The organism is Hymenobacter sp. BT491 (assembly GCF_014349165.1).
GTDB lineage: Bacteria > Bacteroidota > Bacteroidia > Cytophagales > Hymenobacteraceae > Hymenobacter > Hymenobacter jejuensis.
This window is the reverse complement of sequence record NZ_JACSJJ010000002.1, coordinates 634,385-692,055: the sequence shown is the minus strand read 5'-3', so window position 1 is coordinate 692,055 and position 57,671 is coordinate 634,385. Positions and strand designations below refer to the sequence as shown.

Genomic DNA, 57,671 nt, shown 5'->3' with positions numbered 1-57,671 from the left:
AGCGGCGGCGGGCAGCGTAGGCATTCCGGTTACGCACCGGGGCTTAAGCGAAGGCTTTCAGGTGATTACGGCCACCACTGCCAGCGGCGAACTTTCTACCGCTGTCGTGGAAGCCGCCCGCTCGCGCACGACCACCATCATTCTGATGGGCTTGAGCCGATTGCCCGAAATCACCCGCCTGTTTTGCCACTATGGCAGCGCCCATATGCCCGCCGCCGTGATTCAGAACGGCACGCTCCCCGACGCCCGCCTCGTGACGGGCACAGTAGCCACCCTCGCCGACAAAGCCGAAGCCGCCGGCGTGGGCGCTCCGGCCATCATCGTGATCGGCGAAGTAGTGGCTTTGGCCACCGCTACGCCCCTGTCGGTAGTGGAATTTGCCACGGCAGCCATTCAATACGCAGAAGTAGCTTAGCACATAATCAATTGTCTATCAATTGATTATAAAAATACTATCGTATGTCACTTTCGCAAGGTCCTACGCTCCCCATAGGCTTCGATGAAGCTACACTCCAGCAGTTTTCCGGCGGGCTGAACACTCAGCAACTTTTGTGGTTGAGCGGCTATTTCTACGGTCGCTATGCTGCGGGCACGGGTGAAGTCGCTCCGCAGGCTGCTCCGACAACTGCCTCAGCCTCTGCTACTTCTGTTACTATTTTGTTTGGTTCGCAGACCGGCAACAGCCAGAAAGTAGCCAAGCTTGCGGCCGAAGCCGCACGGAAGCGGGGCTTGCTAGTGGAGGTGAAAGACATGAATGAATACGCCCCGCGCGCGCTGGTCCAAGAACGGCTGTTGCTCGTGGTGGTGAGCACCCAAGGCGAAGGCGACCCGCCCATAGCGGCCGAAGAAGTGCGCACGTTCCTGCTGGGGAAGCGTGCCCCGCAGCTGCCGGACCTGCGCTACTCGGTGCTGGCCCTGGGCGATAAAAGCTACCTGCAATTCTGCCAGACCGGCAAAGAATTTGACCAGCGTCTGGCCGAGCTTGGCGCCCAGCGCCTGCTGGAGCGCGTCGACTGCGACGTGGACTACCACACGGCCGCCGAGCAGTGGATTGAAGCCGTGCTTGAAAAGATAACCGGTGCCACAACCACCAGTTCACCAGCCACTTCCACTGCCAACGCGATCGTAAAACCAGAGCCTGTTACGCCGGTGTATTCTCGCCAAAATCCGTGGGAAGCTCGGATTCTGGAAAGCATTCAGCTCAACGGCCGCGGCTCTTCGAAAGAAACCTATCACCTGGAGTTGGATCTGACGGGGTCGGCACTGCACTACGAACCTGGCGACGCGCTGGCCGTGCTGCCGACCAACGAAGACCCGCTGGTAGAAGAAGTACTGCGGGCGGCGCGCCTCAGCGACACGGCGCCGGTGCAGCTCGAAAACGAGGCCTTGCCCCTGGCCGCCGCTTTGGCCAGCCGACGCGAGCTCACTGTGCTCACCCGCGACGTGGTGGAACGCTACGCAACGCTGGCGCCCTATGCACAGCTTCAGGAGCTACTCGCTGATACCCAGCAGCTTCGTCCCTATCTCTACGGCCGCGACGTGGCCGACTTGCTGACCGATTTTCCGACTGATATCACGGCGCAGACGCTTGTCGAGACCCTGCGGCCGCTGCCGAGCCGGGCCTATTCAATCGCCTCCAGCCTGCTGGCGCACCCCGATGAAGTGCACCTCACGGTAGGCGCATTGCGCTACGATGCCCACGGCCGCCGCAAGCACGGCGCCTGCTCGTCCTTCCTCGCCGACCGCGTGGGCCTCGACGACTCGGTGCGGGTGTTTGTGGAGCGCAACGAATACTTCAAGCTCCCGACTGATTCGGCCACCGACATTATCATGGTGGGAGCCGGCACGGGCGTGGCTCCGTTCCGAGCTTTCGTGGAGGAACGCGTGGAGTTGGGCGCTGCGGGTCGCAATTGGCTGCTGTTTGGCAACCCCAATTTTACTACCGACTTTCTGTACCAGGCAGAGTGGTTGCAACACCACAAGAAGGGTGCGTTGACCAAGCTGGATGTCGCTTTCTCTCGCGACCAGGCCGAAAAACGCTACGTGCAGCACGCCATCCTAGAAAACGCCCGCGATGTGTTTGGCTGGCTCGAAAACGGCGCGCATTTCTACGTCTGCGGCAACAAAGACCGCTTGGGCAGTGCCGTCCAACACGCCCTTACCGAAGTGGTGCAGCGCGAGGCCGGCCTCGATGCGGAAGGCGCCAGCGAATACCTACGGGCCCTGAAAAAGCAGCGTCGCTACCTCGAAGACGTGTATTAAGCCTCTTACAACCACCTGTCAATCATGATGTTATGTATTTCTCCGAGGCGATGTTGTAGCAGAAAATAGCTGCGTGCCTCGTACGGGCCATTACTGGCCTGGTGCGGCTCCAAAGCAGCTTCGCGTGAAGGCTCAGCTTTACGCCTCAACCGAACCGTCGTCTACCGGACGGTTACTTCCCTGCAAGCCCCTTAGAAATACAACTCCTTGGTAATGAAGCAGTATTACGCATCTTTTTGGTTGCTCCTACTCCTGCTGTTGGTTAGCGCAGTATCGGCAATGGCGCAAGATCCCATCATTGCCATCAGCGGTACCGTGCGGGAAAACGGCACCCAACAGGCGCTGCCAGGCGTGAGCATCAGCGTGAAAGGCAGCACGACCGGCACCCTGACCGATGGCAGCGGCAAGTTTGCCCTGAAAGCCCGCCTGCGCTTCCCGTTTACGCTGGTATTCAACATGTTGGGCTACGATGCCAAGGAGTTGGAGATTTCCAGCGGGAGCCAGCCCATTGCCGTGGTACTCGAATCGCGCGCCATCTGGACCAACGAGGTGGTCGTGTCGGCGTCGCGGGTGGAGGAAAGCCGGTTGAAGTCGCCGGTGGCGATTGAAAAGCTGGACATCCGGGCCATCAAAGAAACGCCCGCACCAAGCTTCTACGACGCGCTGGAAAACGTGAAGGGCGTGCAGATGACGACGTCAAGTTTGACCTTTAAAGTGCCCAATACCAGGGGTTTCAACATTCCGAACAACTTCCGTTTCATGCAGCTCGTCGACGGCGTGGACATGCAGGCGGCCACGCTGGGCGTGCCGCTGGGCAACGCCATCGGGCCGACGGAACTCGACATTGCCAGCGTGGAAATCACGCCCGGCGCGGCCTCGGCGCTTTACGGCATGAACGCCATCAACGGCATGGCCAACTTGACTACCAAAAGTCCCTTCACCTACCAGGGCCTGAGCGTGTACCAGAAAGTCGGCGTCAACCACGTCGATGGCCGCGACCGCGACCCGAGCGCCCTGACCGAGTCGGCGGTGCGCTACGCCCAAGTGATTAAGAACAAATTCGCTTTCAAGCTGAATTTCAGCTATTTGCAAGGCACTGATTGGCTGTCGAATACCCAAACCGACCAGAACCCGCAAAACCTGAACTCGGCCAACCCCCGCTTTCCAGCGCTTTCCGGTGCCAATAACCCGGCCGCTGACCTGTGGAACCGCTACGGCGACGACCGCAGCGGCAACGTGCCGGTAGCCATTCAATACAACGGCAAAACCGAAACCTTCAATGTGCGCCGCACGGGCTATTACGAGCGTGATCTCATTTCGCCCACCGTGCGCAACCTGAAGTTCGATGGGGGCTTGTTTTACAAGCTCACCGACAAGCTGGAACTGTCCTACAGCTACCGCTACGGCCTGATGGACGGCATTTTTCAGCGCGGCAACAAGATTCAGCTCAAGGACGTGACGGTGCAGAACCACAAGCTGGAATTGCGCGGAGCCGACTATTACATCCGCAGCTACGTGCTTGTCGAGAATACCGGTAAATCTTACAACCTCAACCCGTTAGCTACTAATCTCGATCTCAACAACGGCTCGAACAGCGTGTGGGGCGGCAGGTTTCAGAAGGAATTGCAATCCCAAATTAACAGCGGCACCGACTTGGCCACTGCCATGCAGCGCGCCCGCGCCCTAGCCGACCAAGGCCGCGCCGAACCGGGTACAGCCGCGTTCGAGCAACTCAAAAACACCATCACCGGCATCAACAACTGGGACATTGCCGTGAACGTGCCCGGCGCACCGGTTACCGGCGGCGCGGCCCTGTGGCAGCGCAGCCGCACATATCACACTGAAGGTCAATGGAATCTGGGACCACGCGTGAAGTGGGCCGATGTGGTGCTGGGCGCCGATGCCCGCGTGTACGAGGTAATTCCGGATGGCAACAACTTCGTGGACTTCTCGAAGCCCCTCTCCGACCGCACCACGCCCGGCGGCAACAATCAGTATTACAAGAAGTTCGGGGGATTTGCGCAGGCCACTAAGCTATTCTTTGCCGACCGCCTCAAGCTGAATGCCTCTCTGCGCGTGGACTATAATCCGGAGTTCAACCCCAAAGTGAACCCGCGCGTGGCGGCCGTGTACACGCTAGCCGAGAAGCACAACTTCCGGGCTTCTTACCAGAACGGCTGGCGCTTCCCGGCATTGTTTGAGGCGCTGTCATTCGTAAACAACGGCAGCGTGCGGCGCGTGGGCGGTCTGGCGCGCGTGAACGAAGGCTTGGGCTTTTTGGAGAACTCCTACACGCTCGTTTCGCTCGACAACTTCACGGCTGCCGTCAACAAAGATGTGGCCGCCGACCCAACTGGCACCACAGCCGAGAAACAAGCTCGCGCCGCCCTGAAAAACCGCGGGATCTTGCAGGTGGCTAACCTGCCCACGATGCAGCCCGAAAACATCAATGCCTTTGAAGTGGGCTACAAGAGCGTGCTTTTTGACAACCACATTGTGCTGGATCTGGACACGTATTACAACGAGTACACCGGCTTTCTGGGACAGGTGGAAGTGGCCGTACCGAAGTCGGGCCCGGTTGGTTCGGATGCCTCGGTGCTCGACATGCTGGCCCGCGCGAAACAGGATCGGTACCGCGTGTACACCAACGCCCGCAACAAATACCGCAGCTACGGGTCGGCGCTGGGCGTGACGTATAATTTCTACCAGAAATACACCGTCTCGGGCAACACCAACTACAACAACATCGCCGCCAACAAAGCGCAGGACGTGTTCATCACCGGCTTCAATACCCCCAAATGGACAACCAACCTGAGCTTCGGCAACCGCGAAATCGTGCGCAACGTGGGTTTCAACGTGGTATGGCGCTGGCAAGATGCTTTCTACTGGGAAAGCCAACTGGCTAACGGCCGAATCCCGGCTTACCAGACCTTGGATGCGCAGGTAAACGTGCGCATACCGAACTTGAAAACGACAGTCAAAGTCGGCGGAGCTAACTTACTGAATAAGAGATACATACAATACGCTGCTGGTCCGACCATTGGCGGTTTGTACTACGTGGCTCTGACGTTTGACAACACGATCATTCGGTAATCCTAGTCAGCTAACCATGTACCGCTACTGTTACCTACTCGCTCTTTTGTTGCTCTCGTCCTCGCCGCTGCGGGCGCAGAAGCAGCATGTGCGGGAACAGCAGACGTGGCTGGGCCTATTCAACCAGACTCGTTTTTCGGAACACTGGGGCTCGTGGACCGACTTGCACCTGCGCTTGCATGATCGGTTTGTGCAAGACTTGTTTCAGGGCGTAGCCCGCGTAGGACTGACATATTATCTGACCGACGACGTGCGCCTGACCGGCGGCTATGCTTACGTGCACCACTTTCCTGAGGGCGCACGCACGGTAGGCCAGTCCGAACACCGTCCCTGGCAGCAGGTACAGTGGTTTACCCGCTTCCCGAAAGCCCGATTAATGCAGTGGGTGCGGCTGGAAGAACGTTTTCGCAATACCATCCGCAACAATGAACATACCTCCGACTACGATTTTAACTACCGAACCCGTTATAACGCGGCCCTTTTTCTGCCGCTGACCAAACGCGGGTTCGAACCAGGAGGCTTACAGTTCCTGCTCAACAACGAGGTGATGATGAACTTCGGCAAGGAAGTTCGCTACAATTACTTTGACCAAAACCGGCTGTTTGCGGGGCTGGTTTACCAAGTCAACAAACAAGGCCAGTTGCACGCGGGCTATATGCATCTGTTTCAACAGTTGCCAACGGGTAGCACTTACCGCAACCAGCACACCATTCGGGTATTTTACTTCCACAATTTCGATCTGCGGCCTACTCCAACGCCCGTCCCGGTTTTAGCTCCGCAGTAACATCATGGCAGATACTCCCAAACTTTCCGAAGTCGAACACGTCAAGGACGCCAGCAACTACCTGCGCGGCACCCTGCGTGAGAGCGTGCAGAACCGCATCACGGGCGCGCTCAACCCCGACGACACCCACTTGATCAAGTTTCACGGCTCCTACCAGCAAACCGACCGCGACCTGGAAAGCGAGCGCAAGCGGCAGAAACTCGAGCCCCTCTACTCCTTCATGATTCGGGTGCGGGTGCCCGGCGGCGTGGCTTCCCCCGCGCAGTGGCAGCGCATGGACGAGCTTTCTAACACGTATGCCAACGGCACGCTCAAGCTCACCACGCGCCAGACGTTCCAGCTACACGGCGTGCTGAAGCGCAATTTGCCGCGCGCCATTCAGGGTTTCAACGACGTGCTGATGGACAGCATCGCGGGCTGCGGCGACGTCAACCGCAACGTGATGTGCTCCGTCAATCCGCACGAATCGCAGCTGCATCAGCAGGTGCAGGACGTGGCCACGCAGATCAGCGCCCATCTTACGCCCCGCACGTCGGCGTACTGGGAGCTGTGGCTCAACGGCGAGCAGCACTCTGCCAGCGCCCCCAACGAAGGCGAAGAAGACCACGAGCCGATCTACGGCAAAACGTACCTGCCCCGCAAATTCAAGATTGCGCTGGCCGTGCCGCCGCAAAACGACACCGACGTATTTGCAAACGATATCGGCCTGATTGCCATTGAGAAAAAAGGCAAACTGCTGGGGTTCAACATCGCCATCGGCGGCGGCATGGGCATGACGTTCGGTATGCCCGAAACGTATCCTCGCCTCGCCGACCTGGTTGGCTATGTATCAGTAGATCAAGTAGTTGACGTGTGCGAGAAAGTTGTGACGATTCAGCGCGACTGGGGCAACCGGGAAAACCGCAAATTCTCGCGCCTCAAATACACCCTCGACCGCGTGGGCCTCGATACTTTCCTGGCCGAACTACACCAGCGGCTGGGCTATGCGTTGGCCCCCGCCAAGCACTATCAGTTCACCACGTCCGGCGATGCCTTTGGCTGGTCGGGCGGCCAAAAGGGCAAAGCTAACCTGACGCTGTTCGTCGAAGGCGGCCGCGTGTACGATAAACCCGGTTGCGAACTGAAAACGGCCCTGCGCCACATTTCCGAATTTCATACCGGCGAATTCCGCCTGACCGGCAACCAAAACTTAACGCTGGCCGATATCGAACCGGCACATCGGGCTCTTATTCAGGATGTTCTGGAAGCGCACGGCGTCTGGGCCCAGACGCAGCAGCAAACTGCCTTGCGCTTTCACTCGCTGGCCTGCGTGGCCCTGAATACCTGCTCGCTGGCCTTTGCCGAAGCCGAGCGCTATCTGCCGCACCTACTCGACCGGATTGACACCTTAATTCAGGCCAACGGCCTGGCCGACGAGGGCATCCTGATTCGGATGACGGGCTGTCCGAATGGCTGCGCGCGGCCGTATTTAGGAGAGATCGGATTGGTGGGCCGAGCCATTGGGCGCTACAACTTGTACTTGGGGGCCGACCACGCCGGCGAGCGCCTCAATAAATTATACAAGGAAATGTTGGACGAAGAAGGTATTTTGCAGGAACTCGCGCCCCTATTGCAAGCTTACGCCCAGGAGCGCCAACCCAGTGAACGGTTTGGCGACTTTGTAGTGCGTCAAGGCTACGTGCACGCCACTACGCACGGCCAGAATTTTCATGCTTAATGCGTTAGCGATGAATTCGACCGCGGTTTCTGAAGCCAACTCGCACCCTGCGGGCCTCCCTATGCCTCCTTCGTCCCCTCCGCCCGAGCCTACAGGCAACCCGTTGTTTCCGGTGTTCCTGAAGCTGGAGCAATTTCGGGTGTTGCTGGTGGGGGGCGGTTTTGTGGGGCTGGAAAAACTGAGCGCGATTCTGCGGAATAGCCCTGCTACGACTGTTACCGTCGTGAGTATCACGATGTTGCCAGAGCTGCAAGCCTTGGCCGCGCGGCACCCGCGCGTGCAGCTCCACGAGCGCCCCTACTCTGACGACGATCTGCCGGGCCACGATTTTATTTTCGTTGCCACCAACGACAAGGCACTGAACCGGCACATCAAAGCCTCGGCCGCCGAGCTGCATCTGCTTACCAACGTGGCCGATACGCCTGCCGAATGCGATTTTTATCTCTCCTCGGTGGTGCAGAAAGGCGACCTGAAAGTGGCCATCTCCACCAACGGCAAATCGCCAACCGTAGCCAAACGGCTGCGCGAAGTGCTGGAAGAGTCGTTGCCGGGCGAGTTAAATACCGTGTTGCAGCAAATGACCGTCATCCGCGGTCGTCTGAACGGCGATTTTGCCCAAAAAGTAAAGTCGCTGAACGCGGTTACGGCCGAGCTGGCCAACGGCCCTGCTTTCGAATCGCCGGCCACAACCTATTGGCGGCGGCTGGCAACGGGTTCGCTGCTGGCTTTTGCGGCGCTGCTCATCCTCAACATTGCCTCCTACTATATTACGTGGCCGCAGGCCTATGCGGTATTGCGCAGCGGAGGCACCTTTTACGCCTTCGTGGCCATCGGTTTTCTGGCCCAACTCATAGACGGGCTGCTGGGCATGGGCTACGGAGTCGTGACAGCTATCAGCCTGATGTCCATGAACATACACCCCGCCGCCGTGAGCGCCAGCATTCACACGGCCGAGATGTTTGCCAGCGGCGCGTCGGGTTACAACCATTACAAATTCGGCAACGTCAACCGTCGCTTGTTCAAGGCCTTGCTCTTGCCAGGTATTGCAGGCGCAGTGGGTGGCGCTTTCCTGCTCTCGTATTTTGGCGAAACATATGCCAATTGGGTAAAGCCTCTGCTGGCCGTGTATCTGTTGCTGTTGGGCGTACGCATCATCAGCCGCGCTTTTCGTCAGCAGGAAAGCAAACGCAAGATCAAACACGTGGGCTGGCTGGCCGCCGCAGGGGGCTTCCTCGACTCGTTCGGCGGCGGTGGCTGGGGGCCATTGGTCACGAGTACGCTTATTGCGAAGGGCCGCACCCCGCAGTATGTCATTGGTTCTGTGAGCCTTACCGAGTTTTTTGTAACCTTCGCCAGTGCCCTGACTTTCTTCTCTCTCATCGGCATCTCGCACTGGCAAATCGTGCTGGGCCTGATTGTAGGTGGCGTGGCGGCGGCACCATTTGCGGCTCGGTTGGCGGGCCGGTTACCCATCCGCTGGATGTTTATCGGCGTGGGCCTGATGGTGATCCTGTGGAGCCTGTGGGCTTTGCGCAAACTGTTTGTATAACGACACGAGCCTGAGAGGGGGCAGCTATATTGTTGAGCCCCTACTGGCTTATCTACAATAGCTTGATTATCAAATTATTGACTACGCAACCAAGAGATTGCGTAACCTTCGTCTTCGAAGGTGTTGTATACGATGGGCAATTCGCGCACTTCGTTGATCACCACGTTGGTAGCCAGGCGCGCGAACACGCTTTTGGCCGAAATAACTGCTCCAAAGCGGTAACCGCCTTCGGTGACCGCGCGCGGCATCCATTCGTTTACAATCCAAGCTTGTTCGGCTGGCGTAAAAGGCACCATCTGGTCTTGCCGAGCCAATAGCTTGCCCCACCCATTGCGATGCAGCGCCCGAATAACGTGCTGCAACAACGCCCGAAACGCCGCTTCCTCTCGAGGCCCGGCCGCCCAGTCCAGCCGCAGGTAGCCCCCGGCGTCTTCCGTGATCCGGCCGGCGCTGTTTTGAAAATAAAGGGTGGCAGTTGTAGCAATTGGCTTCATTGTCGGCAATATAATGACAGCTTGCACCTAACAAGCCATCTTACGGCCAGCCAAGACATCTGGGTACTTTTTAGGGTGAATAGTGGCCCTTGCAACAGCCATTAGCATTGCGCGCCCCAACGCCACTCCCTGTGTAGCAGGCAGGTTTGCCCAGCCGATACATGAATAACTACGTTATTGACAACAAGTTACCCGGATGACGTTTTTACGGTAATCGGGGCTACCTGCGCGGTAGTGGATGGGGTGCCCCCGCTTATGCACGGCCATCCCGACTCGTATTCCACCCGATCCAGCAGCAGCACGCGCCGGGAATATCCCTGTTCGTCGTTGATGGCGTCGAACGTAGGTTGTTGGGTATCAATTGCATGGTAAGCCATCCAGTCGTGGCCGGCCTCGTCACGGATAATGCAGTTATGACCGGGAGCGCGCCACCGGCTATTGCCTTCCAGTATGGTGCCATTGGGGTGGCCAGTGGCTTGTGCAAGCGTTTCGAATGGGCCGGTAGCACTACGCGAGCGGGCCACCATCACGCCATAATGAGCCTGTTCGCCGCAGCAGTTGTCGCCCGAATAAAACAGGTAGTACCAGCCATTACGCAACACTACCCAGCTGCCCTCTATCAACCGCTGATAATTCGTGAGATCGTCGGTTAGAGCTGGCTCTACAAGCGTAACAAGTTCACTATCAGGTACGAAAGAAATACGATCAGGTGCCAGCTCCCGCACCCTTAGGGGGCCAAAGCCGGAGCCCCAATAAAGCAGCCGACGGCCAGTAGCGGGGTCGTCGAAGGCCATGGGATCAATGTTCAGGAAGCCTTCGCCGCACTGTAACGGCTGCCCACTATCAACAAATGGCCCGTGCGGCGCCGTAGCCGTTGCCACGGCCAGGCAAAGTCCTTCCGCGTCATTGGGCTGCGCCGAGTAGTAGAGATAATACCGGCCATCATGCTCGCTTACGTGCGGTGCCCAGATGCGCTGCGTGGTGTCAGCCCAAGTGGGTTTATCCGGTAATCCTTCTCCTAAATGCTCCCACCGAACCAGATCGGCAGACCGTGCTATCTGCAGATTCAGGATCTGGCCGTGGTATCTGGTTTGGGTGCCGTACGCGTAGTACCAGCCGTCCGAGCCCCGAATGATGGTTGGGTCGGGGAAATCATCGTCCCATACTGGGTTCTGGTAAAAGTCGGAGGGAGTGAGCGGACTCATTGCGGAGCAGATTTGCAAATGCTCATTGGCCGTAGTGGCGCCAGATGGCGTAAATCAAGGCTAATATCGCAGTTACCGTCATCAGAATATAAATCACGCGATTCTGGCGCGGCTCAATCTCGTTGCTTTTCATTGGGCTGGCATTGCATTTCTCCTCCTAACGGCCCCACCGTGGGTAAGGTTAGCGCCATGGCTCAAAGGCCTAGCCGACAGGCGGATCGGGTAGCGGCATCCAGTGGGTCACGCCTTTCACGTAGCGATCTATCCCCTGCCGATCAGGCGTCACAAACATGTGTTTAGCGCCCGGCGTTTGTTCGGGTTTATACGTCGCTACCGTGATATCCAGCCATGAAGAAGGCGCATATACCAGCACACGCTGATTAGGTGCAGGCAGCTGTTCTGTACGCAAAATCCAGTTCTCTCCAGCCATTCTCATACCCAAAAGTATTGCTTAGCTTCTTAAGCTGCCTAATTTTTCCCCAGCCTGCTTGGTAGCCTTCCTACAAAAAAAGCCCCAACCGGGAGGATGGGGCTTCAAAAGAAAATTGTGGGTAAAAAGGCACTTACACTCAAGAGTAGTATCCTATCCGCTAGTTGAATATCCAGATGGGCCACAACATGGGTTTCAACACAAATTTCCACTTGCTGGCGGGCAAATACACGTCCCAAAAATAACTGTTGAATTCGCGAGCTGACGGATGAGGCGCGCATAAAGTCCACATTTCCTGAGGCGTCTGCTCCCGCAGAAACCGACGCAACTCCCGTTCTTCGATGTAAAGCGAAATCATTACCAAAACGAAGAAAAAACTGCAATATACCATGAGCACTGCAGTAAACGGAAGTAGGATGTCCTTCATGGCACTAGGTTACTAAAAGAGTAGAACAAAAGCGAAAATATCCAAAAATATTTTTTTCACTCCTCTTCAACAACCTGTTCAAAATCAATCGTACACATGGGCTATTTGGTTTTATTCAACTCTTTTCGAATGCATAAGGCCTTTCAAAAGCTTGAATTAAATCATATTCATTATTCCATAAGTCCAATTTATCTAAACACAAAAATTTCTTTTAAAAATTCAATACAGGCCTCAAACCTATTCAAGGTGATTTGTATAAATCTAACCCAAGTCAGTTACAAAAAGGATCAAATATCAGGTGACGAAATCCGATTAGTGAAGCTGCTACAGGCGGAAAAGCTAGGAAGTTAGTTTATTCCAAGCATAACTTCCAAATGTATCCCGCTAACGTTTGCGGGTAGTTCGTGACCGCAACCTTTTCCAGCGTTAGCCTTGGTTCACTAAATAGCAGCGGCCCGGCAGAACGATAACGTTTTGCCGGGCCGCGCGGTAAACAACAGTTTAGTAGCCAGTGAAGGCAGAAATTATATAAGAGAGTTAGTTGAACAACCGATTAAACCACAGCAGAGGAGCTAGGACAAACCGCCATTTGCTGGCGGGCAGGTATACATCCCAGAAATAATGATTAAAGGTTTCGTTGTCAGGCTGGATTGTATATTTATTCCATACTTCCCGAGGGGTTTGTTCGCGCTCTAAGCGTCGGCGCTCATGGCTTTCTACAAAGAAAGCCATAAGCAGAGAAAGCATAAAAAGGCCGCAATAGCCTATAAATAGTGTAATAAGGGGATGTAAAATAGCCTTCATACTACTATAGTACAAAAAAAGACAGGAAACTTGCAAATATTTAAGCGGGAAATTCTCGCTTGTCATAGGAGGGTCTCGGGTTAAAAGATAACCTATGATATAAATATCTACCGATCAATTAGTTAGATAAGTTGCGTAATACCTTATAGACGCAACCGATGGCTTCAGGCACTACCTTTGTGCCGCTTATGTTAGGCCCCGTAACTTATGAAAAAGTACCTCACCCCCGAAGTTATTGCTGCCCTGAACAGCCTGCCAACGTCCGATGCGCCAGTTCAGGCACCAGCGCTGGTAACCGCTCCCGATTTACTGTTGCAGCGAGCGCAAGTGCTTGACCCAGAGATGATAACTCTGTCACTGGACGAGGTAGAAGCACAATTGCAGAAGACTTTTGACGATGACCCCTGGACGCTCAGAATGCTTTCGCAGGTGCCGGCGGCTGTCCTACATCGCTATACCTATGTGTATGTAAACCAAGGGCTGCTGACGGCGTAACAACTTACCTCACCTTAAAACACAATTTACTGATTATCAGTATATTAATACCAGCGTACCGCCAATGATAAGGGTGGCGCCCAAACCAGTTTGCCAGGTTAGCTTTTCGCCCAGAAACAGTACTGACAGCACTATAGCCAAGGCTACGCTGAGCTTATCGACGGGCGCTACCTGAGAGACTTTGCCAAGCTGTAAGGCTCTAAAATAGAAGATCCAGGACATGCCCGTGGCCACACCCGACAGAATCAGAAAGAGCCAGTTGGTGCGGGTAAGGGTGTGTACTTCAGTCAGACTGCCGCGGAAAAATACGATTCCCCACGCCAGTAGCAGAATCACGACCGTCCGGATGGCGGTAGCCAGGTTGGAATCGACGCCTTTCACACCGATTTTGGCCAATACTGCCGTAAGAGCAGCAAACAACGCCGAAAGCAAAGCATACAGCCACCACATATAGTGTTATTTTACTTAAACAACTTATTCTCAATCGACTACCCAGCGCGCCTAAACCGCTGACCAGCATACGCCGCGCTAACCCGTTGGGCGAAAAACCTATTGTACGGGCGCCTTATTTAAATAGCTGGTATGAGACCACATACCTGCGTCGCCTGTAGGATCTTGCCCGTTCTACGCAAGCCGATGCGCTCCCGGTTAACGCAAAACGCCCCAACCCGAAGGGCTGAGGCGTCTTGCTTGCGTTGTGAAAGCGGATAGCAAGCCCAAGTCTGGCTTGCGTTATTTTTGCTCCAATTGGTCCAGAGCTGCTTTCAATCTTGGCAGCGCGTCCTCAATGGCCTGCAGCGAAGCGCCCCCCACCGACATGCGGAACCACGTGGAGGTATCGGAAGTGCCGAACGCGCCGAAGGGCACGACAGCGAGCCGCGCATCCGAAATCAGGTACGACGTGATGTCTTTGTTGGTGGCGAGGAGCTTCCCGGCCGGTGTAGTTTTGCCTAGTACCGAAATTTCCGCCGTCAGGTAGATGGCACCCATTGGCACGATGGCATCGACGGGGTAGCCTTGCTTCTTCAGATCCTTTAAGCCTGAGTACAAAGCAGTTAGACTCTTTTGCACCTTGCCTTTAAAATTGCTCAGAAACGCATCAACCTGTTGGGTTTGGGGCAGAAAGTGTGCGGTGGCCACCTGCTCTGCCTTCGGCGCCCACGCCCCGATGTGCCCGAGGATGGACTTCATTTTGTCGATGACGTTGGCCGGGCCAAAGGCATACCCCACGCGCACGCCAGTAGCGGCGAAGCACTTTGAGATGCCGTCGATATAAATTACGTACTCGCGCAGTTCGGGGCGCAGGTTGACGGGATCATAATGCTTGGTGTCGCCGAAGGTCAGCATCCAGTAAATCTGGTCGTACATGATGTACAGCGGCTTTTCGTCTGCGCCGCGGGTTTTGTTCTCGGCAATTACCAAGTCACAGATTTCCTCGAGGTCTTCCTTGGTAAACACGGTGCCGGTGGGGTTCAGCGGCGAGCACAGAGCCAGCAGCGTAGCTCCCTTCAGGTGCGGCGCGACGTCGGCCGCGCCGGGCATGAAGTTGTTGTCGGCGGTGGTTTCCACCATGATGGCCTCAGCGCCCGACAAATGGCAATAATGGTTGTTATTCCACGACGGCACCGGAAACACCACCTTGTCGCCCGCGTCGATCAGGGCCATGTACGTGGCATAAATCAGGGGGCGCGAGCCGCCGGCCACCAGAATATCGTTGATCGAATACGTCAAGCCCAAGCGCGTTGTGAGAAACGCAGCGACGGCCGTGCGGAGATCGGCTACGCCATTGGCCGGCGGATAATTGGTGTTGCCCGCCTCGTAGGCGCTGAAGATCTCCGTTTGAAGCTCTTGGGGAATCGGGAAAATAGCGGGATCAAAATCACCAATGGTAAGGTTGCAGATCTGCTCCCCCTTCTTGATCATGTCGTTGACCTCGTTGCCGATTTTAATGATTTCGGAGCCAATTAGGCTACCGGCCATCTGCGAAACAGTCATGAGCAGGTATTTTTTTGCCTAAATATACAGGGGCTGAAAAGAAAAGGCCGCTAAAATGCCCAAGGGAAGTCGTTGGGGCTCAGGCGCAAACGATTGTTGTAGGAGTCCGCGGACGTCCTGGCCCAACATGTAGGCATGCACACGCAGAAAGCGCCAACACTACATAAAACTTTAAATATCAATCACTTAAGCCTAAGTAAACATTTTTCGAACCGATCATCTACGTTAAACAGCAGCGGGCGATCGGTCGGCGGCACACAATTTTTTAGCCTACGCTTCAGTTTAAGCAGCAGACCAACCAACTTCTCAGCATGTACAAAGCTCTGATTCTGTTCTGCGCTCTGCTGATCCTGGCAGACCTCCAACCCGCTCCTGCTACGGCCGGCCGCGCCACTGCATATGCCCGCGCAAAGGCCAAGGGCCGCATGTTTGTGCACCGCCCCTACTACAAAGCCTACAAAGGCCGTAAAAAAACTAAGCGTCACGCTTGGTTTGCTCTGCCGAGCAAGAAAGCCTCGGCTCCGCATAAAGTTCGGCAAAGCCGGTTTTAGGGCAACTCGCGGACTGCTATCTGCCCAATAGTAACGCATTGTAAATAGTATGCCGCGATGGTTGAAGCCGCCGCGGCATATTGCATTATATAGCATTGACGTACAACGATTTATATATTATTATACTACTCTTTTTCCATCTATAAGTGAAGAACTCTTCCGCCTAGGCTTGAAGAATATCACTTCGCTCCAAAATAAGAGTGGTACATGCAAGTAGCTCAGTGTTACCTTCCCTTCCTTATGTATCAATTTTACTTCTATTCCTATGCATAAAGGCAGACTAGAAGCCTTCAGCGACGGCGTGCTGGCCATTATCATCACGATTATGGTCTTGGAAATTAAAGTCCCGCACGGCCACGATTTCGCGGCGCTAAAACCCTTGTTGCCGGTAGTGCTAAGCTACATTCTGAGCTTTGTGTACGTCGGTATTTACTGGAACAACCACCACATGATGCTGACGAGCATCAACCGGATCAGCGGTAACGTGCTGTGGGCCAACCTGCACTTGCTATTCTGGCTTTCGCTGATCCCGTTTGTGACCGGCTGGATGGGCGAAAATGAGTTTGCCCCCGCTACGCTGGCCCTGTACGGGTTTGTGTTACTGATGAATGCACTGGCTTACTTCGTTTTGCAACGCCAGATCATTGCTGCCGACGGCCCAGACTCGGTGTTGGCGCACGCCCTTGGCAAGGACCTAAAGGGCAAGCTCTCGCCCCTGCTCTATTGCCTGGGCATTGCTGCGAGCTTCGTAAATTCGTGGGTAGCGGGCGCATTTTATGTTTTTGTGGCTTTGATTTGGCTGGTGCCAGATCGGCGCATTGCGCGAATGCTGAAGGCGGGAGAACAGCATTAACTCATTGCGAACCGGCCCAGTTATTTTCTTCTTATAGCAAGAGCAAGAAATAGGGCATAAATGAGCCACTGTAAAGATCGAAGCGAAATGAATTGCATAAGTAGAGCAGCAATGGCACTTCAAATTCAAGCATCAATTCATAGCATAAGTATCTAATAGCCAATTTCTTATATACAATAAATCTCTGTATCAGGCGATTTATCAACGTCTGATTATTGTTTTGCAGGGTTAAATTTGACTTCTACCTCGTTTCGAGAAAATATAACGTTATGTAGCTGAGCCTTGCTTACCTTTGCCTCGTAGCGGCCCGTCCGTTGCCTGATTCTTATTCTGCTTAGGTCATGAAAAAACTTCTCCTCGTTGTGCTGCTACTTGCTTCTGTTGGTGCTTCCGCCCAGATGAAACCCGTGGAGCGCAAACGCTACCTGCGCCCCAAAAAGGACGAAAATTGTGCTTACGTATTTAACGTAACCAAGAATACCGACGAAGATTCGGAGGCGGACGGCGCCGTAACGCGCCTTGCGTACCGCCCGTATGCCGAGTTGCTCGCCGAAATTGACGCGCTGCGCAAGATGAACAACTGGGCCGACAGCACGTACCAGCGCCGCTTCAGCACCTTACCCGCCGGGGGCACGCTGGTAATAACTATGCTACGCCGAGGCGCCCAAAACGCCGACCCCGCTTACCTAGCCCTTTCCGCCAAAGACAAAGACGGCAAAGTATTGCTAGCCCAAGAGTCGTTGCCCGCAGGCTCCGGCCGCTTCTGGAACCGAGACTTGTACACTAGCCAACGCACTATACCATTTGTTAAAACCGAAACTCCGCAGGAAGTAAGCATTGTCATCAATGACGCTAAGCTCAAGCAAGACTTTATGTATTTGGTTAAAACACAGTAAATAGCTGTTTACTAAGTATCTAGCTAAAAAAAGCGATTTATTGCTGACTCAAATCAGCAATGAATCGCTTTTTTATACCCAAATGAATACGAGATTTACTAGGCTATTGATTGCGTAATCGAAGCCATTGTACGGCAATAATGGCTTTGCCATCTTCGAATTTGGTTGTGCTTAGTTCCTCTTTCGTGAACTCGATGGTCGTAATTTTTTCACCTTCATCGACACCGCCTCCGTCGCTGGTTTGCTGACTTACCTCGGCATAAAACAGCGAAATCTGCTCGGCGCTGGCTCCCGCTGAGGGGTAATAGGTGCTGATAGGCTCGATGTGATCGACCGTATAGCCTAGCTCCTCCTCTATTTCGCGGCGCATGGCTTGTTCGGGCGACTCCCCTTCTTGGTCCAGCATTCCGGCCGGCACCTCGATCAAATCGGACTCGGACCCCACCCGAAATTGCTTCACCATCAGATACCGCTGCTTTTGAGTATCGAATACCAAAGCCCCAACTGCCTTGCCGGGCTCGAAGCGCTCGCGCTGATAGCTTTTGTCGCCATCCTGCACCGTGAGCTGGCTGAGCTTATATTTCTTACCGTTGTACACTATTTTCCGTTCGGTGATGTTCATGAGTCTGGTATGTATGTTTTCTAGGCTTACCGCTTAGGAACGCGAGCCATCAGCCGGACGGCCTACAGTTCCTGCAATTGGGGCATTTTTACGCAAGCCATCCGGAGCGCGGCTAAAGCATAGCTCAACCTTTAGTAGTAATATTCTGTATATCAATCTTTTAAAAACCTCTGTTGCCGCCTGCTTTCGCAGAAGTCACTCTGGTACTAGCGGTGTTCTTTGGGGTTGCCGCAGGCTTTTCACCACCGCATTTCCGGCTGCTGTCGTAAAACATACGACCTTTACGGATTCAACTCCCCGATTCTGCCTCTGCCGTCCTGCGCGGACGGCTTCTTTTTTACTCCCTGTTTGATGTCTTTCGACGAACTTAATCTGATTCAACCTATCCTGCGTGCCTTGCACGAGGAAGGTTACACTACTCCCACGCCCATTCAGGAGCAAGCCATTCCGCATGTGCTGGACGGCCGCGACCTGCTAGGCGTTGCCCAGACGGGCACGGGCAAAACTGCCGCCTTTACCGTTCCGATTCTTCAGATTCTGCACCAAACGGCCCAGGTCGAGCGCCATTCGCACTCCCGCATCCGTTGCTTGGTACTGACGCCTACCCGCGAGCTCGCTATTCAGATTGGCGAGAGCTTCGCCGCTTACGGCCGCCATTTGCAGCTGCGCCACACCGTCATTTTCGGCGGCGTAGGCCAGTTGCCCCAAACCAATGCCCTGAAGCGCGGCGTGGAAGTGGTCATTGCGACTCCCGGCCGTTTGCTCGACCTGATGAACCAAGGCTTCATCGACTTGCGGCACATTGAGGTGTTCGTGCTGGACGAAGCCGACCGCATGCTCGACATGGGCTTCATCAACGACATCAAGCGCATTCTGCCCAAGCTGCCTACGCGCCGCCAAACGCTGTTTTTCTCGGCCACCATGCCGCCCGCGATTCAGGAGTTGGCCAACACCATCCTGCGCCCAAACCCAATCAAAGTAGCCGTCACGCCCGTTTCGAGCACGGCCGACACGGTTACGCAGAGCGTATTCTTGGTTGACAAGCACGACAAGCCTGCGTTACTTCAGCATCTGCTTAGCGATCAGAAAATCCGTCGGGTTCTGGTGTTTACCCGCACCAAGCACGGCGCCGACCGCGTGGTAAAGGGCCTGGCCCAAGCCAAGATTCCGGCGGAAGCCATTCACGGCAATAAGTCGCAGAATCACCGGCAGCGAGCCCTGACCAACTTCAAAACCGGCGCGACGCGCGTGCTGGTAGCCACCGACATTGCCGCGCGCGGCATTGACGTGGACGAGCTGACGCACGTTATCAACTACGAAATTCCGAACGAGCCGGAAACTTACGTGCATCGCATTGGCCGCACAGGTCGGGCCGGCGCTTCGGGCATAGCGTATTCCTTTGTCGAGGAAGAAGAGCGTGCGTATCTACAAGATATTCAGCGCCTTATCCGCCGCCAGCTTGACGTAGTTGGCGATCATCCGTATTCTGTCAACGACGTGGCTCCGGTGCTGTTGCACGGCGGCGCGCCCATTCAGAAGCCGAAAGGCCCGGCTGGTCGTCCGCCCCGCCCCGGCCGTGGAGGCGACCCACGCCCGCCCCGCCCCGCGGGCGGCGATTCGTCGCGCCCCAAGCAGCAAGGACAAGGTCGTTCCGGTGGCCCGCGTGCCGCCTCTGCACCTGCCAAGGCTCGGCCGGGCGGCGAGCGCTCAGCCGGTAGCAGCCAAACCGCTCAGAATGGTCAAAGCCGTCGCCGCTTTCGAGGCGGCAACAGCCGATAGTTTTATAAACTATTGATTATCAATAGTTTATAAAGATAATCCTACATACTTTTTGAGCTTTTACAAAAGCAAGGCCTGCGACCTATCAGGTTGTGGGCCTTGCTTTTATGCGTTTGGTTGAAACAAAACAGTGTGGCACGTAATTATAGCCTCGGAAGTATTCGTATTTCTGACCAAACCTGATCGCTACGTTCTCCTCCATGGCCAAGAGCACACTTTCCGTTATTCAGGCGCTACGCGATACGGCCCAGCGTCTTGCTTCGCAGGCCCCCTACCAATGGGGCCACATGGGCAGCTGCAACTGCGGCCACCTCGCCCAGACCATCACGCACCTTTCCAAGGGGGAAATTCACGCCCGCGCCATGCAGCGCTACGGCGATTGGGAGCGCCAGCTCATCGACTATTGTCCAACCAGCGGCCTGCCCATCGACCATACCATCGACGAGATGCTGGCCCTGGGCTTTACGCGCACCGATCTGACGCATTTGGAGCGCCTTTCCGACCCGGCTATCCGATCTCTTATTCCTTTTGAGCGTCGCAATGCCATGCGCCACAACCAGCGCGACGATGTAGTGCTGTACCTGCGTACCTGGGCCGATTTATTAGAGAACCAACTGTTGGCCGGCATTCAACTCCCTGATTTGCAGCTAGCCCCCCAGGCCGCCCCGAGCCAGTTGCTCATGAGCTAACCAAGACCGGGTTGTCAAACACGAAAGCCCCGCCGAATCGGATTCGGCGGGGCTTTTTATGTGGTTGCGCTTATGCTCGCCCGTGCTTAGTAGTTCACGTTGCTGCGCTGGGCCTCACGGTACAGTTCAGCGCGGTGGCTGCGCTTGTAGGCAGCATCAGCCGCAGGATCTTTTTCAGCGTCGGGAGCCTGCGAGCAGGACGTCAGGTACAGCGATGCACAAGCGGCAAACAGAAGGAGCAGACGGGACTTTTTCATGATCCAAAGGTAAGCACCGCTTCCAAGACCGGCAAACATTCCGGACGCTTAAGGTGCATTCGGCAATTCTTACGAGCCCTTCTGGCACAAGTTTCGCATAGGGCCGCCCGCATGGCAACTTGATAGAAATGTTAACTATTAACTCTCCTAATTAAAAGACCCTCTCCTGCATATAACATTCATATTAGATTTGTAAACAATATTTCTACTATACACTCTGTACTCTGTCAAATGCCGCAGATAGGACTTAGCGCTTTTACATTCTCACCACTCAGACTATCTAAAGCTCCTCTGTTAAGCTGACCGTGTTATCCATGCTAACGCCATTGGCGGCTCATTATTGATCGAAATTTTCACTTATCTCATACTCAAGCCTTGTTAAAAAGCTTAGCAAAGAAGATCATAACTCTTATCAGCTGAAGAAATGATATAATTATAACTATTCTAATAAATTAGACAAACAAAATATACCCCTATATATCTTCTCTTAAACTTCAATAACAAATACATAACTATCTGATAAATAGATATTTATTTTTTGATAATTAAACAAGTTAAGTTGCTCTTTAATCAAGCTTAAAAGGTTTGCTTTTAACATGTCAACGTCTCAGGTATATTGATCAATAGCGCCTCAAGTTAGCTACGAAATACCAGCCAAGTAGAAGCAAGGTAAGCCAGTCTGCCAAATTGCACTGGCTTTTCAATTCCTTATCAAGAACCAAGAAAGAGAGGAGTTATCAAGCAAAAAACTGCCGGCAAGAATTGCGCCCATAGCCGAGCTACGGAGAAGGTTAACAGGCTAGTTAGCAGCCTCCGGGCGGTAGTCGACAAAGGTCCCGTCCTGATAGAAAATCACGATTCGACGGATTGCTTTTTCAGGTGATGTCAAGCCTGCCAGCGTTGCAGCCGTAGCATCTGAAGTCACACTTGGCGCAACAACCGGCGGTAATACAGCAGATACCTTGGACGCGCTCGGAGTGGGATCAGAGGAGAACGCCGGGGGCGCTATAGTAGGCACTACCTCCGCAACAGGGGCGCTACCAGGAGCCACTGATGCTGTACTACTGGTAACCGTCTCGCTGTGTTCCAGAGCATCCACGACGTCATTAGAGGCCTGTAGGGGCTTAGCAGGCACCCTTGGCTTATCAGAACGTGCTGGAGCTGTTTTGCGGGCAGGAGAAGCCGCTAATGCGCTGTTTTCAGGCTGTTCTGTAGTTGTAGCAGCATTTACACCTCCGGGAGCAGCTACCATTTCGCCTACGCCGCTCAGAAGCCACGGCAGAGAAAGGTCTGGAAACGCTGCAATAATCTTCTGCACTACTTCCAGGCTAGGCTTATTACGGCCGCTGAGAATGTGGCTAATGATTGGCCGGCCGACCCCGATAGCGTCCGCGAACTGGGTAGGCGTCAATTGGCGCTTCGTCAGAATTTCCCGGATACGCTCGAGCATAAAAGCCTACAAAAGAGTGTGATTTACAAATGTACGGCTAAAAAATCACCTCTTCAACGCCATGAATGAAGTTTACAATATGCAACAGACTTGTAATTCTGAATATTACAATAGTAAACCAAAGGCAATACGGTTTACTATTGTAAAACATATGTAAACTATGCCCCTTGTAGCTCCTACTCCAAGATTTCTACCTACGCTACAGTGGAGTAGATCTAAGTAGAGCACATCCAGTATTTATTCTCTCCTTAGACTATCCCTTATGCGCCTGTGCTAAAGCAGATATAAGGGCAAAAAAATAACGCTGGCTACCTTACGGCAACCAGCGTTAGGGCTAGTCAATGTCATCACTGTTCGTACGCTACTTAAGCGAAGTCAGATGAGCATATTCAAGCTGAGTACAGTAGCAACTTCAGGGAGTACGTTGGGGAAAGCTAAGTTCTACTCCTAGTTAAAATACTCTTTGGCCAAGGCTTTGTCGTGGCCGTATATGTCGTCGCGAAAGTGCACTTTCCCTCCTTCGTCAACCCAAGCAGTGAAGTATACCAGGTATACCGGTAGCTTTTCGGGCAGAGTAATGTACTGCTCCTGCCGCTGTGAAATCACGTCCAGAATCTTCGTCTCATCCCAGCCGGGCTTGTTGCGCAGGAGGTACTCAGCCAGTTTAATGGGCTCTGCAACGCGCACGCAACCGTGACTGAAGCCACGCTTCGCCTGGCTAAAAAGCTCATCGTGGGGCGTGTCGTGGAGATAGATATCCTGCGAGTTAGGGAAGATAAACTTCACGTCACCGAGGTCGTTTTTGGGTCCTGGCCGACGGCGAACCGTGTACTTAAAATTCTTCTCATCCACGTTGGCCCAGTCAATTGAAGTAGGGTCTACGGGCACGGCTTTGCTACCGTATCCCTTCACAACTTCCATGTCCAGACGCTCAAGAGTCCCTACCGGATCAACCTCCAATTTGGGCTTCAGTTCCTTCTGAATAATGCTCATAGGCACGTTCCAATAGGGCGACAATACCACGTATTCCATCTTGTCGCTGAACACTGGAGTAGCGTTCAACGTCTTGCCCACGATTACGGGCATGGACATAACTTCCTTGTTTTCCTCCACTATATGAAGGGTGTATTCTGGAATGTTGACGAGCAGATAGCTAGGTTCAAAACGCTTGGGCAGCCAGCGCCACCGTTCCATATTCAGGATGATCTGGTCAATGCGATCGTTAAGCGGAACGTTGAGTTGGTGGATCGTTTCGCCGCTCACAATGCCATCCGCTTTTAGCCCATTATCTTCCTGAAATTCCTTTACCGCCGCGACCAACTCAGCGTCGTACACTTGGTTTGGGGCGGCCGCAGCGGGTTGTGCCCCACCGTTGGAAACCGTTTGAGCGGGCGTAGTACCGGGCTGTTCAGCGGCTGCTTTTACGCCCAACAATCGCTGCCGTAACAGCGCCACAGTCGGAGAGGAAGCTCCGGGCTTGAGGCGAGTATTCGCCGGAATTACAGGCCAATTGCTGTTGCGCTGCAAAGCCCGGTAATCCGCCAGAGCCTTTTTCAGCCGCTCATATTCGGGGTGCAGCGGCTCAAACTCGTAGTATGGATACGTGCTGTCGCGCTCCTTCAGGATAGTCATCAGTGCCTTGTGAAGCTTAATCTTGTTGCGCTTCACATTCCAGTCGATGCTCTTGACTTCACGCGGGTTTACGGTGCCCCGATAAAAATCGGAGGCCCAATTGAAGTAGGTACCCGATAGAGCTACATCAATCTGTTTTTCCAGCGCATTGCGCTTGGTTGAGTCGGATTTTGACTTTTCAAACTCAGCGAACAGCTTATCGAAGTCCTTGATTTGATACTTCTTAGGGTCCAGACCTTCATCGGCAGCCTTGTTGATGACCCCCAATAAAGTCTTTGCCTGCGGTACGAGTTCGTGGTTGCGGAACCAACCTAATCGGTAGTCCCGCTCTTTATAAAACTTCTTACCCCATTCCCATTGGTCTTTAAACGCAGGCTCTGCCAGCATCTGGCGGGCCACGTAAACGCTATCCAACTTGGGCTGGGGACCGGCAACTTTCGTAGTCAGGCCGTCGGGCAGAGCATCCTTCAGTTTCGCCTTCTGATCCTGGCTGCACGAAGCAGCCGGAGCCAGCAGCACCAGCCCAAGGAGCCAGCACACAAGCGAAGTAAAGAAGGTGGAAAAAAAATATGGTTTCATGAAGCAGAGAAGGTGTGCGCTTGAGAGCGAGTGGAATGAATAACCTGAGAACCCGTAGGCAAAAAGCTTACCGAAGCGGTTCCCAATTTTTGCCCGTTCTACTACAATACGTCTTGCAGGGTTACTGCTCAACCGTAATGCGTGGACACACCTTGCACCGCAAGTTAGAAGTTTTGCTATACAGTTGTAAATAATATCCCGGCGTTTTGCACTTTGCCTTTTGGCTATCTTTGGCGTTTCCCCTCACGTCTTCTCCCAAAGCTCAGTCTTAGCTTGCCTGTTATGTCTGCCACTACTGCCCTGCTTTCCCCCGATCCTCACACACATGCTCAGCCGGCCGATGCGGTAGTGAGGCATTTAGAGCTGAACCTTGTAGTTGATTTCGAGAGCCGCTCCCTAAGCGGATACGCGACCTGGCAGTTTCAAAAATTCGGCGCGGCCTCCGAGCTGGTGCTCGACGCCCGTGACCTCGACGTTGAAGCAGTTCTGCTGGGTGGCCCCACCGGCGAGCCAACGGCTTTCGAGCTTGGGCCCTCCGATCCGGTGCTGGGCCAGTCGCTGCGCATTGCTATCCGGCCCGACACTACTGCGGTCACGGTTCGTTACCGTACCACTCCGGGCGCGGCCGCTTTGCAGTGGCTCACCCCGGAGCAGACGGCCGGCCGGCAGCATCCTTTTTTGTTTACCCAATCGCAAGCGATTCTTGCGCGCACCTGGCTTCCGTGCCAGGACTCTCCCGGCGTGCGCTTCACCTACGAAGCAAGCGTTCGCGTACCGGCCAAGCTATTGGCGCTGATGAGTGCCGAAAATCCACAAGCCCTGGATCCAGCAGGTCAGTATCATTTCCGCATGGAGCAACCGATTCCAGCTTACCTCATGGCGTTGGCGGTCGGTGACCTGGCATTTGCTCCCCTTAGTTCTCGCACTGGCATCTATGCCGAACCGGCTACGCTGCCCGCCTCGACTTATGAATTTGCAGACCTCGAGAGAATGGTTACCGCTGCGGAAGACCTTTACGGCGCTTATCGCTGGGATCGGTACGATTTGCTGGTGCTGCCGCCGAGTTTTCCGTTTGGTGGCATGGAAAACCCAAGATTAACATTTGTAACGCCCACGATTCTGGCCGGCGACCGCAGCCTAACCAGCTTGGTGGCCCATGAGTTGGCTCATTCTTGGTCGGGCAACTTGGTGACCAACGCTACCTGGAATGATTTCTGGCTTAACGAAGGCTTCACGGTTTACTTCGAGCGGCGCATTATGGAGAAGCTTTACGGGCGCCCCTACTCCGATATGTTGCAGGTACTGGGTCATACGGCTCTGCTGCACACCATCGAAGAACTAGGTCCGAAGAGCAAAGACACCCACCTCCATCTGGACCTGGCCGGCCGCGATCCTGATGAAGGACTAAATGAAATTGCTTACGAAAAAGGCGACTACCTCCTGCTTACACTCGAAAATCTAGTAGGCCGCGCCCGATTGGATGCCTTTATCAAGGAGTACTTCACGTCGCATAGCTTCCAGTCGATGGATACAGCTTCCTTTATCGGCTACCTCCGGCGGGAGCTTTTGGACAAAGAACCGGGCCTAGAGGAGAAGCTGCAGTTGGACGCCTGGGTAAACCAGCCGGGCATTCCGGCGGTGGCGCCGCGGGTGGCTTCGGTTCGGTTCGAGGCAGTGGAAGCCACGCTGCAAAGCTGGTTACACGGCACACCCGCCGCCGTACTCGACACCACTGGCTGGAGCAGCCACGAATGGACGCACTTTTTACATGGTTTACCTAACAATTTGTCAATCAATCAGTTATTAGATCTGGACACTGCATTTGGTTTTACCCAGTCGGGCAATGCAGAAATCCTAACTGCTTGGTTTCCAAAGGCCATAGCCGCGAGCTACCACCCCGTTGACGAGGCTGTGCACCGGTTTTTAATCCGGGTGGGCCGCCGCAAATTTCTGGTGCCGCTCTACAAAGCGTTGCTGGCAACTCTTGGCGGCCGGGAGCGAGCCCAGGCGATTTATGCCGAAGCGCGCCCCAATTATCACTCGGTCGCAACCAGCACGCTCGACGTGTTGGTAGGCCGAAAGACGAACTGAGCCGTACAAGGTGAGTGGCCCGAAGCTTGCTTGCCCAAGTGTAAGGCCTGTCCTTTTGTGTTTTGACTTACTTGATTAGTTGATTTCCCCTGCGTTGAAAGATCCAAGACCTCTCGGTAAACTGATTGCCATCGGTGGCAATGAAGATAAAGGTACCTACCCCAACCCTCGCACCAAGAAGAAGTACTACCTCAATTTTTTTGAGCTGGGCATTCTGAAGCGCATCGTCACGGAGTCGGGGAAGACCGATCCGCGCATCGAAGTCATCACCACGGCCTCGATGATCCCAGAAGAAGTAGGCAAAATCTACGTTTCTTCCTTTGCGATGCTAAACTGCCTGAAAGTGGGCATCATGGACATTCGCACGCCCGCGGATGCTCGCAAAGCCGAATACTTGGAGCGCCTGCTCCAGGCCGACATCGTTATGTTCAGCGGCGGCAACCAGTCGCGCTTGCGGGAGATGTTCGGCGACACCGAGTTCCTCGAGCGCCTCTCGGCTCGTTACCACGCCGAGTCTAACTTTGTGATTGCGGGCACGAGTGCCGGCGCCATGGCCATGTCGCACATCATGATTCGGGGCGGCAGCGTACCGGACGCGTTGATGAAAGGCAGCGTAAAGATTGGCACGGGTCTGAACCTGATTCACAACGTCGTGATTGATTCGCACTTTGTGAAGCGCGGCCGCTTTGGCCGCCTCATCGAATCGGTGAGTTTGCACCCCAAGCTCATCGGCATCGGGTTGGGGGAAGACACCGGCGTGCTCATCACGTGCGGCAACCTGATCGAAACGATCGGCTCGAACCTGGTCATCATCGTCGACGGCCACAACATTCAGCATAATAATGCCGCTGCCGCCAAAAAAGGCGCGGCCCTTTCCGTCGAAAACCTAACCATGCACGTGCTGGCCAAAGGCAACGTCTATGATATTCAGGAGCGGCAGTTTTACGTCAACAAAGAAGCGCACGTAACTCCAACTCCGGTTGAGAAACAGGAAGCTAGTTTGTAGCTAGCACAGTGGCCGCCTAACGCAACGGGCCGCATTCCTAAGGGATGCGGCCCGTTGCGTTAGGCGGCCACTGCTTTCTAAAGCCTGTAGCTACTCCTTATATATATGTACCACCAAATCCGACGTGGAAGTCAGGCTGCCGCGGTACATGCCTTCGGAGTTGAAAGGCAGCGCCACGTTGCCGAGCGCATCGACTGCCACGAGGCCGCCTTCCCCGCCCATAGGCGCCAGCTTGTCGTGCACGACCACGCGGCAAGCTTCCGCCAAGCTCAGGCCGCGGTACTCCATCAGGCAAGAAATATCATGCGCCACCACGGCCCGCAGAAAAAATTCGCCGTGGCCCGTGCAGCTAATGGCGCATGTACGGTTGTCGGCGAAAGTGCCGGCGCCGATGATGGGAGAGTCGCCGATGCGGGAATATTGCTTGTTGGTCATGCCGCCGGTGCTGGTAGCCGCCGCTAGGTCGCCATTAATATCACGAGCCACGGCCCCGACCGTGCCCATTTTCTTTTTGGGATCTTCGTTAATGGCGCCGGGCTCGGCGAGCGGGGCTTCGGCTTGCAGAGAGGTGCTGTGGTCGAGCCGCATGCGGCCCTCGGTCAGGGCTTCTTGCAATTGGTCGTAGCGATGTTGCGTAAAGAAATATTCGACGGGCTGGGTAGGCAAGCCATGTTCGCGGGCCAATTCGTCGGCACCGGGCCACGCGAGCAGTACATGCTCTGTTTTGTCCATTACTAAGCGCGCGGCCCGAATCGGGTTCTGCACCGTACGAACGCCCGTGACAGCACCAGCTGCTCGGTTGCGGCCATCCATAATGGCGGCATCCATCTCGTGATGGCCTTCGTGCGTAAACACGGCGCCGCGTCCGGCATTAAAAAGCGGGCAGTCTTCAAGGCTGCGCACGGCCATTTCCACGGCTTCAAGAGCGGGCCCACCCGCCGTGAGCACGGCATAGCCTACTTCCAAAGCAGTTTGTAACGCAGCCCGGTAGGCTATCTCTGCCTCGCTGGTCAGGGTGGCGCGGGCAATGGTGCCGGCGCCGCCGTGGATAGCCAAAGCCAATTTGTTGGTCATGAGCAAGATGTAAAAGAGGGCACAAAAGTACGCAGCCGAGCGGGGCATTGGCCGCTTTCAACATGGCCTTCGTCGGTTTTTTTTCGTACGTTTGAATTACTGTTTCAACTCCTTTAATTATTCTTTCTTATGGCTTACGAAGCTACCGGCCGCCTGCACGAAATTTTCGACGAACAGCAGGTGAGCGAGAAATTCCGCAAGCGCGAATTCGTGCTGGAAGTCGTGGAAGGCCAGTATCCTGAGCATATCAAATTCCAACTGGTGCAGGATAAAACCGCTCTCATCGATTCTTACAAAGTAGGAGACGAAGTGAAGGTAACCTTCAACCTGCGTGGCCGCGGGTTCAACAAAAACGGCCAGATGCTGTACTTCACCAACCTCGAAGCCTGGAAACTGGAAGCTGCCAGTGGCGGCGGTGCTTCTTCGGGAGGCGGTAGCTACAGCAATCAGCAAGCCGCGCCGGCTCCGCGTCAACCCCAGGCTAACCAGAACCCCAACCTGCGTGCTCAGCCCGCTGCGCCCATCGCCAGCGACGACGACAACGATCTGCCGTTCTAAGCAAACCAGCGAGCTGGTTTTCATTTCAAATGCCGCTCCCGCAAGGAGCGGCATTTTTTGTGCGCTGTCCTCCTACTTTTGAGTGCTTTCGCAAAAAGCGACAACTTCTCAGTAGCGTTTCTTCGTTTACACCTCCGATTCTTTTTCCCTTTTGTACATGGCTGGTTCTCTTGCCCCTCTAACTCTGCGCGACAAAACGGCCATCGTGACTGGTGCCTCCAGCGGCCTTGGCTTGGTTACGGCCCGCGAATTGGCCCGGCGTGGGGCGCGGGTGGCATTGGTATGCCGCAACCCCGACAAAGCCGAACAAGCCCGCGCCCTTATCGAACAAGCCATCGGGCCGGAAGCCAAACTGGACATTCTGCTTTGCGATCTGTCATTAATTGCCAACGTGCGGGCGCTGGCCGACGACATAAAGAGCCGCTACGACAAGGTTGACATCCTAGTTAACAACGCCGGCATCATGCCGGGCCAGTTTACGCTCACCAGCGAAGGCCACGAACTGAGCTGGGCCACCAATCACCTGGCCCCGTTTGCGCTTACCAATTTACTCCTTCCCCTGATGCTGGAGGCCAAACAAGCACGCATCATCACGGTGGCTTCCGACACGTACCGGCTCGGCCAGATCGAATTTTCGCAAGAGGCCCGTAACGCACCCGACAAATACAGCTCTCTCACGGCTTATTGCGATTCAAAGCTCGCTAACATTTTGTTTACCAATGAGTTATCACACCGGCTAGAGCTAACCGGCATCACCGCGAACTGCCTGCACCCAGGCATGGTCAATACCGGCCTGATCAACCCCAACAGTTCGCTGCTGATGAAGGCGCTCTGGTGGATTGCCAAACCGTTTATGATCAGCCCCGAGCGGGGCGCCCGCACGAGCATCTACTTGGCGGCCTCGCCCGATGTGGCCAGCATCAGCGGCAAATATTTTAAGGGCTCGAAAGTCACTACTCCCTCCGCGGCCGCTCAAAATCGGCTGGATGCCACGCGGTTATGGCGCATTTCAGAGGAAGAGACGGGTATCAGTGCTTAAATATAAATTATTGACAATCAATCATTTAACCGAAACAACTCTATAGAAAGCCACCTATTAGGGGCTTTCGCAGGTTACTAATAACATGTCTGAGCTTCGGGAATTAATCGCACAGGGCGAAGGCGAACGGCTGGAGTTCAAAAAAAAGACCACCCACCCCACTCGCATTTCGCGCACGCTGGCTTCGTTGGCCAATACCCACGGCGGCCGGGTGCTGGTGGGCGTCGACGACGACGGCCGCATCGTGGGCGTGCGCGATGCGGAAGAGGAAATATATGTGCTGCGCCAAGCGGCCGAGCACTACGTAGAGCCGCCTCTCACCTTGCAGTTTCGGGAAGTGGAGGAAGAAGGCCGGGTAGTCGTGATTGTGACGGTGGCTGAGAGCAGCCGCAAGCCACACCGCGCCCAAGTAGCCGACGGCGATTGGCGCGGCTACGTCCGGGTGCGCGACGAAAGTGTGCAAACCAGCACGATAACGGAAAAAGTACTCGAAAAGCAACCGACGCAGTTTGAACGCATCCCTCTAAATAAGGAAGAGCTCGCCGTGCTGGACTATTTGCGCACCCACCCGCGCATTACGCTTTCCGAATACATGAAATTGCTCAACCTGGGCAAGCGCCGCGCCTTTCGCACGCTCATCAAACTCACCTTGCACGGCTACATCCGCCACCACGACCGCGAGAAAGAACCCTTTTATACGCTGTAATATAAGTATTTGACAATCAAATACTTATAAAATAATCTTATAAATCTAAACTAAACAATCTCTCCCCCTGATTCAGTGCAAAGCCCTCTTTCGCCCTCATAAAGCATGGGGGCGAAAGAGGGCTTTGCTGCGTCGTGCGGCTGGCTATTCGCTACGGCTTTCGCGAGCTTTTTTCTTTTCCTCCTTAGCAGCCTTTTTCTCCTTGGTGGTTTTGGCAGGCTCTTTTTTCTTTTCTTTTCGGGGTTCCTGGGCTTTGGCCATGACGGTAAGGATATTGGGTGAAACGGTGTGATTGTGCAGATAACGCAGAGCCGCAGCCCGGTGTTGTCTGCATTGTGGCTACAATAACGGCAAATAGCGCTCGCGCAACACGTTTATGTGATGGGCTTCGTGGCCGGGCAATACGTACAGGAGTGCCCGCACGCTGATGGGATTATTATTGGCCAACCCCACACGGTCGAGCTGGGCGGGCCGAAAGCTCCGAAATAGAGCCAGACTGGACTTGCGCACCATTTCGTTTTCAGCCAGCAATTCGCTCAGTGTCCGGCTGTTAGCATCCGATTCGGCAGCGTAGGTATTTTCGTCAAAGCCCGGCAGCGATTGGGTTTCGCCGCGCGCAATGCACAACGCCCGATACGCAAAAATGCGCTCGGTATCGGTCAGGTGCTGCACCATTTCCTTGATGCTCCATTTGCCCGGCGCGTAGGCCGTAAGGGCCTGCTCTTCGCTGAGGCCGCCCAGAAGTTGTTGCAGCTCAGCAGTTTGCTGCTCCAGCAACTCCAGCGGATCGGCACCCGCCGGGACGCGAGGGTAATAGCTTTCGTCGTAATACACCGGGTACTGACCGGATACGGGGCGGGTTTGGGAGTTCATGGCAGCGACAACGGGAGTTGGAGCCGCTAAGTAATCGAGAAAATTCTTCTCGGACACGCGTTTGCGCCGTTGTTTTGCCAGCCGCCGCCGACTCGCCCAATTTCGGTTGGAAATAAGATGCGCTTTGGACTGCCCGTACCGCGGCTGCTCGCCTTCGAGCGCGCCAAATGCCCACCGCAAAAAATCGGGCATGGCGCGGCCCCAAGTTTGCTGGTCGTGGCGGCCGCCGGTCATTTGCACGTATCGAATGTGTTGATCCGGGATGTTGTGGCGCGTCAGCTCGGCCATGAGGTCGAGCGTATCTTCGATGGAATCGATGATGCCGTTGTGATTCCGGTCGTTGGTTTCGTCGAGCGTGCCGGTTTGGAGCCAAAACCGATGGCTCGAATGCGCTTGCCCGTGGCGCACGAGTTGGTGCATGATGCGGTCGGAATCGAGGTAGCCGTCTTCAATGGCCTTGCTGCGCCACCAAAATGACCCCGAAAAAGCTCCGGCCCGCGCAAATGCCTCCGGATGATGCCACACTAAGTCGAAAGCCGACAGCCCGCCCAGCGAAAAGCCCCCAAAAACCGCCTGCTCCGGATCGGCGCTGACGTGGTATTTGCCTTGTACATAAGGCAATAGCTCCGTTAGCACAAACTCTGCGTACTGCTTTGCTTTGCTGCCCCGCGCTTTAAAATCGGGGCGGGCAGCGGTGCCGTACTCCTGAATTCGCTCGCCGGCATGAATCGCAACCAGCACAAACGGCCGCACAGCTTGCTGGCGGTATAAGGTATTTAAAGTGCCTTTCAGCCGCAACCGCGCCAGATCCTGGCCGTCGTTGAGGTACAGGACCGGATAGGCGACGGACGCGGCCGGATCGAAGTCGGCGGGCAACACGACTTCGAAGTGCACCGTACGCTTCAAGGGAATAGACAAAATGGAATCCGGGTGCACGGCCACGGCAGCCGGCACTCGCGATGTAAAAGAAGCAACGCTCATCACCTGTAAATCACTCTACTCTGAATTTAATCTTGCAAGTTACCTTTTTGCGACTCGACACGCAGTAATGCTAGGAGCAATGAAATTCTTTGTTACTTTTCTCCAATTGTAGGTCTCATCTTTCACTTAAGCCCGCCGTATCGTGCAGGAACATTACCGGCCCTTTTACTCGCATCACCTCGGCCACGATCTTGAAATGCTGGTTTTTGGCCAGATGGGCTACCCTATCGTCGTCTTTCCGACCTCGATGGGCCGGTATTACGAAGCGAAGGACTTTCTGCTCGTCGACTCGGTCCGGTGGTTTCTCGACAACAACAAAATCAAGCTCTATTGCATCGACAGCGTCGACCGGCATACGTGGTACGCCAAGCACTTGCATCCGTCGGTACGGATTGACAACCATACGCGTTACGACCAAATGCTTAGCGAAGAGCTGTTTCCGATGTTGCAGCGCGAATGCCACGTCGACAAGATTGGCGTGGCGGGCTGTAGCTTTGGCGGGTATCAGGCGCTGAATTACGCGTTTCGTCACCCCGAGCAGGTGGCGCACCTCTTCACCATGGGCGCCGCGTTCGACATCAAACAATTTCTGGACGGGCACTACGACGACAACGTCTACTACCACAACCCGCCCGATTTTATGTCCAATGCCAACAGCGACCTTTTTCAGCACATGAACATCGTGCTGGGCACGGCCGAACACGATTTCTGCAAAGGCTCGAACTACCAAATGTCGGAAATCCTGACCCGCAAGGGTATCCAACACTGGCTCGACGTCCGCCCCCACGGCACCCACGACTGGCCCGTATGGCGCGAGATGTTTCCGCATTACCTGTCGCTGTTGCCTTAGTTCAGCCTACGCATCTCTCCTAATAACTCCCTTACAATCAAGTTCTTACACTACAAGACTTTCGCGATGAAAAAAATAGGAATCCTCTTCGGTCAGGAAAACACGTTCCCACAGGCCTTTGTCGAGCGGGTAAACCAGAAGACGTCGGGCCGGTTTATGGCCGAATTTGTCAGCATTGATCTGGTCGAGCAGAACGTGCCCACCGACTACGCCGTGATCATCGACCGCATTTCGCAGGACGTGCCATTTTACCGGGCTTACCTTAAAAACGCGGCCCTCACCGGCACGGCGGTCATCAACAACCCGTTCTGGTGGTCGGCCGACGAAAAGTTCTTTAACAATGCGCTGGCCGTGCAACTCGGTGTGCCCGTGCCGCGCACGCTGCTGCTGCCTTCGAAGCAACGCCCCGACGATACGTCCGAGAACTCGTTCCGTAACCTGCGCTGGACGAACTGGGAAGAAGCTTTCCAAAAGATTGGTTTTCCGGCGTTTATGAAACCTCACTCCGGCGGCGGCTGGAAAAGCGTGTACAAACTCGACAACCCGCACGACTTTTTCCGGGCCTACGAAGAAACCGGTCAGCTGGTAATGCTGCTCCAGGAAGCCATCGACTTCACCGACTATTTCCGCTGCTACTGCATCGGGGGCAAGGACGTGCTCATTATGCCGTATGAGCCGCGCAACGAGCCGCATCTGCGCTACGCCACCGAGATGAAAACCACCGGCGATGCGGGTAAAAAGCTGCTGGCCACCATGAAAGACTACGTGCTCAAGCTCAACCACGGCCTGGGCTACGACTTCAATACCGTAGAATTTGCGGTGCGCGACGGCATCCCGATCGCCATCGACTTCGGCAACCCCGCCCCCGATGCCGACGTGAACTCGGTGGGCCAGCAAAACTTTGAGTGGGTGGTAGAAGCCGCTGCTAATCTGGCCATTGAGCGCGCCAACGCCTTTAAGCCCGGCCAGGACAACCTGACTTGGGGTACGTTTGTGCACAATTCGGCGGCCCGGTCTGTGCCGGCCGCGGCTCCTGCCAAAAAAGCCGCTGCCAAACGCCCAGCCGCCAAGAAAGAGACGGCCGAAAAAGCTGCTCCAAAACCCAGAAAGACTGCTAAAAAAGAGTAACCTCCGCTTGGCGCCTCGCCGTACCATACGGCGGGGCCCATCCGGCGCTTGTTACGGGTATTGTTTCCGACACGATTCCATAATCACTTCATTACCAATATATTACGAATATGCCCGTTTTCACGCTTGGAATAGAAGAGGAATTTCAGACCATCGATCCGGAAACGCGCGACCTGCGTTCCCACATGTCCTCGATTGTGGAAGGCGGCAAGCTGATGTTGCACGAGCAGGTGAAGGCCGAAATGCACCAATCGGTGGTGGAAGTCGGCACGAACATTTGCCAAAACATTCAGGAGGCGCGCGAGCAAGTGAGCTACCTGCGCCGGATGGTGATTGATTTGGCCGACAAAGTGGGGTTGAAGATCGCGGCGGCCGGAACGCATCCGTTTTCGCGCTGGCAAGATCAGCCCATCACGCCCGATGCCCGCTACGACAAGATCGTGGAGGAATTGCAGGAGGCGGCCCGCTCCAACCTCGTGTTTGGCATGCACGTGCACATCGGCATTGAGAATCGCGAGATTGGCGTGTATATGATGAATGCGCTGCGCTATTTCCTGCCGCACATTTTTGCGCTTTCCACCAACTCGCCGTTTTGGGAAGGCCGCGAAACTGGTTATAAGTCCTTCAGGACCAAAGTGTTCGAGCGTTTTCCGCGCACCGGCATTCCGGATTATTTTACCAGCGCCGGCGAATACGACGAGTACATCAAGCTACTGGTGAAGACCGGCTGCATCGACAACGGCAAGAAGATCTGGTGGGATTTGCGCCTGCATCCGTTCTTCAACACCATCGAATACCGCATCTGCGACATGCCCCTGCGCGTCGACGAAACCATCGCGCTGGCGGCCGTGATGCAGGCGTTGGTGGCCAAAATCTATAAACTCAAAAATAGCAACCTCAACTTCCGGCTCTACCGCAAGGCGCTGCTCAACGAAAACAAGTGGCGCGCCGCCCGCTACGGCATCGACGGCAAGCTGATCGACTTCGGCAAAGAGGAGGAAGTGCCGACGCGCGCCCTGATTCATGAACTGCTAGAGTTCGTGGATGATGTGGTGGATGAGCTTGGCAGCCGCAAGGAGGTGGAGCATGTGCTGAACATCCTAGAAACCGGTACCGGGGCCGATCGGCAGCTCAACGTTTTCCGGCAAACGAATGATTTAAAGCAAGTTGTGGATTTTGTCATTCAGGAAACCTCGTACGGGCTCTGAGTGCCACTCCCAAATAGGATCAAAACGAAACCGTCGGGCAGGGCGTTTTACCCTGAAGTAGTGCAGACCTCACGGGGCTTTACGACCTTTGTTGAGGTCTGTTTTTTTAAGTACACCAAATCGGCCTTGCGCCGATAGTTTCGAATGAAATCATTAAAAATTGCCATTCTGGACATGTACGACAATTTCCCCAATGAGGGAATGCGTTGTATTGTTCAGCTAGTTCACCGCATTCAGGAAGAGCAACTTGCCGATATTTCCTTTGACGTATTCAATGTGCGCGCCGAGGTGGCCCTGCCGGGGCTGGAATACGACATCTACATTTCAACGGGCGGCCCAGGCAGCCCGCTTCCCTCTACCGAAGCCTGGGAACAGCCCTATTTCTCGCTGATAGACAGCCTCTTCGCCTGGAACCGCAGCCACGACCGCAAAAAGCATCTGTTGCTGATCTGCCACTCATTTCAGCTAGTGAGCCGGCATCTGGGCATCGGTACGCTGAGCAAGCGCAAGTCTACTTCGTTCGGCATTTTCCCGATTCACCTCACCGACGACGGCCAATCCGATCCGGTATTGCAGGACCTCCCTGAGCCTTTCTTCGCCGTCGATTCGCGCGACTACCAAGTAACCAGCCCGCACTGGGAGCGCATCAATGCCTTGGGTGTGAAGGTCTTATGCCTCGAAAAAGATCGCCCGCACGTACCGCTGGAGCGTGCTCTGATGGCGCTGCGCTTCACCGACGAAGTGGTGGGCACCCAATTTCATCCCGAAGCCGACGGCGAAGGGATGCTGCGCTACTTTTTGACCGAAGAAAAACGCCAACAAGTCGTCGCCAACTACGGCGAGGCCAAATACAACGATATGGTTCGGCTCCTGCAAGACCCAAACGCCATCGAGCTGACCGAATCAGTGATTATTCCTACGTTTTTGCGCCGGGCCGTTGCCAGCTTTGCGGCTTTCAGCGAGGTGCCTACGCGAATTGCGGAGCCCAATGCTTCGGTAGCTTAAGCGCAAAAGCGGCGGCAGCGCTTGGTACTGCCGCCGCTTTTGCGTTAATTATCAATTGGTTATATCCTCTCGCTCTCCAGTTATGATTCCCGAAATCCGTCGAGCCTACAACGCAGGTTTCAGCCCGCAACGCTACCAGGAAATGTTAGCTGCGATTGCGCAAGACCTGCCGGGCCAACTGGATTTCAGGGTTGCCGAAACCCCTATTTTCGTGCCGGCGGCCTTGCGCGATAAACTTGTCAGCGCGGGGGAAAGCATCATTGACGTGCTGACGGCCGACAACTTCAAGGCCCTGACGGATAAGGCCGTACCGCCGCATCAGCGCGTCCCGAACGAAAATGCGCATACCTCGTTTCTGGCCATTGATTATGCCATATGCCGTAACGCACAAGGCGAGCTAGAACCACAACTAATTGAACTACAGGGCTTTCCCTCCCTCTACGCATTTCAGGATTATTTACCGGACTTATTTCGCCGGTTTTTCCCGGTGCCAGATTCGGTTTCGCAGCTGTTTAACGTCGATAGCTCCGCACAGTATTTCGACGCTTTGCGTCAAGTCATTGTGGGAGAGGAAGATCCGGAGCATGTCATCTTGTTGGAGCTGTTTCCGGAAAAGCAGAAAACCCGTGTCGATTTTGAGCTGACGCGGCGTGCGCTGGGCGTGGAGCCCGTCTGCATTACGCGAGTACGCAAAGACGGACGGCAGCTCTACTACGAGAAGGAAGGTCGGCGCATCGACATCAAGCGCATTTACAATCGCTTGATATTCGATGAGTTAGAACACTACCCCGACCTCAAAACCGAGTTTAGCCTGACCGATGACGACGTGGACGTGACGTGGGTCGGGCACCCGAACTGGTTTTTCCGCATCAGCAAATACACGATGCCGCTGCTTAGCAGCCCGTATATTCCGCAGAGCTATTATCTGTCGGAGCTTGCCTCCTATCCCTCTGATTTAGAGAACTTTGTACTGAAGCCGCTTTTCTCGTTTGCGGGCAGCGGCGTGCGCCTTGATATAACGGCAGCCGATCTGGATGCCATTTCGGACAAGCACAACTATCTATTGCAGCGCAAAGTGCAGTACGAGCCCGTAGTGCAGTCGCCTGACGGGCTGGTAAAATGCGAAATCCGGATGCTTTATGTGTGGCCTGAGAACGCAGCCAAACCTTTGCTGATCACGAACTTAGGCCGCCTCAGCCGGGGTGCCATGATTGGGGTGGACTTCAATAAAAATAAAGATTGGGTGGGCGGAACAGTCTGCCTATTTGAGTAGTAAAAGGAAATCCTGCGGCAGCGGACGCTGCTTCACGTAGTGTGTTTGGAGAACCGGTGCCTTGCGGGTAGTGGATGAATAGGGCTCGTCCGAACCGCGCGAACAAGGAGGAGTCCTGTTTACTGACGCAAAAGTAACATTCGGGCTGCGGTTCGGGGCTGCTTTTGCTTGCGCAACCATCCCTATCCTACTTCCTTGCTATGCAAAATCATTTACGGTTTCTCCGGTTTCTGACCGGAGTGGTTATTCTGTTGCTGGTTGCGTCCGGTGCTTTTGCGCAGGTGACGCTATCAACCAGCCCCTATTCTGAAAATTTTGACGGCGTCGGCGGAGGGTTGCCGGCTGGCTTCACGGTGCGCACGGGCGCGACAGCCACTGTGTTGGGTACAGCAGCCACGCCCATTATTGCACCAACCGTCTGGAATTCAACGTCTTCCGGCTTCAAAAATGTGGCTTCGGCCACCGGCCTTACTGCGGCTTCCACCACTGATGAGCAGAACGCCGCGACCAACCGCGCGCTGGCGGTGCGCCAAACGGGTACTTTCGGTGACCCAGGGGCGGCTTTTGTGTTTCAACTGGCCAACACCACCCGTAAATCCGGCTTTAAGCTCACTTTTCAGCTGCAATCGCTGGATGCCACCTCCCCGCGCACGACTACTTGGCGCGTCGATTACGGAATTGGTGCTACGCCGGCCTCGTTTACCACCGTTACCACCACCCCCGCCAACCCGACGACGGGCGGCACCAGCTTCTCTTCTACCGCCGTCACAGCCGATTTTGGCAGCCAACTCGACAACGTAACGGAGCCTGTCTGGATTCGGGTGGTGGCGCTGGCCGCGTCCACGGGCAGTGGCAACCGGCCCACGTCCGCCCTCGACGATTTCAGTTTGGCGTGGAGCGACATTGCCGCCAATACGCCAACGCTGGCTGTTACGCCTACCAGCTTATCCTTTGGCAATCAGAATATTAGCACTGAATCAGCGATACAGTCCTACTCTCTTACGGCGACTGATCTGACCGATGATGTGACGGTAACAGCACCCGCGGGCTTTGCAGTTTCCAAAAGCACCTCGGCCGGATTTGCCGCCACGCTAGCCTTTACGAAAGCCGAGCTCGCCACCGCCCAAACGGTGTACGTACGCTTCGCTCCCACCGCGGGCGGCCCCGCTTCGGGCTCTGTTACGAATGCTAGCCCCGGCGCCCAGAGCAAAAGCGTGGCGGTAAGCGGCACCGGTATCGACCCCAACAACTTGGTTTTCAGCTTCGACAACTGCGCCACGACGGTTTCCGATGGCTGGACGCAGTTTAGCCTAACCGGCGACCAGACGTGGGCTTGCACCACTTTCGGCCACGATGCCGCCGATGCTACGGGCAAGGCCAGCAAACCTAACGGGGTGCAAATCAATGGGTTTGCCAACGGCACCAACGTAACAAACGAAGACTGGTTTATTTCGCCGGCCTTCAACACGGCCAGTTTTACCTTCCCGCTGCTTTCATTTTGGAGCCGGGTAGCGTTCAACGGGGCCCCGCTGCGGCTGCGCGTGTCGACCGACTACTCGGGTTCGGGCAACCCCAATGCAGCTGGGGTAACCTGGACCGACCTCGACGCTTTCTTCCCCGCGATCGGGACGGATACGTGGACGCTCAGCACCGTAGATCTGAGCGCGTACAAAGCTGCGACAGTATATGTGGCCTTCGTGTACAACGCGACCACCGAGGAGGGCGCTCGCTGGACCCTCGACGACGTCAGTCTGCGCAACTCGACTACTGCTCCGCCACCTTCGGTGGCCACCACCGCCAGCAGCCTGGATTTTGGGTATCAACCGCAAAATACCGCTGCTACCCAAACCTTCACCGTCACGTTTCGCAACCTGCGCGGGCCGGGCACGATTACGGCTAGCGGCACTGGCTTTCAGATTTCGAAGAACGGCACGACGTTCGATGACGTGCTGACTTACACCGCCGACGAAGCCAACGGAGTGCCCCAAACCGTGACGGTGCGCTTCAGTCCGACGCAGGCCCAGCAAAATTATTCGGGCTCGCTGACGCTGGCCTCGCTGGAAGCTACATCGGTGACGGTGGCGCTTTCGGGCAACACGTTTAACCCCGACAACACGCTGGAAGTCGTCAACTGGAACCTCGAATGGTTTGGCTCGCCCCAAAATGGCCCCACCAACGACGACCAGCAACAAGCCAACGTGCGCACCGTGCTGAATTCGCTCCAAGCTGATATTTATGGCCTTGTGGAAGTGGTAGATACGGTGCGGCTGGGCAGCATTGTGCGGCAGTTGCCCGGCGGCGGCTACACTTATAAGGTGTCTGATTTTGGCTCATTCGCCGACAACGCCCAGGATGCCGACTACGCCAGCGCCCAGAAACTGGCTTTTGTGTACAAGACGAGCATTTTTAAGAACGTGACGATTTCGTCGCTGTTTCGGTGTACGCAGGCCGAAAATTGCCCGGAGTACAATTATTGGTCGTCGGGACGCTTCCCCTACCTGATGGACGCCGACGTGACCCTGAACGGCATCACCAAGCATTTCACCTTCGTGCTGATTCATGCCAAGGCTAACACCAGCCCCACTGCCACGTCCTACGACCGTCGCAAAAATGCCGCCGATGGCCTGAAAGCCAAGCTGGACGCCGACTACGCGAACAGCAACGTGGTGATCTTGGGTGACTTCAACGACGACCTCGACGTGACCATCACCACCGGCCTGACCACTACCATCACGTCGTATAGCGCCTTCACGACCGACCCGGCCAACTATACGGCCCTGACGCTGCCGCTGAGCCAGGCAGGCCTGCGCTCCACGGTGAGTTACAACGACATCATCGATCACGTCGTCGTGACTAATGATGTAGTGCCATTTTACCTGCCCAACTCGGCTACTATCCTGACTGGCGTTGCTAACCTCGTACCCAATTACGGCAACACCACCACCGACCACTACCCCGTCCAGACGCGCTATACCTTCGGCACGGCACTGGCCGCGCACGGCGCTAAGTTACTGAACGACAGACTAGAACTCTACCCAAACCCTGCCACTACTACCCTGCGGCTGCGCGTGCCCGAAACCGGCAAGTCGCTGAAGCTCCAAGTAAATGCCGTGGATGGGCGCGCAGTGCTAACGGGCACTGGTTCGCTGGAGCAGTTGAATCAGCAGCTTAGCCAGCGGGTTTCGGGCCTGAGTCCTGGCGTGTACATTATCCGATTGGCCGGCCCCCAACAAACCTATGTCAAACGGTTTGTAAAACAGTAAGCATCTGATTATAAATCATTTACAAAAGAGCCTTTCTCCATGGAGAAAGGCTCTTTTGTATGCGCACCCGGCAACAGACGGACAACGCCACCGAAAGCCCCTGCGTACACGCTGCTGGCTGGTCGCGTGGACTGGCCTTAATTTCCCCTCTTACCTTATGTCTACTCTCGCCGAAAAAGGCCTTCGGATTGCTAAAAACGCCGTTTTCAATGTTTTCCTCCGACGCGCCACCAAGCTCCTGGGCAAACCCTTCGCCGTGGCCGTAACCCTGCGGGAAGTGGCCGCCAAGCTCGACGACCAGAATAGCAAAAAGGGCCCCATTCAGCAAACCATCGACATGGTGCGCACGCTCATTCGGCTGGTAGGCGCTTTCGTCAGCGGCTCGTACCGCCAAATCGAGACTACCACGATCATATCGGGGTTGGCCGTGCTGCTTTATGTGCTCTCACCCGTGGATCTGGTGCCCGATTTCCTGCCCGTCGTGGGTTTTCTGGATGATCTGGCGTTGATGAGTTGGTTTATCGGCAAGTTCCGCGACGAACTGATCCGCTTTCAGAAGTGGGAAAAAACGTCTGCTCTCGCCATAACGGGTACAGCCCCCGAACCAGCCAGAAGCGACCGCAGCCTGCCTCCGGTGGCAGAGTTGGGCCATTCCTGAGTTAATATCTTCTGCTGCGTAAGTGGGAAGTTCCCACAAGTATGTGCACGTTTATGGGCGTTGCACTAGGAGGCTATCTGCCTGTTCACTTGTAAGTTATCTGTACTTAAATAAATATAAGTTAGTAGTTGCCAGATAGCTTGTATGTCTAAGGGAAAGAATGTACTTGCAGATGTGACTAAATACATTCGCATTTATTCTTCCTTTAATCATATACTACTGGTAACATGCTAAGACTTTCCTCCCTCGCCAAGCTGGGCGCGGCCGTTCTGCTTACGACCTCGCTCAGCGGGTGTCAGGACCTGCTGGAGCAGCTATTTCCGCAGCCCAATCCAACGCCCACTTATCCCGATCTGGGGCTGGACATTTCCTTTTATGCTTTATCGGGAGGAACGCAACTCGACGCCTATTCTACTAAAACACCGGTTGCCCGCACGGCTTCGGTGGCCATCACCGGTTTGCAAAACGGCGAGAAGCTGTTGGCGCTAGACTTCCGCCCCGCCACCGGACAACTTTATGGCCTAGGCAGCACCAGCCGTTTGTATGTGATTAACCAAAAGACCGGTACGGCGCGCGCCATCGGCAACGGAGCTTTCACGCCAGCGTTGGCCGGCAATCTGGTGGGATTTGACTTTAACCCCACCGTGGACCGGATCCGTTTAGTGACCAACACCGGCCAAAACCTGCGTCTCAATCCCGAAACCGGCACTGTGGCTGCTGAAGATGCGGCACTCACCAGCGTAGAAGGTGCCACCGTAACGGGAGCCGCGTACACCAACAACGTGGCCGGCGCTAGCACGACCGTCCTCTACGACCTGGACCCAGCCACCGACCAACTCTACCGCCAAGATCCACCCAATGAGGGCAAACTCGTGGCCCTAGGCAGCATGAAGCTTAACATCAGCGGCGACGGAGGCTTCGACATCGATGCCCAGACGGGTACGGCCCTTGGGCTGTACCCAGTGAATGGCAAACCGACTCTGTTTACGGTGGACTTGAACACCGGCGCGGCGCGGGCCTTGGCGCAGTACAGTGCCAGCTTAGGCTACACCGCCCTTGCCATTCCGACACAACCAGTGGCGTATGCAGCTGGTTATAGCGAGCTTAATTTCCGAGAGACCACAAACTTTCTCCACATCTTCGACCCGACGAGTTCTGCTACCCCTTCCGTGCAGGTAACGAAGGTCATTGGCGGGTTGGCCAAAAATGAGAAGGTGCTCGGCCTTGATTTCCGCCCCGCCACCGGCCAGCTCTACGCCTTAGTCGCAGGTCAAGCCGGCCTTTACCGCGGCGACGATATCACCTACATAGCCAGCAGCCGTCTGTATACCATTAATCCTGCCACGGGCGCGGCCACGCGCGTGGCTGAGTTAGGGACGCCCGTGGATTTTTACGGACAATACGGGTTTGATTTCAATCCTGTGGTGGACCGAATCCGCATCGTTTCCTCATCGGGCCAAAACCTGCGCGTCAACCCCGAGGATGGCAGCGTGGTCGAGGACGGGCGCATCCAGCCCAGCGACGTACGGCTCACCGAAGCCGCCTACAGCAATAGCCTCGCCGGCGCGACTTCCACCAGCTTGTATGCATTGGGCGATGAGAGAAACGGAAGCACGCTCTACCAGTTGAGTTCTCCCAATACAGGCATCCTCACCCGCATTAACTTCCTGGATATCAACAGCCTGCCTCCAGTATCAATAGAGTCTGGTATCCCAAGAAATGCTTTTGGCTTTAACATTGGGGGCACCAGCAATACCGCCTACGCCATTCATTTGTACCAGGGCTTGACTGAATACTCGGTTAGCACGGTGAACCTAAGCACGGGCACGGCAACATATATCCGTCCCTTAAACTTGGTCGGTGGGCGGCCCTCCTACATAAATGCATTGGCCATTGGGCCCGGCTTTTAAGCCTTGTTTGTCTTTCCATTTAAAAGCCCCCTGTCAGCAGGGGGCTTTTTTGTGCCATACCGGAAGTTATATAGTCTAGTTTAAAGCCGCCTCTTCTTGACGACATTAGTACTATTTTCTTCACTTTACGGCCTCGTTGGGTGCATACGCACCGTATATACATAAGTAATTGGCAATGATCACTTTATATTCAAAACCTTATCTGAAGCGTTTTCTGGGGCTGACCTTGTTGTTACTGCCTCAGCTGTTGCGGGCCCAGCCGGGTACAGCGACTACTGCCACTTCCACCTTGCTGCGCCCAGCGGCCGTTTTTGATGGGCAGGAGTTGCATTCGGGCTGGGTAGTGCTGGTAACCGGAAACAAAATTGTGGCCGCGGGCCCGGCCGCGCAGGTCAGTGCGCCCGCCGGAACGCGCACCCTAGAACTAACAGGCCAAACCTTGTTGCCGGGCCTGATCGAAGGCCATTCGCACCTGCTGCTCCACCCCTACAACGAAACCTCCTGGAACGACCAAGTGAACACGGAGTCGTTGGCCTTGCGGGTGGCCCGCGCCACCGCCCACGCCCAGCGTACGCTGCTGGCTGGCTTCACCACCGCCCGCGACCTCGGCACGGAAGGCGCCGGATTTGCCGATGTGGGGTTGAAACAAGCTATTGATCAAGGCATTATACCAGGCCCGCGCCTGCTGGTGGCTACGCGGGCGTTGGTGGCGTCGGGCAGCTACGGACCTAAGCTTTCCGTGGATGTGGAAGTACCACAGGGCGCCCAAGAAGCCGACGGCCCCGAAGGCGTGGTGCGCGCTACCCGCGAGCAGATCGGCAAAGGGGCCGACGTCGTCAAGGTGTATTCCGATTATCGCTGGGGCAAAGGCGAACCTTCGCGCCCTACGTTTTCGCAGGAAGAACTCAACCTTATTGTGCAGACGGCACGCGCCGCGGGCCGCCCGGTGGTAGCCCACGCATCAACCCCCGAGGGCATGCGCCGCGCCGTTCTGGCGGGCGTCGAAACTATCGAGCACGGCGACGCCGGCACGCCGGAAATCTTCAAGCTGATGAAACAACGCGGCGTTGCGCTCTGCCCAACGGTAGCTGCCGGCGACGCCGTGTCGCAATACTTAGGCTGGCGCAAAGGTCAAGACCCAGAGCCCGAACGCATTCGCGAGAAACGCGTGAGCATAGCTGCGGCGCGCAAAGCCGGGGTAACCTTCGCAATGGGCGGCGACGTGGGCGTATTTGCCCACGGCGACAACGCCCGCGAAATGGAACTACTGGTGCGCGAATACGGCTTTACACCCCTCGAAGTGCTACAAGAAGCTACCAGCGGCAATGCCCGCATCTTTCACCTCACCGACCGCGGCAGCATTAGCGCCGGGTTGCTTGCCGATTTGGTTTCTGTCACCGGCGACCCCACGAAAGACGTAGCCGCCCTGCGACAGGTGCAGCTAGTGATGAAAGATGGGGCCTTGTACAAGCAGCCGTAGACGTATCTTACGGTCGTTCAATTCCTTGTTTACCAAGCTCTTGCGCGTAGCGATCGTAAATCTCGCGCAGGTCGTTACCGTGCTTGTCGGCATCAACACCGACGCTGATGTTGCTAGTGTGGAAGCGGTGCAGGTGACTGATGTGCGGCGAGATGACCGGCTGATGCCCCGCCAGCAAGAAACGTACATACAAGTCTAGGTCTTCGGCCATGGGCAGGGTTTCGTCGTAGCCCCCGACTTCTTCAAACAGCTTGTGGCTGTAGCAGACGTTGCCCTGAATGAAATGCTCGGCCTTGAAAATTGCCCGGAGCATGTCGGTGGGCGAGTCGAAGCGCCAAGCGTAATAATCTTCGCCGGGCAGGTAGCGGCGCTCCTGATCCATGCGCAGAAAATCTGCCACAAACCATTGTGTGTTAGCGCTTTGCTGAATCAGATCGGCATAATGAAACAAATTGCGCTGGAGCATAATGTCGTCGTCGTCCAGCGGAACCAGCCATGCCTCGGCGGGCGCATGCTTGATTACCGTGTTGCGGGCGGGGCCGGGCAACGACTTGATTTTCTGGCTCCAGTAGCGCACCGGGGCGCCGTCTTGCTTGGCTGCTTCGCGAAGCCAAGTGGCAGTGTCGTCGGTAGAGCCATTTTCGCAGATTAACTGCTCGAACGTAATGTCAAGGGGGGCCGTGATGCTGGCCCGAACGCTGGCCACAGCTTCGGGCAGGAATTGGCGGCGGTTGTGAGTCGGAGTAATAACGCTAAAGTGCATGCCTTCCTATTCTGCAATTGGCCAAAAAAAGTTGCTTCCGCCCCCGGTCAAGCTCAACTTTCCGGGCGGAGGTGGCGTTAATCCAGTATCCACCCGCTTTGTCATGGCCAAATTTGTCATCACCTTCAACCTGCCCGACTTCTTCGACGAAGAGTTTCTGGCCCTGATTCCACCGCACCGGGCGCTGGTTAACCAGCTCATCGAAGCCAACATCGTGGAAGCCTACGCCATCAGCGCCACTCGTACCCGGGGCTGGATCACCATGAACGGCGAAACCCCGGAAGCCGTGCGGGCCATCGTCGAGCAATTCCCGCTCTACCGGTTTTTCCGCCGCGTCGAAATAGACGAGCTTTTCCTATTCGACAGCAGTACGTCCCGGTTTCCGCGCGTCAGCCTCAATTAGCGCATTCCGCAACAGCGGCAGCTCCGGCCCGGTTTGTGCAGAATGGCGTTGCGCCTATTCGCTTCTGTATTAATTTTATTTCATGCTCCGTTTTATCTGGCTTACCGCCCTTGCCACGGGGCTGCTGGCCTTCCTACCCGCAGCACCACCGGCTGAAAAACTCACTACTGATCAGTTACTTACACGCCTTACCGACGCTATCGACGATCTTAAAACCCTGCGCTGCAACGTGCGGGCCCAGGAGCGCATTGGCAGCAGCTACCAGCAAGCCCGCACCAGCATGAAAATGACGCTGAGTCCGTTGCGGGTGTATTTGAAAAACCAGAAAGGCATTGAGGTACTGTGGGTTACGGGCCAAAACGACGGCGATGCCTGGGTGTACCCCAATAGCTTCCCGTACGTCACGCTCAGCCTTGATCCCAACGGTACATTGATGCGCCGCAACCAGCACCACAGCGTGCTCGACGCGGGTTTCGGCACCATTGCCGACATCATCCGCGGCTCCAACCTGCGCCAAGATCGGGCCTTCGATCGCTCGTTTCATTACGACGGCGATACGCTCGTGGCGGGGCATCCGTGCTACGTCCTGCGCTCCGAGTTTCCGCAGTTTCGCTACGTAACATACAAAGCCGGCAAAGGCGAAACCGTAGCGCGGGTCGCCGCTCGCTTTGGCTGCGGCGAATACCGAATCATGGAGCGCAACAGCCTTTCCGCCGAAACCGCCATTCCCGAAGGCAAAGTTTTGCAAGTACCCAATGCCTACGGGCGGCGCACGATCATCTGCATTGATCAGAAGCTATTCCTGCCAATATCGGTGCAGGTTTTCGACGACAAAGGCTTGTTTGAAAAATTTGACTTTTCGGAAGTAGCTGCTAATCAACCTATTCCGTTAGCAGAATTTACCAAAGATTACAAAGGATACAAGCTGTAGCATTTTGCAGAAAAACCCTTAAAGTGCTAACCCAACTGCCTGTAAGTGGTCGGCTTGGGAAATGGGCATCTATTCCTTTCCCGTAGGATATGCCCCAAAATGCTGCGTTTCATTCAGGACAAAGGAGAAGTTGCGACTTCTCCTTTGTCGTTTCAGCGTATGCCGTCACGGGCTGCTGCTACCCGCCATGCGCTTCAAGTAAGTGCTCCGGCAAACCGCATAATAAATAAATCTCGGCTGCTCAGCATTCGTACAAAAGCACACATATTTCGATGTAATTATCTAACAGTCAACTATTTAACTAGAAGTGTATACTCTATAGGCAGACTCAGTAAGTAACTGCGTTTAATTCATCGCTTCATGTCGGCTTCATGCCACACGGTCTAGCTTGTGCCGTCAATACCCGACACCAAGCTGGGCTGAATCGGCATTTCTCGTTCGATTTTGATCTTTTAGACTGGGGGCGGGCCTGACATTTTCACTGGAGTCGAATGGCTTTCTGCTACACCAGCAAAGCCCATTGCAAAGCATGAACGAACACGATGTAAGCCACGCCGTCCCGTCGACGGAGTTTTTGAAATGGCAACAGCAGCTGTTGGATTGCCAACGAGCTAATCAACAGCAAGACCACCTGATTTTCCGCTTGGTGCAGGCACCCAACGCACCACCAGCTCAGGTAATGACCGTTCATTGCCCCCTTCAAAATCACATTTCCTAAGATTATCACACCCCTCAGGGGATTTACCGTCTTTATGAAAAGAACGTCCATGCTCGCACTCGTGAGCTTGTGCGGCTTGTATTGCGCTACAAGCTGCTCGCAAGAAAAAGAGGAAAAGGAAGAGAAGATTAAGCTTCTGGCTACCAGCCCTTTACAGAAAGACACAACCATCACCAAAGAGTACGTCGCCCAGATCCACTCCATCCAGCGTATTGAGCTACGGGCCTTGGAGAAAGGCTATTTGGAGAAGATTTATGTCGACGAGGGGCAACACGTCCGGCAAGGACAGCTCATGTTTCAGATTAAGCCCACGGTGTACCAGGCCGAGTTGAAAAAATCGCAGGCCGAAGCCAACTATGTGGGCCAGGAGTACCAGAATACCAAGAAGCTGGCCGATAAAAACATCGTATCCAGCAGCGAGCTAGCGCTGGCGCAGGCGAAGTACGATAAGGCCAACGCCGATGTCTCGCTGGCCCAAACGCACTTGCAATTCACCACGATGAAGGCGCCGTTTAGCGGCATCATGGACCATTTCCAAGCCCGATTGGGCAGCTTGGTTGATGAGGGCGACTTGCTGACGACCCTATCGGACAACAGCAAAATGTGGGTTTACTACAACGTGCCGGAAGCCGAGTACCTCGACTATAAGAAGCACGCCAAAACCAGCGACAGCGCCACGAAAGTGAAGCTGCGGATGGCCAACAACGAGGTGTTCAACCAAACTGGCGTGGTGCAAACTATTGAGGCTGACTTCAATAACGAAACCGGCAACATCGCCTTCCGGGCCACTTTCCCCAACCCCGACGGCCTGCTGCGCAACGGCGAAACCGGCAGTGTGCTCATGACCGTGCCGCTGCAACACGCCCTGATTGTGCCGCAGAAAGCCACGTTCGAAATCTTGGAGAAGAAATATGTCTATGTAGTCGATAAGAACAGCGTGGTGCACCAGCGCGAAGTGAACATCGCCTCCGAAATGCCCGACCTCTACATCATCAAATCCGGCATTTCCCCCAACGACCGGATTCTGTTGGAGGGCCTGCGCAAGGTGAAGGATGGCGACAAGATTACCTACGACTACAAGGCGCCACAGTCGGTTATCTCGCACCTGAAAGTGTACAGCGAATAAGGTCCTATCCTATAAATAACCAGACAGAATATGTTTAGTAAATTCATTCGGAGGCCCGTTTTTGCCATTGTTATCTCGGTGGTCATCGTCCTGATGGGCGCGCTGGCCATCATGAAGCTGCCTACGTCGCAGTTCCCGGAAATTTCGCCGCCCCTCGTTATGGTGAGCGCGGCCTATCCCGGCGCCAGCGCCAAGGTGCTCACCGAATCGGTGCTGATTCCGCTGGAACAGGCCGTGAACGGCGTACCGGGCATGAAATACATGACCTCCGACGCCGTGAGCGCCGGCGAAGCCAACATCCAGATTGTCTTCAACTTAGGCACCGACCCCGACCAGGCCGTCGTGAACGTGAACACGCGTATCGCGCAGGTACTGAACCGCTTACCGGAACTGGTGCAGCGCGAAGGCGTGGTGGTGAACCGCGTGGTGCCCAACATGCTGATGTACGTGAACTTGTACTCGAAAGACAAGAACACGGACATGAAGTACCTGTTCAACTTCGCCGGGGTGAACATGCTACCCGAGTTGCAGCGCCTCAGCGGCATTGGCCGGGCCAACATTCTGGGTAGCCGCCAATACGCCATGCGCGTGTGGCTGAAGCCCGACCGCATGCGCGCCTACAATATCTCGGTAGATGACGTGATGAAAGCCCTTGGCGAACAGAGCGTTATCGGCTCGCCGGGCCGTATCGGCCGCTCGGATGGCGGGCAGGCGCAGTCGCTGGAATACGTACTCAGCTACCAGGGCCGCTTTAGCGACGTGGAGCAGTATAAAAACGTCATTCTCAAGGCCAACCCCAACGGCGAAAGCCTGCACCTGAAAGACGTGGCGGACGTGGCGCTGGGCTCGGAGTTCTACGACATCTACTCCAACCTGAACCAGTACCCCTCGGCGGCTATCGTACTGAAGCAAACCTACGGCTCGAACGCCTCGGACGTGATTAAAGAGGTGAAAGCCAAGCTGGAAGAGCTGAAGAAAACCAGCTTCCCGCCCGGCATGGACTACAAAATCACCTACGACGTGTCGAACTTCCTCGACGCTTCCATTGAGAACGTAATCCACACCCTGCGCGACGCCTTTATTCTGGTGGCCCTGGTGGTGTTCCTGTTCCTCGGCGACTGGCGATCGACGCTGATTCCGGCCATCGCCGTGCCGGTGTCGCTCATCGGCTCGTTCGTGGCCATGCAGGCTTTCGGCCTGACCATCAACATGATAACCTTGTTTGCGCTGGTGCTATCAATTGGTATCGTCGTGGACAATGCCATTGTAGTGATTGAGGCCGTGCACGCCAAGATGGAGGAAGAGCATCTGTCGCCCTATAATGCTGTGCGTAAGGTAGTTGGCGAAATCAGCGGGGCCATTATCGCCATCACCATCATGATGACGGCCGTGTTTATTCCGGTATCGTTTATGAGCGGCCCGGTGGGTATTTTCTACCGCCAGTTCTCCATTACCATGGCTACGGCCATCGTGATTTCGGGTTTGGTGGCCCTGACGCTGACGCCGGTGCTTTGCGCCATGATTCTGAAAAACAACCACGGCAAGCCCAAGAAAAAAACGCCGATGCAGCGCTTCTTCGACTGGTTCAACCGTGGTTTTGAGAATCTGACCAACAGCTACACCGGCTTGCTGGAGAAGATTGTGGCCAACCGCCTCATCACCTTCGCCATGCTGCTGGCCTTCGGGTTGGGCATCTGGGCCATCACGGCCAAGCTGCCGGCCGGCTTTATTCCGAGCGAAGACCAGGGCCTGATCTACGCCATTGTGCAGACGCCGCCCGGCACCACGCTGGAGCAAACCAATGCCGTTTCGCAGCGCCTCGCCAGCCTAGCCAAGGACGTGCCCGGCATCGCCAACATTTCAACCCTGGCGGGCTACGAAGTACTCACCGAAGGTCGGGGCTCCAACGCCGGCACCTGTCTGATTGACTTGAAACCGTGGTCAGAGCGCAAAGAATCCATTGCCGATATCATCGGAGCCTTGGAGAAAAAGGCGCACGAAATCCCCGGTGCGACCATCGAATTCTTCGAGCCACCGGCAGTGCCGGGCTACGGCGCAGCAGGCGGCTTCCAGCTGCAATTGCTCGACAAAACCAACTCCGGCGACTACAAAGCGCTGGAAAAGGTGAACGAGGAATTCATGGCCAAGCTGAAAAAGCGCAAGGAGCTTGCGGGCCTGTTCACCTTCTTCTCAGCCGACTATCCGCAGTACGAGCTGAAGATTGACAACGAGTTGGCCATGCAGAAAGGCGTGAGCATCGGCAACGCCATGAACACGCTTTCCATCATGGTGGGCTCGACCTACGAGCTGGGCTTTATCAAGTACCAGCGCTTTTTCAAGGTGTACGTGCAGGCTTCGCCCGAATATCGGAAGCTGCCCGAAGACATCCTAAACATGTGGGCAAAAAATGACAAAGGCGAAATGGTGCCGTTCTCAGCCTTCATGAAAATCGTTAAGTCGCAGGGCGCCAACGAAATCAACCGCTACAACATGTACACCACCGCTTCCATCCGGGGCGGCGCCGCCGAGGGCTACAGCTCGGGAGAGGCCATTAAAGCCGTGCAGGAAGTAGCGCAAGACCTGCCCCACGGCTACGACATTGACTGGGGCGGCTTGTCGAAAGACGAAGTGTCGCGCGGCAACGAGTCCACCATTATTTTCCTGGTGGTGCTGGTGTTCGTTTACCTGGTGCTCGCTTCGCAGTACGAAAGCTTTTTGCTGCCCTTGGCGGTAATCTTCTCGCTGATTGCGGGCGTGTTCGGGTCGTTCCTGTTCATCAAAGTAATGGGCCTAGCCAACGACATCTATGCCCAGGTGGGCCTTGTGATGCTGGTCGGTTTGCTAGGTAAGAACGCCGTACTGATTGTCGAATTCGCCGCCCAGAAGCACGCCGAAGGTATGTCGGTCCGCGAGGCGGCCATCGAAGGGGCCCGCGTTCGTTTCCGCCCGATTCTGATGACCTCGTTTGCCTTCATTGCGGGTCTGATTCCGCTGGTGCTGGCGACGGGCGCCGGAGCTATCGGCAACCGCACCATCGGTAGCTCGGCCCTTGGCGGTATGCTGTTCGGCACCGTGTTCGGGGTGGTCATCATTCCTGGCTTGTACTACTTCTTTGGTACGCTGGCCGGCAGCCACCAACTGATTCGGGACGAAAACGAATCCCCCATACTGGAAGGCGTTGAGCCGCGCGTATTAATTGAAGAAACAGAACCTTATGCTTAAGAGACGCATCTATCAATGCCTTAGCGCAGCCAGCCTCTCGTTAGCAGTTGCGGCTTGTGCAACGCCGAATCTGGTTCAGAAAACAGTAAACCGAAGAGTTCCTGCTAGTTATAACAATGCCAACGCGCAGGATACGGCCAGCACCGCAAAGCTTCGGTGGAAGCAGTTTTTCACCGACCCGAACCTGGCTGCCCTCATCGATACGGCGCTGCAAAATAACCAGGAGCTGAACATTGCATTGCAGGAGATTCAGATTGCCCGCAACGAGGTCCAGATCCGCAAAGGCGAGTACCTGCCCTTTCTGGGCTTGGGCGCTAAGGCCGAAGCCGAACGTCCCGGTCGGTACACGCTTCAGGGCGCGACCGAGGAAGCCGTCAACATTCAGGAGGAGCGAAGAAACCCCAATCCGCTGCCCAATTACCAGATCGGCGCTTTTGCGAGCTGGGAAGTGGATATCTGGCACAAGTTGCGCAATGCCCGCACGGCAGCAGCCCTGCGGTACCTGGCTACCGTCGAAGGCCGGAATTTCACGGTCACGAATCTGATTGCCGAAATTGCCAACTCGTATTACGAACTCCTAGCGCTCGATAACCAGTTGGCCCTGACCCAGCAAAACATTGAGCTTCAGAGCAATGCGCTGGAGTTGGTGCGACTTCAGAAAGAATCGGCCCGGGTGACCGAACTGGCGGTACAACGTTTTGAAGCGCAGGTGCACAACACCCGCAGCCTTCAGTACAATATCCAGCAGCGCATCACCGAAACTGAAAACCGGATCAATTTTCTGGTGGGGCGGTACCCGCAGCCTATTGTTCGTAACGATCAGTCATTCAACGATTTAGCCACGAACAACATTCAGGCGGGGGTGCCCGCGCAGCTGTTGCAAAACCGGCCGGATATCCGGCAGGCCGAACAACGGCTGGCAGCGGCCAAACTGGACGTGCAGGTAGCCCGCGCAAACTTTTACCCGGCGCTGCGCATAACCGGCGGAGCGGGCTTCGCGGCTTTCAAGCCCGGCTTGCTGTTCACGTCGCCCGAATCCATGATGTATTCGCTGGCGGGCGATCTGGTCGCGCCGCTGGTGAACCGCAACGGAATCAAGGCGGTGTATGGGAGTGCCAATGCCCTTCAGACCCAGGCCATTTACCAGTATGAGCGCACCGTGCTAAACGCTTATGTGGAGGTAGCCAATCAGCTGGCCAACATCAACAATTTGGCCAAGAGCTACGACGAGAAAGCGAAGGCCGTGCAGGCCCTGAACCAGTCGAGCACGATTTCTAACAGCCTCTTCCGTTCGGCAAGGGCCGATTACACGGAAGTGCTCTTCACGCAACGGGAAGCCCTGGAGTCAAAATTTGACCTGATCGAAACCAAAATGCAGCAATTGAATGCCACCGTTAATGTGTATCGGGCATTGGGTGGCGGCTGGAATTAACCGCACAAACCGGCCAGCTCAGCTGCTGTAACTCCGCCCGTCGCGGCCGAGTTACTTATACGCACAAAGTCCGTCTTTCACAGCAAACAAGTGCTGTAAAAGACGGACTTTGTGTTTTGCAGGAAACGTTGTTCGCCCCTACTAAGTCAGCACTCGCTTATCGGCGCATCGCTTTCTCAATTTGGTCCCACATGGGCGCGGGGATCATTTCCAGCTTATTGAATTCGCCGGCGCCGTTGAGCCATTCGCCGCCGTCGATGGTCACGACTTCCCCGTTGACATAAGCCGAAAAATCGGATACTAAGTACGCGGCCAGGTTCGCAAGTTCCTGATATTCACCTACTCGCTTCAGGGGCACTGATCCGGCTGGGTCGAGCTTTTCGGCCAGTGGGGCTGGGAATAAGCGGCTCCAGGCGCCTTCCGTCGGGAACGGGCCGGGCGCAATGGCGTTGGAGCGAATGCCGTATTTGGCCCACTCCACAGCCAAAGAGCGCGTCATGGCCAGCACACCGGCTTTAGCGGCCGCCGAAGGAACCACATATGCAGAACCAACTGATGCATATGTGGTTACGATATTCAGAATGGTGCCGGGTTTCTTATCGGCGATCCAACGCTTGCCAAAGGCCAGGGTGCAGTTGTAGCTTCCGCGCAACACAATGTCCACGATCACATCGAAGGCTTTGTGGGAAAGACGCTCGGTGGGGCTGATGAAATTGCCGGCCGCGTTGTTGAGCAACACATCGACACCGCCAAATTCGTCGTGGGTACGCTGCAACATGTTTTCTACTTCCTCATATTTGCGCACGTCGCACTGCACGGCCAGCACCTTGCCACCGGTTTGCTGGCGTAGCTCGGCGGCGGTTTTTTCCAGCACGTCCAGCTTGCGACTGGTGATGGTAACGTTAGCGCCAAGCTGAAGAAAATATGTGGTCATGGCGCGGCCCAGGCCGGTGCCGCCGCCGGTTACGACGATGGTTTTGCCTTGAAGAGCGTTATCGCGGAGCATGGGTTGGGAGTAGGCAGGCATGGAACGAGGTTGAGAAGTAAGTGTGGGAAAGCCACAAGAACGGCATTTTTGGATTTGGCAGAGAAAAAAACCAAGCGAAGGAATTTTTACCACCTTTGGGACGCATGACAACAGATCCCTTTCTTCCGACCATTGCCGTGTTGGGTTGCGGTTGGCTGGGCCTGCCCCTGGCGAAAGCGCTGGTTGCGGCGGGCCACGTCGTGACCGGCTCCACGACCCGCCCGAGTCACTTGCTGAAGTTGCGCGATGCCGGCATTACGCCTTATTTGCTGCGCCTTGGTCCGGAATTCACCCAAACCGACGACGATACGCTTCGAGCCATGCTCACCGGCGCGGATGTATTGGTGCTCAACGTACCTCCGCGTAAGACAGCAAGCACCTATCCGGATTTGTTACGCCCTGTGCAACAAGCGATTGCGGCCTGCGGCGTGCGGCACATTCTGTTTGTAAGCTCTACCAGCGTCTATCCCGATGAACCCCGCGTCATGACAGAGGTTGATGCGGTTTCTACGGCTACCGCTTCCTCGGATTTGTTGCGGGCTGAAAGCAACTTCATCCAGCAAAGCCACTGGCTTACCACAGTGGTTCGCTTTGGTGGTCTTTTCGGGCCGGCACGGCCGCCGGGCCGCTTTCTGGCGGGCCGCCAAGATGTTCCCAATGCGCAGGCGCCCGTCAACCTCATTCACCTCGACGATTGTGTTGGGCTGCTGATGGCCATCATTCGTCAGCAGGCCTGGGGATACACCTTCAACGCATGCGCCGACCATCACCCTACACGGCAGGAATTTTACACGGCTGCCGCCGCCCAATTGCACACCGCACCCCCAATATTCCGCGCCGACGATACCAGCAGTGGCAAAACCATCAGCAGTGCGCTGATGCATAAATCACTGAAGTACAAGTTCTTACATAATAACTTGTTTGAAGCGTTGAAGGCCTGAAGCTCAGGTGTTTCACACGTATCTTTGCGGCGTGAATTCCTCTTCTTTTGTAGTAGCCGTGCTGGGCGGCGGGGCGGCGGGTTTTTTTGGCGCCATCGCCTGTGCGGAGGCCAACCCGCAGCTCACGGTCATTCTCATCGAAAAAACCGGCAAGTTGCTGAGCAAAGTGCGTGTATCGGGTGGCGGTCGCTGCAACGTAACGCACGCTTGTTTTTCGCCGGCGCAGCTTGTGCAGCATTACCCACGGGGTGGCAAACAGCTGAAAGAGCCGTTCAAACAGTTTGGCGCCCAGGATACGGTGCAATGGTTCGAGCGCCGCGGCGTCCAGCTCAAAACCGAGGCCGATGGGCGCATGTTTCCTACCACCGATTCCAGCGAAACCATTGCCCAGTGCTTGCTGGAAGCTGCGCGGCAGGCCGGCGTAAAAATTTGGAATAACACGGCGGCTGAAGAGCTTACTCCCTTGCCGGAAGGTGGCTTTTCCTTGCGTCTCACGGGCACTCATGCGCAGGAACTGGTTGTAAATAAGCTACTTATCGCTACGGGCGGCGTTCCCAAAAGCGAAGGCTATAATTGGTTGCGGGCCTTAGGCCACAGCGTTGCCGAGCCAGTGCCTTCCCTGTTTACCTTCAACGTGCCCGAATCGCCCCTGCGCGAGCTAATGGGCGTGAGCGTGCCACACGCCCGCGTGGTATTGGCGGGTTCAACGCTTTCGTATGAAGGGCCTTTGTTGGTTACACACTGGGGCGTGAGCGGCCCGGCCGTGCTCAAGCTATCGGCGTGGGGCGCACGCCTCCTGCACGAACTCAACTATACCGGCACAGCCCTAGTAAGCTGGGTACCAACGCATACTGAAGAAAAGCTGCGGCAATGGCTGCACGAATTTCGGTCTCAGAATGGCCGCAAGGTGGTGCAGTCCAATCCCCTGTTTGGTTTGCCGCAACGACTTTGGCGTACCCTCACCGACCAAGCCGGAGTAATAGGCGAAACGCGTTGGAGCGAATTGGCAGCCAAAGTTCAGAATCGCCTGATTGAAAACTTGTTACGCATGCCCTTGGCAGTGCGCGGCAAAACGACATTTAAAGAAGAGTTTGTGACGTGCGGTGGCATCCCGCTGGCTGAAGTCAATATGAAAACAATGGCAAGCCGCCTCGTACCGGATCTGTATTTCGCAGGCGAAGTACTTGATATTGACGGCATTACGGGCGGATTCAACTTTCAAGCTGCCTGGACGACGGGCTATCTGGCCGGACAAGCAATGTCATCTACCCAACAGGAGCAGGGCTGATATTGGCGCGGGCCAGTTTTAAGTAAGCCATTAAGCGGAGATACAGCGCATGTGTTCGGGCAGGCCAGTTTGCAACCCTACCTGGGGTTTAGCAGTACAGAGAAACACAACTTTGTTTCCCTCTACACCTAAACCGACCCACTCATGGATGCCA

At 55.4% G+C, this 57,671-nt stretch carries 50 protein-coding genes (2 of these 50 running past the window's edge); 36 read left to right on the top strand and 14 right to left on the bottom strand.

Translation table 11 applies throughout. The features are described 5' to 3' along the window. The 6 genes from cobA to H9I52_RS23225 form a co-directional block, all read left to right on the top strand. Nucleotides 1–415 carry the 3' portion of a uroporphyrinogen-III C-methyltransferase gene (gene cobA / locus H9I52_RS08685; RefSeq protein ID WP_187453539.1) on the top strand. It extends 380 nt beyond the left edge of the window, so only the last 415 of its 795 coding nucleotides appear in the window; its start codon lies beyond the left edge, outside the window; it ends in the stop codon at nt 413–415. A 44-nt stretch (nt 416–459) separates the two neighbouring features. Beyond that, a complete protein-coding gene (locus tag H9I52_RS08680; protein WP_187453538.1) occupies nt 460–2,262 on the top strand; it encodes an assimilatory sulfite reductase (NADPH) flavoprotein subunit in 1,803 nt (600 codons plus the stop codon). 213 nt (nt 2,263–2,475) lie between these two features. Beyond that, nucleotides 2,476–5,355: a TonB-dependent receptor gene (locus H9I52_RS08675; RefSeq protein WP_187453537.1), complete on the top strand. Its 2,880-nt coding sequence runs from the start codon at nt 2,476–2,478 to the stop codon at nt 5,353–5,355. 16 nt (nt 5,356–5,371) lie between these two features. Next, nucleotides 5,372–6,139, top strand: a complete 768-nt coding sequence (locus H9I52_RS08670) for a DUF2490 domain-containing protein (RefSeq protein WP_187453536.1) — start codon at nt 5,372–5,374, stop codon at nt 6,137–6,139. Between the two features lie 4 nt (nt 6,140–6,143). Then, nucleotides 6,144–7,856, top strand: coding sequence for an NADPH-dependent assimilatory sulfite reductase hemoprotein subunit (locus H9I52_RS08665; protein ID WP_187453535.1), 1,713 nt, complete (start codon nt 6,144–6,146; stop codon nt 7,854–7,856). Between the two features lie 61 nt (nt 7,857–7,917). Continuing rightward, entirely contained in the window at nt 7,918–9,405 is a 1,488-nt protein-coding gene (locus H9I52_RS23225) for a TSUP family transporter (protein ID WP_187453534.1), read from the top strand. 74 nt (nt 9,406–9,479) lie between these two features. Here H9I52_RS23225 and H9I52_RS08655 read toward each other — a convergent pair whose 3' ends face one another. The 4 genes from H9I52_RS08655 to H9I52_RS08640 all read right to left on the bottom strand — a co-directional run bounded on the left by H9I52_RS08655 (nt 9,480) and on the right by H9I52_RS08640 (nt 11,961). Then, nucleotides 9,480–9,899, bottom strand: a complete 420-nt coding sequence (locus H9I52_RS08655) for a hypothetical protein (RefSeq protein ID WP_187453533.1) — start codon at nt 9,897–9,899, stop codon at nt 9,480–9,482. Between the two features lie 188 nt (nt 9,900–10,087). Next, nucleotides 10,088–11,104, bottom strand: coding sequence for a glycoside hydrolase family 43 protein (locus tag H9I52_RS08650; protein WP_187453532.1), 1,017 nt, complete (start codon nt 11,102–11,104; stop codon nt 10,088–10,090). A 202-nt stretch (nt 11,105–11,306) separates the two neighbouring features. Beyond that, nucleotides 11,307–11,540 (bottom strand): DUF551 domain-containing protein, encoded by a 234-nt coding sequence (locus H9I52_RS08645; RefSeq protein WP_187453531.1) that lies wholly within the window; start codon nt 11,538–11,540, stop codon nt 11,307–11,309. Nucleotides 11,541–11,694: 154 nt separating this feature from the next. Beyond that, complete coding sequence (locus tag H9I52_RS08640) at nt 11,695–11,961, bottom strand: hypothetical protein (RefSeq protein ID WP_187453530.1); 267 nt, start codon at nt 11,959–11,961, stop codon at nt 11,695–11,697. A 1,011-nt stretch (nt 11,962–12,972) separates the two neighbouring features. Between H9I52_RS08640 and H9I52_RS08635 the strand changes: the two genes are divergently transcribed. After that, complete coding sequence (locus H9I52_RS08635; protein ID WP_187453529.1) at nt 12,973–13,260, top strand: hypothetical protein; 288 nt, start codon at nt 12,973–12,975, stop codon at nt 13,258–13,260. 36 nt (nt 13,261–13,296) lie between these two features. Here the strand turns inward: H9I52_RS08635 and H9I52_RS08630 are convergent, their stop codons facing one another. Together H9I52_RS08630 and H9I52_RS08625 are read right to left on the bottom strand one after the other, a co-directional pair. Continuing rightward, nucleotides 13,297–13,710, bottom strand: coding sequence for an EamA family transporter (locus tag H9I52_RS08630; protein WP_187453528.1), 414 nt, complete (start codon nt 13,708–13,710; stop codon nt 13,297–13,299). 282 nt (nt 13,711–13,992) lie between these two features. Then, entirely contained in the window at nt 13,993–15,255 is a 1,263-nt protein-coding gene (locus tag H9I52_RS08625; RefSeq protein ID WP_187453527.1) for a pyridoxal phosphate-dependent aminotransferase, read from the bottom strand. A gap of 311 nt (nt 15,256–15,566) precedes the next feature. Between H9I52_RS08625 and H9I52_RS08620 the strand changes: the two genes are divergently transcribed. The 3 genes from H9I52_RS08620 to H9I52_RS08610 all read left to right on the top strand — a co-directional run bounded on the left by H9I52_RS08620 (nt 15,567) and on the right by H9I52_RS08610 (nt 17,555). Then, entirely contained in the window at nt 15,567–15,806 is a 240-nt protein-coding gene (locus H9I52_RS08620; RefSeq protein ID WP_139516969.1) for a hypothetical protein, read from the top strand. Nucleotides 15,807–16,071: 265 nt separating this feature from the next. Next, a complete protein-coding gene (locus H9I52_RS08615) occupies nt 16,072–16,659 on the top strand; it encodes a TMEM175 family protein (protein WP_139516968.1) in 588 nt (195 codons plus the stop codon). 341 nt (nt 16,660–17,000) lie between these two features. Beyond that, nucleotides 17,001–17,555, top strand: a complete 555-nt coding sequence (locus tag H9I52_RS08610; RefSeq protein ID WP_187453526.1) for a hypothetical protein — start codon at nt 17,001–17,003, stop codon at nt 17,553–17,555. Between the two features lie 103 nt (nt 17,556–17,658). Here H9I52_RS08610 and H9I52_RS08605 read toward each other — a convergent pair whose 3' ends face one another. Further along, entirely contained in the window at nt 17,659–18,177 is a 519-nt protein-coding gene (locus H9I52_RS08605) for an NUDIX domain-containing protein (RefSeq protein ID WP_139516966.1), read from the bottom strand. A 351-nt stretch (nt 18,178–18,528) separates the two neighbouring features. On the opposite strand from H9I52_RS08605, the gene H9I52_RS08600 reads away from it, so the two are divergent. Continuing rightward, nucleotides 18,529–19,956 (top strand): DEAD/DEAH box helicase, encoded by a 1,428-nt coding sequence (locus H9I52_RS08600; RefSeq protein WP_187453525.1) that lies wholly within the window; start codon nt 18,529–18,531, stop codon nt 19,954–19,956. Between the two features lie 200 nt (nt 19,957–20,156). After that, a complete protein-coding gene (locus tag H9I52_RS08595; protein ID WP_187453524.1) occupies nt 20,157–20,645 on the top strand; it encodes a hypothetical protein in 489 nt (162 codons plus the stop codon). Nucleotides 20,646–20,731: 86 nt separating this feature from the next. Here H9I52_RS08595 and H9I52_RS08590 read toward each other — a convergent pair whose 3' ends face one another. After that, entirely contained in the window at nt 20,732–20,902 is a 171-nt protein-coding gene (locus H9I52_RS08590) for a hypothetical protein (RefSeq protein ID WP_165699443.1), read from the bottom strand. Between the two features lie 687 nt (nt 20,903–21,589). On the opposite strand from H9I52_RS08590, the gene gvpC reads away from it, so the two are divergent. Beyond that, nucleotides 21,590–21,676, top strand: a complete 87-nt coding sequence (gvpC, locus tag H9I52_RS23310; protein ID WP_187453983.1) for a gas vesicle protein GvpC — start codon at nt 21,590–21,592, stop codon at nt 21,674–21,676. Between the two features lie 25 nt (nt 21,677–21,701). Here gvpC and H9I52_RS23305 read toward each other — a convergent pair whose 3' ends face one another. Both H9I52_RS23305 and H9I52_RS08575 read right to left on the bottom strand, forming a co-directional pair. Continuing rightward, nucleotides 21,702–22,352 carry a helix-turn-helix domain-containing protein gene (locus tag H9I52_RS23305; RefSeq protein WP_187453523.1) on the bottom strand — a complete coding sequence of 217 codons (651 nt, stop codon included), beginning with the start codon at nt 22,350–22,352 and terminating at the stop codon, nt 21,702–21,704. Between the two features lie 447 nt (nt 22,353–22,799). Further along, entirely contained in the window at nt 22,800–24,563 is a 1,764-nt protein-coding gene (locus H9I52_RS08575; RefSeq protein WP_187453522.1) for a murein L,D-transpeptidase, read from the bottom strand. A gap of 282 nt (nt 24,564–24,845) precedes the next feature. Between H9I52_RS08575 and H9I52_RS08570 the strand changes: the two genes are divergently transcribed. After that, complete coding sequence (locus tag H9I52_RS08570) at nt 24,846–26,654, top strand: M1 family metallopeptidase (RefSeq protein ID WP_187453521.1); 1,809 nt, start codon at nt 24,846–24,848, stop codon at nt 26,652–26,654. A gap of 94 nt (nt 26,655–26,748) precedes the next feature. Continuing rightward, nucleotides 26,749–27,660 carry a cyanophycinase gene (locus H9I52_RS08565; protein WP_187453520.1) on the top strand — a complete coding sequence of 304 codons (912 nt, stop codon included), beginning with the start codon at nt 26,749–26,751 and terminating at the stop codon, nt 27,658–27,660. Nucleotides 27,661–27,750: 90 nt separating this feature from the next. Here H9I52_RS08565 and H9I52_RS08560 read toward each other — a convergent pair whose 3' ends face one another. Continuing rightward, on the bottom strand, nt 27,751–28,734 hold the full coding sequence (locus H9I52_RS08560) for an isoaspartyl peptidase/L-asparaginase family protein (RefSeq protein ID WP_187453519.1): 984 nt from the start codon (nt 28,732–28,734) through the stop codon (nt 27,751–27,753). 129 nt (nt 28,735–28,863) lie between these two features. Between H9I52_RS08560 and H9I52_RS08555 the strand changes: the two genes are divergently transcribed. From H9I52_RS08555 to H9I52_RS08545, 3 genes are all read left to right on the top strand, one after another. Beyond that, on the top strand, nt 28,864–29,292 hold the full coding sequence (locus tag H9I52_RS08555) for a DUF3127 domain-containing protein (protein WP_139516958.1): 429 nt from the start codon (nt 28,864–28,866) through the stop codon (nt 29,290–29,292). A 157-nt stretch (nt 29,293–29,449) separates the two neighbouring features. After that, nucleotides 29,450–30,331 carry an SDR family oxidoreductase gene (locus H9I52_RS08550; protein ID WP_187453518.1) on the top strand — a complete coding sequence of 294 codons (882 nt, stop codon included), beginning with the start codon at nt 29,450–29,452 and terminating at the stop codon, nt 30,329–30,331. Between the two features lie 85 nt (nt 30,332–30,416). Beyond that, a complete protein-coding gene (locus tag H9I52_RS08545) occupies nt 30,417–31,037 on the top strand; it encodes a helix-turn-helix domain-containing protein (RefSeq protein WP_187453517.1) in 621 nt (206 codons plus the stop codon). A 339-nt stretch (nt 31,038–31,376) separates the two neighbouring features. Here the strand turns inward: H9I52_RS08545 and H9I52_RS23220 are convergent, their stop codons facing one another. Beyond that, nucleotides 31,377–32,891, bottom strand: coding sequence for an alpha/beta hydrolase-fold protein (locus H9I52_RS23220; protein ID WP_316248016.1), 1,515 nt, complete (start codon nt 32,889–32,891; stop codon nt 31,377–31,379). A gap of 142 nt (nt 32,892–33,033) precedes the next feature. Between H9I52_RS23220 and H9I52_RS08530 the strand changes: the two genes are divergently transcribed. The 9 genes from H9I52_RS08530 (at nt 33,034) to H9I52_RS08490 (ending at nt 45,666) form a co-directional block, all read left to right on the top strand. Then, complete coding sequence (locus H9I52_RS08530; RefSeq protein WP_139516955.1) at nt 33,034–33,741, top strand: alpha/beta fold hydrolase; 708 nt, start codon at nt 33,034–33,036, stop codon at nt 33,739–33,741. Nucleotides 33,742–33,807: 66 nt separating this feature from the next. After that, on the top strand, nt 33,808–34,869 hold the full coding sequence (locus H9I52_RS08525; protein ID WP_187453516.1) for a RimK family alpha-L-glutamate ligase: 1,062 nt from the start codon (nt 33,808–33,810) through the stop codon (nt 34,867–34,869). 110 nt (nt 34,870–34,979) lie between these two features. Continuing rightward, nucleotides 34,980–36,077, top strand: coding sequence for a carboxylate-amine ligase (locus H9I52_RS08520; protein WP_187453515.1), 1,098 nt, complete (start codon nt 34,980–34,982; stop codon nt 36,075–36,077). Between the two features lie 144 nt (nt 36,078–36,221). Beyond that, the gene (locus H9I52_RS08515; protein ID WP_187453514.1) at nt 36,222–37,082 is read left to right on the top strand and encodes a type 1 glutamine amidotransferase; all 861 of its coding nucleotides are present in this window, start codon (nt 36,222–36,224) and stop codon (nt 37,080–37,082) included. Nucleotides 37,083–37,164: 82 nt separating this feature from the next. Continuing rightward, nucleotides 37,165–38,355, top strand: a complete 1,191-nt coding sequence (locus H9I52_RS08510) for a hypothetical protein (protein WP_187453513.1) — start codon at nt 37,165–37,167, stop codon at nt 38,353–38,355. A 200-nt stretch (nt 38,356–38,555) separates the two neighbouring features. Further along, nucleotides 38,556–41,618 carry a T9SS-dependent choice-of-anchor J family protein gene (locus H9I52_RS08505; protein ID WP_187453512.1) on the top strand — a complete coding sequence of 1,021 codons (3,063 nt, stop codon included), beginning with the start codon at nt 38,556–38,558 and terminating at the stop codon, nt 41,616–41,618. Nucleotides 41,619–41,775: 157 nt separating this feature from the next. Next, nucleotides 41,776–42,276 (top strand): YkvA family protein, encoded by a 501-nt coding sequence (locus H9I52_RS08500; protein ID WP_187453511.1) that lies wholly within the window; start codon nt 41,776–41,778, stop codon nt 42,274–42,276. Nucleotides 42,277–42,503: 227 nt separating this feature from the next. After that, entirely contained in the window at nt 42,504–44,186 is a 1,683-nt protein-coding gene (locus H9I52_RS08495; RefSeq protein ID WP_187453510.1) for a DUF4394 domain-containing protein, read from the top strand. Between the two features lie 175 nt (nt 44,187–44,361). Further along, nucleotides 44,362–45,666, top strand: coding sequence for a metal-dependent hydrolase family protein (locus H9I52_RS08490; RefSeq protein WP_187453509.1), 1,305 nt, complete (start codon nt 44,362–44,364; stop codon nt 45,664–45,666). Between the two features lie 7 nt (nt 45,667–45,673). Here the strand turns inward: H9I52_RS08490 and H9I52_RS08485 are convergent, their stop codons facing one another. Continuing rightward, nucleotides 45,674–46,429 carry a glycosyltransferase family 2 protein gene (locus tag H9I52_RS08485; RefSeq protein ID WP_187453508.1) on the bottom strand — a complete coding sequence of 252 codons (756 nt, stop codon included), beginning with the start codon at nt 46,427–46,429 and terminating at the stop codon, nt 45,674–45,676. A 103-nt stretch (nt 46,430–46,532) separates the two neighbouring features. Here H9I52_RS08485 and H9I52_RS08480 point away from each other — a divergent pair, with 103 nt between their 5' ends. The 6 genes from H9I52_RS08480 (at nt 46,533) to H9I52_RS08455 (ending at nt 54,261) form a co-directional block, all read left to right on the top strand. Further along, the gene (locus H9I52_RS08480) at nt 46,533–46,832 is read left to right on the top strand and encodes a hypothetical protein (protein WP_139516944.1); all 300 of its coding nucleotides are present in this window, start codon (nt 46,533–46,535) and stop codon (nt 46,830–46,832) included. 82 nt (nt 46,833–46,914) lie between these two features. Then, complete coding sequence (locus tag H9I52_RS08475) at nt 46,915–47,763, top strand: DUF1571 domain-containing protein (protein WP_187453507.1); 849 nt, start codon at nt 46,915–46,917, stop codon at nt 47,761–47,763. A gap of 529 nt (nt 47,764–48,292) precedes the next feature. Then, on the top strand, nt 48,293–48,481 hold the full coding sequence (locus H9I52_RS08470) for a hypothetical protein (RefSeq protein ID WP_187453506.1): 189 nt from the start codon (nt 48,293–48,295) through the stop codon (nt 48,479–48,481). Nucleotides 48,482–48,515: 34 nt separating this feature from the next. Beyond that, a complete protein-coding gene (locus H9I52_RS08465) occupies nt 48,516–49,607 on the top strand; it encodes an efflux RND transporter periplasmic adaptor subunit (protein ID WP_187453505.1) in 1,092 nt (363 codons plus the stop codon). Nucleotides 49,608–49,637: 30 nt separating this feature from the next. Continuing rightward, entirely contained in the window at nt 49,638–52,829 is a 3,192-nt protein-coding gene (locus H9I52_RS08460; protein ID WP_139516940.1) for an efflux RND transporter permease subunit, read from the top strand. Next, nucleotides 52,822–54,261, top strand: a complete 1,440-nt coding sequence (locus tag H9I52_RS08455; protein WP_187453504.1) for a TolC family protein — start codon at nt 52,822–52,824, stop codon at nt 54,259–54,261. Before H9I52_RS08460 ends, H9I52_RS08455 begins: the two co-directional genes overlap by 8 nt. Before the next feature lie 157 nt (nt 54,262–54,418). Here H9I52_RS08455 and H9I52_RS08450 read toward each other — a convergent pair whose 3' ends face one another. Next, the gene (locus H9I52_RS08450; RefSeq protein ID WP_139516938.1) at nt 54,419–55,288 is read right to left on the bottom strand and encodes an SDR family oxidoreductase; all 870 of its coding nucleotides are present in this window, start codon (nt 55,286–55,288) and stop codon (nt 54,419–54,421) included. A 104-nt stretch (nt 55,289–55,392) separates the two neighbouring features. On the opposite strand from H9I52_RS08450, the gene H9I52_RS08445 reads away from it, so the two are divergent. The 3 genes from H9I52_RS08445 to H9I52_RS08435 all read left to right on the top strand — a co-directional run. Beyond that, the gene (locus H9I52_RS08445) at nt 55,393–56,229 is read left to right on the top strand and encodes an SDR family oxidoreductase (RefSeq protein ID WP_187453503.1); all 837 of its coding nucleotides are present in this window, start codon (nt 55,393–55,395) and stop codon (nt 56,227–56,229) included. Between the two features lie 31 nt (nt 56,230–56,260). Then, nucleotides 56,261–57,517, top strand: a complete 1,257-nt coding sequence (locus H9I52_RS08440) for an NAD(P)/FAD-dependent oxidoreductase (RefSeq protein ID WP_316248015.1) — start codon at nt 56,261–56,263, stop codon at nt 57,515–57,517. 144 nt (nt 57,518–57,661) lie between these two features. Next, nucleotides 57,662–57,671: the 5' end (the start) of a PA2169 family four-helix-bundle protein gene (locus H9I52_RS08435; protein WP_139516936.1), read on the top strand. The gene runs 437 nt beyond the window's last position; 10 of the gene's 447 nt are visible here — the first part of the coding sequence; its start codon is at nt 57,662–57,664; the stop codon falls past the right edge of the window.

Bases quoted from the DNA above. Each gene is read 5' to 3' on its own strand.
- H9I52_RS08680 (WP_187453538.1), top strand. From the start codon at position 460: ATGTCACTTTCGCAAGGTCCTACGCTCCCCATAGGCTTCGATGAAGCT.
- H9I52_RS08675 (WP_187453537.1), top strand. From the start codon at position 2,476: ATGAAGCAGTATTACGCATCTTTTTGGTTGCTCCTACTCCTGCTGTTG.
- H9I52_RS08670 (WP_187453536.1), top strand. From the start codon at position 5,372: ATGTACCGCTACTGTTACCTACTCGCTCTTTTGTTGCTCTCGTCCTCG.
- H9I52_RS08665 (WP_187453535.1), top strand. From the start codon at position 6,144: ATGGCAGATACTCCCAAACTTTCCGAAGTCGAACACGTCAAGGACGCC.
- H9I52_RS23225 (WP_187453534.1), top strand. From the start codon at position 7,918: ATGCCTCCTTCGTCCCCTCCGCCCGAGCCTACAGGCAACCCGTTGTTT.
- H9I52_RS08655 (WP_187453533.1), bottom strand. From the start codon at position 9,899: ATGAAGCCAATTGCTACAACTGCCACCCTTTATTTTCAAAACAGCGCC.
- H9I52_RS08650 (WP_187453532.1), bottom strand. From the start codon at position 11,104: ATGAGTCCGCTCACTCCCTCCGACTTTTACCAGAACCCAGTATGGGAC.
- H9I52_RS08645 (WP_187453531.1), bottom strand. From the start codon at position 11,540: ATGAGAATGGCTGGAGAGAACTGGATTTTGCGTACAGAACAGCTGCCT.
- H9I52_RS08640 (WP_187453530.1), bottom strand. From the start codon at position 11,961: ATGAAGGACATCCTACTTCCGTTTACTGCAGTGCTCATGGTATATTGC.
- H9I52_RS08635 (WP_187453529.1), top strand. From the start codon at position 12,973: ATGAAAAAGTACCTCACCCCCGAAGTTATTGCTGCCCTGAACAGCCTG.
- H9I52_RS08630 (WP_187453528.1), bottom strand. From the start codon at position 13,710: ATGTGGTGGCTGTATGCTTTGCTTTCGGCGTTGTTTGCTGCTCTTACG.
- H9I52_RS08625 (WP_187453527.1), bottom strand. From the start codon at position 15,255: ATGACTGTTTCGCAGATGGCCGGTAGCCTAATTGGCTCCGAAATCATT.
- H9I52_RS08620 (WP_139516969.1), top strand. From the start codon at position 15,567: ATGTACAAAGCTCTGATTCTGTTCTGCGCTCTGCTGATCCTGGCAGAC.
- H9I52_RS08615 (WP_139516968.1), top strand. From the start codon at position 16,072: ATGCATAAAGGCAGACTAGAAGCCTTCAGCGACGGCGTGCTGGCCATT.
- H9I52_RS08610 (WP_187453526.1), top strand. From the start codon at position 17,001: ATGAAAAAACTTCTCCTCGTTGTGCTGCTACTTGCTTCTGTTGGTGCT.
- H9I52_RS08605 (WP_139516966.1), bottom strand. From the start codon at position 18,177: ATGAACATCACCGAACGGAAAATAGTGTACAACGGTAAGAAATATAAG.
- H9I52_RS08600 (WP_187453525.1), top strand. From the start codon at position 18,529: ATGTCTTTCGACGAACTTAATCTGATTCAACCTATCCTGCGTGCCTTG.
- H9I52_RS08595 (WP_187453524.1), top strand. From the start codon at position 20,157: ATGGCCAAGAGCACACTTTCCGTTATTCAGGCGCTACGCGATACGGCC.
- H9I52_RS08590 (WP_165699443.1), bottom strand. From the start codon at position 20,902: ATGAAAAAGTCCCGTCTGCTCCTTCTGTTTGCCGCTTGTGCATCGCTG.
- H9I52_RS23305 (WP_187453523.1), bottom strand. From the start codon at position 22,352: ATGCTCGAGCGTATCCGGGAAATTCTGACGAAGCGCCAATTGACGCCT.
- H9I52_RS08575 (WP_187453522.1), bottom strand. From the start codon at position 24,563: ATGAAACCATATTTTTTTTCCACCTTCTTTACTTCGCTTGTGTGCTGG.
- H9I52_RS08570 (WP_187453521.1), top strand. From the start codon at position 24,846: ATGTCTGCCACTACTGCCCTGCTTTCCCCCGATCCTCACACACATGCT.
- H9I52_RS08560 (WP_187453519.1), bottom strand. From the start codon at position 28,734: ATGACCAACAAATTGGCTTTGGCTATCCACGGCGGCGCCGGCACCATT.
- H9I52_RS08555 (WP_139516958.1), top strand. From the start codon at position 28,864: ATGGCTTACGAAGCTACCGGCCGCCTGCACGAAATTTTCGACGAACAG.
- H9I52_RS08550 (WP_187453518.1), top strand. From the start codon at position 29,450: ATGGCTGGTTCTCTTGCCCCTCTAACTCTGCGCGACAAAACGGCCATC.
- H9I52_RS08545 (WP_187453517.1), top strand. From the start codon at position 30,417: ATGTCTGAGCTTCGGGAATTAATCGCACAGGGCGAAGGCGAACGGCTG.
- H9I52_RS23220 (WP_316248016.1), bottom strand. From the start codon at position 32,891: ATGAGCGTTGCTTCTTTTACATCGCGAGTGCCGGCTGCCGTGGCCGTG.
- H9I52_RS08525 (WP_187453516.1), top strand. From the start codon at position 33,808: ATGAAAAAAATAGGAATCCTCTTCGGTCAGGAAAACACGTTCCCACAG.
- H9I52_RS08520 (WP_187453515.1), top strand. From the start codon at position 34,980: ATGCCCGTTTTCACGCTTGGAATAGAAGAGGAATTTCAGACCATCGAT.
- H9I52_RS08515 (WP_187453514.1), top strand. From the start codon at position 36,222: ATGAAATCATTAAAAATTGCCATTCTGGACATGTACGACAATTTCCCC.
- H9I52_RS08510 (WP_187453513.1), top strand. From the start codon at position 37,165: ATGATTCCCGAAATCCGTCGAGCCTACAACGCAGGTTTCAGCCCGCAA.
- H9I52_RS08505 (WP_187453512.1), top strand. From the start codon at position 38,556: ATGCAAAATCATTTACGGTTTCTCCGGTTTCTGACCGGAGTGGTTATT.
- H9I52_RS08500 (WP_187453511.1), top strand. From the start codon at position 41,776: ATGTCTACTCTCGCCGAAAAAGGCCTTCGGATTGCTAAAAACGCCGTT.
- H9I52_RS08495 (WP_187453510.1), top strand. From the start codon at position 42,504: ATGCTAAGACTTTCCTCCCTCGCCAAGCTGGGCGCGGCCGTTCTGCTT.
- H9I52_RS08490 (WP_187453509.1), top strand. From the start codon at position 44,362: ATGATCACTTTATATTCAAAACCTTATCTGAAGCGTTTTCTGGGGCTG.
- H9I52_RS08485 (WP_187453508.1), bottom strand. From the start codon at position 46,429: ATGCACTTTAGCGTTATTACTCCGACTCACAACCGCCGCCAATTCCTG.
- H9I52_RS08480 (WP_139516944.1), top strand. From the start codon at position 46,533: ATGGCCAAATTTGTCATCACCTTCAACCTGCCCGACTTCTTCGACGAA.
- H9I52_RS08475 (WP_187453507.1), top strand. From the start codon at position 46,915: ATGCTCCGTTTTATCTGGCTTACCGCCCTTGCCACGGGGCTGCTGGCC.
- H9I52_RS08470 (WP_187453506.1), top strand. From the start codon at position 48,293: ATGAACGAACACGATGTAAGCCACGCCGTCCCGTCGACGGAGTTTTTG.
- H9I52_RS08465 (WP_187453505.1), top strand. From the start codon at position 48,516: ATGAAAAGAACGTCCATGCTCGCACTCGTGAGCTTGTGCGGCTTGTAT.
- H9I52_RS08460 (WP_139516940.1), top strand. From the start codon at position 49,638: ATGTTTAGTAAATTCATTCGGAGGCCCGTTTTTGCCATTGTTATCTCG.
- H9I52_RS08455 (WP_187453504.1), top strand. From the start codon at position 52,822: ATGCTTAAGAGACGCATCTATCAATGCCTTAGCGCAGCCAGCCTCTCG.
- H9I52_RS08450 (WP_139516938.1), bottom strand. From the start codon at position 55,288: ATGCCTGCCTACTCCCAACCCATGCTCCGCGATAACGCTCTTCAAGGC.
- H9I52_RS08445 (WP_187453503.1), top strand. From the start codon at position 55,393: ATGACAACAGATCCCTTTCTTCCGACCATTGCCGTGTTGGGTTGCGGT.